The organism is Pantoea sp. Ap-870, assembly GCF_011752515.1.
GTDB lineage: Bacteria > Pseudomonadota > Gammaproteobacteria > Enterobacterales > Enterobacteriaceae > Pantoea > Pantoea dispersa.
Genome location: NZ_VWXG01000012.1, coordinates 56155 through 113825, shown reverse-complemented (window position 1 = coordinate 113825; position 57671 = coordinate 56155). Strand labels below are relative to the sequence as shown.

Annotated in this window: 49 protein-coding genes (2 of these 49 only partly in view); 26 read left to right on the top strand and 23 right to left on the bottom strand. The window is 58.5% G+C overall.

Translation table 11 applies throughout. The features are described from left to right. Positions 1 to 62 carry the beginning of a YijD family membrane protein gene (locus tag F3J41_RS22145; protein WP_021506823.1) on the bottom strand. The gene continues 295 nt to the left of window position 1, outside the view, so the window shows 62 of its 357 coding nt (coding positions 1–62); the start codon lies at positions 60 to 62; the stop codon falls past the left edge of the window. An 18-nt stretch (positions 63 to 80) separates the two neighbouring features. Continuing rightward, positions 81 to 725, bottom strand: coding sequence for an HTH-type transcriptional repressor FabR (gene fabR, locus F3J41_RS22140; protein WP_031279587.1), 645 nt, complete (start codon positions 723 to 725; stop codon positions 81 to 83). A 193-nt stretch (positions 726 to 918) separates the two neighbouring features. Between fabR and sthA the strand changes: the two genes are divergently transcribed. Beyond that, positions 919 to 2319: a Si-specific NAD(P)(+) transhydrogenase gene (gene sthA / locus F3J41_RS22135; protein WP_021506825.1), complete on the top strand. Its 1401-nt coding sequence runs from the start codon at positions 919 to 921 to the stop codon at positions 2317 to 2319. Here the strand turns inward: sthA and oxyR are convergent. The 6 genes from oxyR to argC form a co-directional block, all read right to left on the bottom strand. After that, complete coding sequence (gene oxyR / locus F3J41_RS22130; RefSeq protein WP_021506826.1) at positions 2302 to 3219, bottom strand: DNA-binding transcriptional regulator OxyR; 918 nt, start codon at positions 3217 to 3219, stop codon at positions 2302 to 2304. The two genes, sthA and oxyR, sit on opposite strands and share 18 nt — an antisense overlap. 294 nt (positions 3220 to 3513) lie before the next feature. Further along, a complete protein-coding gene (locus tag F3J41_RS22125) occupies positions 3514 to 4389 on the bottom strand; it encodes an Ig-like domain-containing protein (RefSeq protein WP_166712457.1) in 876 nt (291 codons plus the stop codon). A gap of 100 nt (positions 4390 to 4489) precedes the next feature. Next, the gene (gene argH / locus F3J41_RS22120) at positions 4490 to 5869 is read right to left on the bottom strand and encodes an argininosuccinate lyase (protein ID WP_058758137.1); all 1380 of its coding nucleotides are present in this window, start codon (positions 5867 to 5869) and stop codon (positions 4490 to 4492) included. A gap of 74 nt (positions 5870 to 5943) precedes the next feature. Further along, positions 5944 to 7161 (bottom strand): argininosuccinate synthase, encoded by a 1218-nt coding sequence (locus F3J41_RS22115; protein ID WP_021506829.1) that lies wholly within the window; start codon positions 7159 to 7161, stop codon positions 5944 to 5946. Positions 7162 to 7175: 14 nt separating this feature from the next. Further along, positions 7176 to 7952 carry an acetylglutamate kinase gene (gene argB, locus F3J41_RS22110; protein WP_058775576.1) on the bottom strand — a complete coding sequence of 259 codons (777 nt, stop codon included), beginning with the start codon at positions 7950 to 7952 and terminating at the stop codon, positions 7176 to 7178. An 18-nt stretch (positions 7953 to 7970) separates the two neighbouring features. After that, a complete protein-coding gene (gene argC / locus F3J41_RS22105) occupies positions 7971 to 8975 on the bottom strand; it encodes an N-acetyl-gamma-glutamyl-phosphate reductase (RefSeq protein ID WP_150361688.1) in 1005 nt (334 codons plus the stop codon). Positions 8976 to 9142: 167 nt separating this feature from the next. On the opposite strand from argC, the gene argE reads away from it, so the two are divergent. Together argE and ppc are read left to right on the top strand one after the other, a co-directional pair. Next, positions 9143 to 10291, top strand: coding sequence for an acetylornithine deacetylase (gene argE / locus F3J41_RS22100; protein WP_021506832.1), 1149 nt, complete (start codon positions 9143 to 9145; stop codon positions 10289 to 10291). A gap of 249 nt (positions 10292 to 10540) precedes the next feature. Continuing rightward, positions 10541 to 13192, top strand: a complete 2652-nt coding sequence (ppc, locus tag F3J41_RS22095; protein WP_031279588.1) for a phosphoenolpyruvate carboxylase — start codon at positions 10541 to 10543, stop codon at positions 13190 to 13192. Between the two features lie 69 nt (positions 13193 to 13261). Here the strand turns inward: ppc and metF are convergent, their stop codons facing one another. The 3 genes from metF to metB form a co-directional block, all read right to left on the bottom strand. After that, positions 13262 to 14158 carry a methylenetetrahydrofolate reductase gene (metF, locus tag F3J41_RS22090; protein ID WP_166712455.1) on the bottom strand — a complete coding sequence of 299 codons (897 nt, stop codon included), beginning with the start codon at positions 14156 to 14158 and terminating at the stop codon, positions 13262 to 13264. Positions 14159 to 14372: 214 nt separating this feature from the next. Then, a complete protein-coding gene (locus tag F3J41_RS22085; protein WP_021506835.1) occupies positions 14373 to 16805 on the bottom strand; it encodes a bifunctional aspartate kinase/homoserine dehydrogenase II in 2433 nt (810 codons plus the stop codon). A gap of 2 nt (positions 16806 to 16807) precedes the next feature. Further along, positions 16808 to 17968, bottom strand: a complete 1161-nt coding sequence (gene metB / locus F3J41_RS22080; protein WP_021506836.1) for a cystathionine gamma-synthase — start codon at positions 17966 to 17968, stop codon at positions 16808 to 16810. 279 nt (positions 17969 to 18247) lie between these two features. Between metB and metJ the strand changes: the two genes are divergently transcribed. Then, positions 18248 to 18565 carry a met regulon transcriptional regulator MetJ gene (metJ, locus tag F3J41_RS22075; protein ID WP_007885403.1) on the top strand — a complete coding sequence of 106 codons (318 nt, stop codon included), beginning with the start codon at positions 18248 to 18250 and terminating at the stop codon, positions 18563 to 18565. Positions 18566 to 18642: 77 nt separating this feature from the next. Here the strand turns inward: metJ and rpmE are convergent, their stop codons facing one another. Beyond that, on the bottom strand, positions 18643 to 18858 hold the full coding sequence (gene rpmE, locus F3J41_RS22070) for a 50S ribosomal protein L31 (RefSeq protein ID WP_021506837.1): 216 nt from the start codon (positions 18856 to 18858) through the stop codon (positions 18643 to 18645). A gap of 276 nt (positions 18859 to 19134) precedes the next feature. On the opposite strand from rpmE, the gene priA reads away from it, so the two are divergent. The 6 genes from priA (at position 19135) to F3J41_RS22040 (ending at position 26123) form a co-directional block, all read left to right on the top strand. Beyond that, positions 19135 to 21333: a primosomal protein N' gene (priA, locus tag F3J41_RS22065; RefSeq protein WP_166712453.1), complete on the top strand. Its 2199-nt coding sequence runs from the start codon at positions 19135 to 19137 to the stop codon at positions 21331 to 21333. A gap of 166 nt (positions 21334 to 21499) precedes the next feature. Further along, positions 21500 to 22537, top strand: coding sequence for a DNA-binding transcriptional regulator CytR (gene cytR / locus F3J41_RS22060; protein WP_021506839.1), 1038 nt, complete (start codon positions 21500 to 21502; stop codon positions 22535 to 22537). Between the two features lie 153 nt (positions 22538 to 22690). Continuing rightward, the gene (ftsN, locus tag F3J41_RS22055) at positions 22691 to 23593 is read left to right on the top strand and encodes a cell division protein FtsN (protein WP_072209006.1); all 903 of its coding nucleotides are present in this window, start codon (positions 22691 to 22693) and stop codon (positions 23591 to 23593) included. 142 nt (positions 23594 to 23735) lie between these two features. Further along, on the top strand, positions 23736 to 24266 hold the full coding sequence (gene hslV / locus F3J41_RS22050; protein ID WP_031279590.1) for an ATP-dependent protease subunit HslV: 531 nt from the start codon (positions 23736 to 23738) through the stop codon (positions 24264 to 24266). A gap of 11 nt (positions 24267 to 24277) precedes the next feature. Next, a complete protein-coding gene (gene hslU, locus F3J41_RS22045; RefSeq protein WP_021506842.1) occupies positions 24278 to 25612 on the top strand; it encodes an HslU--HslV peptidase ATPase subunit in 1335 nt (444 codons plus the stop codon). Positions 25613 to 25760: 148 nt separating this feature from the next. After that, complete coding sequence (locus F3J41_RS22040) at positions 25761 to 26123, top strand: YibL family ribosome-associated protein (protein WP_021506843.1); 363 nt, start codon at positions 25761 to 25763, stop codon at positions 26121 to 26123. 6 nt (positions 26124 to 26129) lie between these two features. On the opposite strand, the gene F3J41_RS22035 is transcribed toward F3J41_RS22040, so the two are convergent. From F3J41_RS22035 to F3J41_RS22025, 3 genes are all read right to left on the bottom strand, one after another. After that, positions 26130 to 27092 carry a VirK/YbjX family protein gene (locus tag F3J41_RS22035; RefSeq protein ID WP_058775583.1) on the bottom strand — a complete coding sequence of 321 codons (963 nt, stop codon included), beginning with the start codon at positions 27090 to 27092 and terminating at the stop codon, positions 26130 to 26132. Between the two features lie 177 nt (positions 27093 to 27269). Next, positions 27270 to 27887 (bottom strand): superoxide dismutase [Mn], encoded by a 618-nt coding sequence (gene sodA, locus F3J41_RS22030; protein WP_021506845.1) that lies wholly within the window; start codon positions 27885 to 27887, stop codon positions 27270 to 27272. A 158-nt stretch (positions 27888 to 28045) separates the two neighbouring features. Then, positions 28046 to 29071 carry a LacI family DNA-binding transcriptional regulator gene (locus tag F3J41_RS22025; protein ID WP_058770772.1) on the bottom strand — a complete coding sequence of 342 codons (1026 nt, stop codon included), beginning with the start codon at positions 29069 to 29071 and terminating at the stop codon, positions 28046 to 28048. 312 nt (positions 29072 to 29383) lie between these two features. Between F3J41_RS22025 and F3J41_RS22020 the strand changes: the two genes are divergently transcribed. From F3J41_RS22020 to alsE, 4 genes are read left to right on the top strand one after another with little or no spacing between them, the layout of a single operon-like run. Next, positions 29384 to 29824: a PTS sugar transporter subunit IIA gene (locus F3J41_RS22020; protein WP_021506847.1), complete on the top strand. Its 441-nt coding sequence runs from the start codon at positions 29384 to 29386 to the stop codon at positions 29822 to 29824. A 19-nt stretch (positions 29825 to 29843) separates the two neighbouring features. After that, on the top strand, positions 29844 to 30110 hold the full coding sequence (locus tag F3J41_RS22015; protein WP_021313417.1) for a PTS sugar transporter subunit IIB: 267 nt from the start codon (positions 29844 to 29846) through the stop codon (positions 30108 to 30110). Between the two features lie 35 nt (positions 30111 to 30145). Further along, positions 30146 to 31408, top strand: a complete 1263-nt coding sequence (locus F3J41_RS22010; RefSeq protein ID WP_058758148.1) for a PTS ascorbate transporter subunit IIC — start codon at positions 30146 to 30148, stop codon at positions 31406 to 31408. 49 nt (positions 31409 to 31457) lie between these two features. Beyond that, complete coding sequence (alsE, locus tag F3J41_RS22005; protein ID WP_166712451.1) at positions 31458 to 32138, top strand: D-allulose 6-phosphate 3-epimerase; 681 nt, start codon at positions 31458 to 31460, stop codon at positions 32136 to 32138. Positions 32139 to 32230: 92 nt separating this feature from the next. Here alsE and F3J41_RS22000 read toward each other — a convergent pair whose 3' ends face one another. Then, the gene (locus F3J41_RS22000; RefSeq protein ID WP_166712449.1) at positions 32231 to 33571 is read right to left on the bottom strand and encodes an aspartate aminotransferase family protein; all 1341 of its coding nucleotides are present in this window, start codon (positions 33569 to 33571) and stop codon (positions 32231 to 32233) included. A gap of 173 nt (positions 33572 to 33744) precedes the next feature. On the opposite strand from F3J41_RS22000, the gene F3J41_RS21995 reads away from it, so the two are divergent. Further along, positions 33745 to 34518 carry a DeoR/GlpR family DNA-binding transcription regulator gene (locus F3J41_RS21995; protein WP_021506851.1) on the top strand — a complete coding sequence of 258 codons (774 nt, stop codon included), beginning with the start codon at positions 33745 to 33747 and terminating at the stop codon, positions 34516 to 34518. Positions 34519 to 34557: 39 nt separating this feature from the next. Here F3J41_RS21995 and F3J41_RS21990 read toward each other — a convergent pair whose 3' ends face one another. Further along, entirely contained in the window at positions 34558 to 35673 is a 1116-nt protein-coding gene (locus tag F3J41_RS21990) for a glycosyltransferase family 9 protein (RefSeq protein WP_152390315.1), read from the bottom strand. A gap of 204 nt (positions 35674 to 35877) precedes the next feature. Continuing rightward, the gene (fdhD, locus tag F3J41_RS21985) at positions 35878 to 36708 is read right to left on the bottom strand and encodes a formate dehydrogenase accessory sulfurtransferase FdhD (protein ID WP_058770769.1); all 831 of its coding nucleotides are present in this window, start codon (positions 36706 to 36708) and stop codon (positions 35878 to 35880) included. A 143-nt stretch (positions 36709 to 36851) separates the two neighbouring features. Here fdhD and fdnG point away from each other — a divergent pair, with 143 nt between their 5' ends. From fdnG to selB, 7 genes are all read left to right on the top strand, one after another. Next, positions 36852 to 39899 (top strand): formate dehydrogenase-N subunit alpha, encoded by a 3048-nt coding sequence (gene fdnG, locus F3J41_RS21980; RefSeq protein ID WP_081049407.1) that lies wholly within the window; start codon positions 36852 to 36854, stop codon positions 39897 to 39899. Between the two features lie 12 nt (positions 39900 to 39911). After that, positions 39912 to 40811, top strand: coding sequence for a formate dehydrogenase subunit beta (fdxH, locus tag F3J41_RS21975; protein WP_166712447.1), 900 nt, complete (start codon positions 39912 to 39914; stop codon positions 40809 to 40811). After that, positions 40811 to 41452, top strand: a complete 642-nt coding sequence (gene fdoI / locus F3J41_RS21970; RefSeq protein WP_031279592.1) for a formate dehydrogenase cytochrome b556 subunit — start codon at positions 40811 to 40813, stop codon at positions 41450 to 41452. The genes fdxH and fdoI overlap by 1 nt, the downstream gene beginning before the upstream one ends. Continuing rightward, a complete protein-coding gene (gene fdhE, locus F3J41_RS21965; RefSeq protein WP_058770768.1) occupies positions 41452 to 42378 on the top strand; it encodes a formate dehydrogenase accessory protein FdhE in 927 nt (308 codons plus the stop codon). Before fdoI ends, fdhE begins: the two co-directional genes overlap by 1 nt. 131 nt (positions 42379 to 42509) lie before the next feature. After that, positions 42510 to 43121, top strand: coding sequence for a glutathione S-transferase (locus F3J41_RS21960; protein ID WP_021506859.1), 612 nt, complete (start codon positions 42510 to 42512; stop codon positions 43119 to 43121). 8 nt (positions 43122 to 43129) lie between these two features. Next, the gene (gene selA / locus F3J41_RS21955; protein ID WP_166712446.1) at positions 43130 to 44509 is read left to right on the top strand and encodes an L-seryl-tRNA(Sec) selenium transferase; all 1380 of its coding nucleotides are present in this window, start codon (positions 43130 to 43132) and stop codon (positions 44507 to 44509) included. Further along, positions 44506 to 46359 (top strand): selenocysteine-specific translation elongation factor, encoded by a 1854-nt coding sequence (gene selB / locus F3J41_RS21950; RefSeq protein WP_166712444.1) that lies wholly within the window; start codon positions 44506 to 44508, stop codon positions 46357 to 46359. The genes selA and selB overlap by 4 nt, the downstream gene beginning before the upstream one ends. Positions 46360 to 46410: 51 nt before the next feature. Here the strand turns inward: selB and glyS are convergent, their stop codons facing one another. Both glyS and glyQ read right to left on the bottom strand, forming a co-directional pair. Further along, entirely contained in the window at positions 46411 to 48480 is a 2070-nt protein-coding gene (gene glyS, locus F3J41_RS21945) for a glycine--tRNA ligase subunit beta (RefSeq protein WP_166712442.1), read from the bottom strand. Positions 48481 to 48489: 9 nt separating this feature from the next. Next, positions 48490 to 49401, bottom strand: coding sequence for a glycine--tRNA ligase subunit alpha (glyQ, locus tag F3J41_RS21940; RefSeq protein WP_021506863.1), 912 nt, complete (start codon positions 49399 to 49401; stop codon positions 48490 to 48492). A 204-nt stretch (positions 49402 to 49605) separates the two neighbouring features. On the opposite strand from glyQ, the gene F3J41_RS21935 reads away from it, so the two are divergent. After that, positions 49606 to 50601: an acyltransferase gene (locus F3J41_RS21935; protein WP_058775591.1), complete on the top strand. Its 996-nt coding sequence runs from the start codon at positions 49606 to 49608 to the stop codon at positions 50599 to 50601. Here the strand turns inward: F3J41_RS21935 and F3J41_RS21930 are convergent. The 3 genes from F3J41_RS21930 to xylA form a co-directional block, all read right to left on the bottom strand. Beyond that, positions 50586 to 51518 carry a GlxA family transcriptional regulator gene (locus tag F3J41_RS21930; RefSeq protein ID WP_141496809.1) on the bottom strand — a complete coding sequence of 311 codons (933 nt, stop codon included), beginning with the start codon at positions 51516 to 51518 and terminating at the stop codon, positions 50586 to 50588. The two genes, F3J41_RS21935 and F3J41_RS21930, sit on opposite strands and share 16 nt — an antisense overlap. 140 nt (positions 51519 to 51658) lie before the next feature. Then, a complete protein-coding gene (xylB, locus tag F3J41_RS21925) occupies positions 51659 to 53101 on the bottom strand; it encodes a xylulokinase (RefSeq protein ID WP_166712440.1) in 1443 nt (480 codons plus the stop codon). Positions 53102 to 53118: 17 nt separating this feature from the next. Beyond that, positions 53119 to 54441, bottom strand: a complete 1323-nt coding sequence (gene xylA / locus F3J41_RS21920; protein ID WP_166712438.1) for a xylose isomerase — start codon at positions 54439 to 54441, stop codon at positions 53119 to 53121. A gap of 358 nt (positions 54442 to 54799) precedes the next feature. Between xylA and xylF the strand changes: the two genes are divergently transcribed. The 3 genes in view from xylF to xylH are tightly spaced (at most 27 nt apart) and all read left to right on the top strand, a layout consistent with a single transcriptional unit that may run on beyond the window. Further along, complete coding sequence (xylF, locus tag F3J41_RS21915) at positions 54800 to 55792, top strand: D-xylose ABC transporter substrate-binding protein (RefSeq protein WP_058758164.1); 993 nt, start codon at positions 54800 to 54802, stop codon at positions 55790 to 55792. A 27-nt stretch (positions 55793 to 55819) separates the two neighbouring features. Beyond that, on the top strand, positions 55820 to 57340 hold the full coding sequence (locus F3J41_RS21910) for a xylose ABC transporter ATP-binding protein (RefSeq protein WP_058758165.1): 1521 nt from the start codon (positions 55820 to 55822) through the stop codon (positions 57338 to 57340). After that, on the top strand, positions 57333 to 57671 hold the beginning of the coding sequence (gene xylH / locus F3J41_RS21905) for a xylose ABC transporter permease XylH (RefSeq protein WP_058758166.1). It continues 843 nt past the right edge of the window; 339 of the gene's 1182 nt are visible here — the first part of the coding sequence; it begins with the start codon at positions 57333 to 57335; the stop codon falls past the right edge of the window. Before F3J41_RS21910 ends, xylH begins: the two co-directional genes overlap by 8 nt.

Sequence of the window (57671 nt, the reverse complement as noted above, 5' to 3'; positions counted from 1 at the left end):
GCTAAACCGGTGATAAAAGCCAGTAACAGCGTTCCTTTATCGCGAGGGTTTTGCTCAATCATTTCATTATCCTTATCACATTACTCTTCGGGGGTTTCCAGGGTAACCGCCAGGCGCTCTTGCTCCCGGCGATACCAGTAATACGCGCCTTTGGCGATCATTCGCAGCTGCAGCACCAGACGCTCTTCCAGTTTGCGCCGCTGTTCGATATCCACATCCAGCGCTTCCGCGCCGGCACTGAACACAATCGTCACCATCGCTTCCGCCTGCGCTTCGGTAAAGCTGCGCGGCATGCGGTTTTCCAGCTCAAGGTAGTCGGCCAGTTCAGCAATAAAGTGCTGAATCTCCCGCGCCACCGCCGCACGGAAGGCCGCTGACGTGCCGGAGCGCTCGCGTAGTAAGAGACGAAAAGCGTTGGGATTGTTCCCGATGAACTCCATAAACGTGGCGACCGAGGTTTTAATAATGCTGCCGCCTTTGGCAATGCGCTGGCGCGCCTGGCGCATCAGCTGGCGCAGCATCAGGCCACTTTCATCGACCATCGTCAGGCCGAGCTCATCCACATCGCGAAAGTGACGGTAAAACGAGGTCGGTGCAATGCCGGCTTCGCGTGCCACTTCGCGTAAACTCAGGCTGGCAAAACTCCTTTCTGCACTTAACTGACTGAATGCCGCTTCAATCAGTGAACGTCGTGTACGTTCTTTTTGTTGCGCTCGAACGCCCATTTTCCCGGCCTTGTGAGTAATCAGGCAGGCACTATAACAAACTTTTCAGCGTACAGCGGCGCAAAGTTTGTGACCGCCTGTTAACCTCACTGATTGTCAAACTTTGCCAATTTACGCTGTTAGAATTCAGATGTGCGCGGCGAGATGTTAGAATCTCGTTGTAAAAATGTATAGAAACATAGGACGTACTGGTATGCAAAAGTCTTACGATTACGATGCCATTGTGATTGGCTCCGGTCCGGGCGGCGAAGGTGCGGCGATGGGGCTGGTGAAGCAGGGAGCGCGCATTGCAGTGATCGAACGCTACCACAACATCGGCGGCGGTTGTACTCACTGGGGAACCATCCCTTCCAAAGCTCTGCGTCACGCTGTCAGCCGTATCATCGAGTTCAATCAAAACCCTCTTTATAGCGATCACACCCGACTCCTGCGCTCCTCGTTCGCCGACATTCTGAATCATACTGAGAACGTCATCAGCCAGCAGACTGCCATGCGTCAGGGCTTTTACGAGCGTAACCGCTGTGAGCTTTATCAGGGCGACGCCCATTTTGTTGATGCCAACACCATCGAAGTGGAACAGCCAGACGGCACGCGCGAGCGCTTAACCGCAGAGAAGTTTGTCATCGCCTGTGGTTCCCGCCCGTATCATCCGGCGGACGTCGATTTTACCCATCCGCGCATTTACGACTCCGACTCCATCCTCAACCTGCATCATGAACCCGGCCACGTCATCATTTATGGTGCGGGCGTGATTGGCTGTGAATATGCGTCGATTTTCCGCGGTCTTAACGTCAAGGTTGACCTGATCAACACCCGCGATCGCCTGCTGGCGTTCCTCGATCAGGAGATGTCTGATTCGCTCTCTTATCACTTCTGGAACAGCGGCGTGGTGATTCGTCACAACGAAGAGTTTGAGAAGATTGAAGGTGTCAGCGATGGCGTCATCATGCACCTCAAGTCCGGCAAAAAGGTCAAAGCCGATTGCCTGCTGTACGCTAACGGCCGTACCGGTAATACCGATTCACTGGCGCTGGAAAACGTCGGGCTGGAAGCCGATGGCCGTGGACTGCTGAAAGTGAACAGCATGTATCAGACCGCACAGCCGCATATCTATGCGGTGGGCGACGTGATTGGCTACCCGAGCCTGGCCTCTGCCGCTTACGATCAGGGCCGCATTGCCGCGCAGGCGATCATCAAAGGGGAAGCCACCGCACACCTGATTGAAGATATCCCGACCGGGATTTACACCATTCCGGAAATCAGCTCCGTCGGCAAAACCGAACAGCAGCTGACGGCGATGAAAGTGCCGTATGAAGTGGGCCGTGCACAGTTTAAGCATCTGGCGCGCGCGCAGATTGTCGGCATGCACGTCGGCAGCCTGAAGATCCTGTTCCACCGCGAAACCAAAGAGATTCTGGGTATTCACTGCTTTGGCGAGCGTGCGGCGGAGATCATTCACATCGGCCAGGCCATCATGGAGCAGAAGAACGGCGGTAACACGATTGAGTATTTCGTGAACACCACCTTCAACTACCCCACCATGGCCGAAGCCTACCGCGTGGCGGCGTTAAACGGCTTAAACCGCCTGTTTTAACGAACGGTCCAGGTAACCCTGCATGTGGGTTTTAATTGCTTCTGCCAGCTGCTCATAGCGGCTGCGCAGAGGCGATCCCGGACGATACACCAGCGCGATGGTGCGCTGCGGCACCGGTTTGTAACACGGCAGATAGCACACGCCATCACGTACGCGCTCATTCGGCACCGCTAGCGACGGCAGCAAAGTAATACCGCTGCCGGCTGCTACCATGTTGCGCAGCGTTTCCAGACTGGTCGCGCGGAAATGGGTATCTTCATCAGCGCCGGCTTCGAAGCAGAAGCCCATCGCCTGATCGCGCAGACAGTGACCATCTTCCAGCATCAGCAGTTTCTCACCGGCCAAATCCGACATCGGCACGCGATCGCGATCGTGCCACGGGTGATCCTGGTAGATCGCCAGCTTCATCGGCTCATCAAACAGCGGCACTTCAATAAAAGCTTCGCTCTCTTTTACCAGCGCCAGAATCGCGCAGTCGAGCTTACCGCTGTCGAGCTGCGCCAGCAGCTGCTGCGTTTGCGCCTCGTGCAGATACATCTCGAGTTTCGGGAAGGTCTGATGCAGCATCGGAATAATATGCGGCAGCAGATAGGGACCGGTGGTCGGAATCAGACCAATGTGCAGCGGCCCGGACATGGTTTCGCCCTGCTGGCTAGCCATCTCCTTCAGTACCTTCACTTCACGCAGCACGGTTCGCGCCTGATCCACCAGCAGCAGTCCAGCCTGAGTAAACAGCACCTTACGGCTGGTCCGTTCCAGCAGCATCACACCCAGTTCATCTTCCAGCTTGCGAATCTGCCCGCTCAGGGTCGGCTGGCTGACATGACAGGCATCAGCGGCACGACGAAAGTGGCGATGTTCCGCCAGCGAAACCAGATATTCCAGATCACGAATGTTCATTGATAGCCTCCAAACCACGATAGCCCGTGGCGATAGATAGAATAGCAATGAACGATTAGCCCTATCAAGCGGTGAACAGGAATAATACCGGCCATCTGATTAAGACCACAGATTGTTAAAGCGGCTAACGCACACACGCAACAACAACAATCTGGAGCAGCACCTGCAACCTGCTCACGAAATCACTGAGTTGGCCGGGAGTGCCAGCCCTTTGATGATGTGCCTATAACTATATGTAATTCCGAAGCTAGAGGTTGGCGGGCTACTTAAAGCCCGCTTTTTTTTGCTTCTGCATCACAGTGGCACATCACCCAGCAACTGCTGCAAATCCTGCTCCGTCAGCACCAGGGAGTGGCCGACGATACCGGACTGCGTCAGCTCCTGCTGCAGATCGTCATTATTCAGCACCAGCTCATACTGCTGCGTGTCCGGGTTAAGCTCCGCGTCCTGGAACAGGTTAACCGGCACGCTGGCCAGCAGGTCGTGCAGATGCAGGCCGCTGAGCGCCTCCGGCCGGGCCACGTCTTCCGTAACATCATCCGCGACGATCAGGCTGACCGGCGCACTGACATTCCCTGCGCCGCATGTCACCACGATCTGATGCTCGCCAGCGGCCAGCGCATGAGACGGCGTAAAGGTCCATTTGTGATCGCTATCGACCAGCGCACTGCCGAGCGGCTCATCGTTATCAAACAGCTCAACCCGGCTGCCGGGCTGGCCTTTACCGGAAAAAGTCGGCTGGGTTTGCGTAGTGCTCTCTTCCGGCCAGATAAACTGCGTGCCGCTGTGCATGGCGGTTAACGTGACCGGTACAAAACCAGCGTCTTCGACGATCAGCGTGAAGGGCGCGCTGGCGCTCTGCGGCATTGCCGCCACCTGTGCCACGAACTGATGACTCCCGCCCGCCAGCGCGGCAGGCAGCGTAAAACTGAAGTAGCCGGTCTGAGCATCGCTGAGCGTGCTGCCCACTAACTCGCCGTGATGGTAACACTCAAGCGTGACGCCACGGCCGGCATAGCCGTTCAGCGCAGGGCGCGTATCGCGGGTGATTTCGCCATCGACAATAAAACCGCCGTCATTCACCGAGGCGGAATCGAAGGTGACAGGAACCTGGTTTTCAACGGCCGGCTCCAGAGGAAAGAAAGGGTAGCCAAAGCGTGAAGTGCTCATTTATGTTCTCCAAATTAACTGCGAGCACACTTTAAGAACTCTTCACGCCAGGCCGATCAAGAATTGTCTCTTTTTTACGAAAGAAATTTCCTGGCGCGCATTACGCCAGGTTTAAGCGCTGCTTCGCTTCGCCGATCGCCAGCGCCACCTGCTGTGGTGCCACGCCGCCGCGCGCGTTACGCTTATCGAGACAAGACTGCAGCGACAGCACCGGATAAACATCTTCCCCGATCGCCGCGCTAAACTGCTTAAGCTGCGCCAGACTTAATGCTTCCAGCGCGACGCCTTGTTTGATCGCTTCCACCACGGTTTCGCCGACAATGTGGTGCGCTTCGCGGAACGGCACGCCTTTGGCTACCAGATAATCGGCCAGTTCGGTCGAGTTAGCGTAACCCTGCTCGGCGGCTTCCTGACAGCGCGGACGCTTCACCTGAATGCCGTCCAGCACCAGCGCTGACATATGCAGGCAGTCAAGCCAGGTATCGAGCGCATCGAACAGCCCTTCTTTGTCTTCCTGCATATCTTTGTTGTACGCCAGCGGCAGCCCTTTCAGCGTCATCATCATGCCGGTCAGTGCGCCCTGCACGCGACCGCACTTGCCGCGGATCAGCTCCAGCGCGTCCGGATTTTTCTTCTGCGGCATCAGCGATGAGCCCGACGTCACTTTATCGGACAGCTCAATAAAGCCGGCTTCACCGGTGTTGAAGAAGATCATGTCTTCAGCGAAGCGCGACAGGTGCACCATGCCAATCGAGGCATCAGACAGCAGCTCCAGCACGTGATCGCGGTCGGACACGGTATCCAGGCTGTTACGCGTGGCAGAGGCGAAGCCGAGCCAGCCGGCCAGCTGCTCACGGTCAATCTCATAAGCAGTACCGGCCAGCGCGCCGCAGCCCAGCGGGCTGACATCCAGCCGCTTCAGCGTATCCTGCAGACGGCTCTCGTCGCGCGCCAGCATCTCAACGTAGGCCAGACACCAGTGGGCAAACGTCACCGGCTGCGCCCGCTGCAGGTGGGTGTAGCCCGGCATCACGGCATCCTGATTGGCCTCAGCCGTGGCCACCAGCGCTGACTGCAGCTCGCGCGTGGCTTCCAGCAGCAGTGCCACCTGCGTTTTACACCACAGTTTGAGATCGGTCGCCACCTGGTCGTTACGGCTGCGCCCGGTGTGCAGCTTTTTGCCCAGCGCGCCGACTTTGTCGATCAGCTTGCCTTCCACCCAGCTGTGAATATCCTCGGCATCGCTCTGCAGAATCTGCTGCGGGTTGGCGCGAACCTCTTCCAGCAGCGCATTCAGCGCGGCTTCCAGCTGCTGCTGCTCTTCACTGCTCAGCACGTTTACCGTTACCAGCGCTTTTGACCAGGCCACCGAACCGATGATGTCCTGCTCCGCCAGGCGGTAGTCAAACCGCAGTGAGTCGTTGAACTGTTTAAACCGTTGATCTGCCGCCTGCGAAAAACGTCCGCCCCAAAGTGCCATCTGCTTGCTCCTGAATCTGTTAAACAAAGGGCGGCCCGAAGCCGCCCCTGCAAAATATGTCGCCTGCCGCGGTGTTACTTCTTCTGCTCGTTCAGCGCGCGAATGCGTGAAGAGAGCGAGAACAGACGGATAAAGCCGCCCGCGTGACGGTGATCGTACACTTCGTCTTCGCCGAAGGTGGCAAACTCTTCTGAGTACAGGCTGTTCGCCGATTTTTTCTGGATCGCCGTGGCCTGGCCTTTATACAGCTGCAGTACCACTTCACCGTTCACCAGCTCTGCCAGCGATGCGGCAGCGGCCTGGATTGACTGACGCAGCGGTGCGAACCAGCGGCCGTCATACACCACGTAAGACATCTCCTGACCCAGCTGTTCACGCCATTTGAAGCTGTCGCGATCCAGTACCAGCTGCTCAACCGCACGCAGCGCGTTGACCATGATGGTGCCGCCCGGGGTTTCGTAGCAGCCGCGTGATTTGATGCCCACCAGACGGTTTTCCACGATATCAATCCGGCCCACGCCGTGTTTCGCTCCCAGCGCATTGAGTTTTTCCAGACACTGGAACGGGCTCAGTTTCTCACCGTTCACCGCCACAACCTGGCCTTTTTCCACGCTGACGGTGACGTTTTCTGGCTGATCCGGCGCTTCCAGCGGATCGACGGTCCACACCCAGCAATCTTTGTTTGGCGCGTTCCACGGGCTCTCCAGCACGCCACCTTCGGTCGAGATGTGCCAGGCGTTCTCATCACGGCTGTAGATTTTTTCCAGCGACGCGGTGGTCGGGATATTGCGCTCTTTCAGGTAATCCAGCAGCGCTTCACGCGAACGCAGGTTCCACTCACGCCATGGCGCCACCACTTTAAGCTGCGGTGCCAGCGCGGTATAGGTGGTTTCGAAACGCACCTGATCGTTGCCTTTACCGGTTGCGCCGTGGCACAGCGCATCTGCGCCCACTTTCAGCGCCAGCTCAACCTGCGCTTTGGCGATGATAGGACGCGCCATTGAGGTGCCCAGCAGATAGGTGCCTTCGTACAGCGCACCGGTCTGCAGCACCGGGTAAACGTATTCGCTGATAAACTCTTCACGCAGATCGACCACGTGGCACTCAGACGCGCCCGACTGCAGCGCTTTCTTCTCTACACCTTCCAGATCGGCCGGATCCTGACCAATGTTGGCCACGAAAGCCACCACTTCACAACCACCGTAGTTCTCTTTCAGCCAGGGAATGATGGCCGAGGTATCCAGACCGCCCGAGTAAGCCAGAACGATTTTTTTGATGTTTTGCGTGCTCATGTCGTAATCCTTGATTATGCGAGAATCCGGGTGCCAATCGACACGCCGTTGAAAAGGGTTGGCAGCTGTTCAGCATGACGCCAGCTGGCGATATCCACCGGGCGGCCCAGCGTACGCGCCGCGTCGAGCGCCGCATGCACTTTCACAATCATGCCATCGGTAATAATGCCCTGGGCAATCAGCTGCTCGGCTTTGGCTGCAGTCATCTCGGCGATGCGCTGACCTTTGCCGTCGAGAATACCGCTGACGTCCGACAGCAGCACCAGATCGGCACCGATTGTCGCCGCCAGCGCGGTCGCGGCCTGGTCGGCGTTGACGTTCATCAGTTCGCCGCCGTCGGTAATGCCAATCGAGCTGATCACCGGCATATAGCCTGCATCCAGCAGCGTATTGATCAGCTGCGGATTACCCGGCGTGGCGTTGCCGACATGCCCCAGCTCCTCATCGAACTGTGCCACGTTCACCAGGCCGGCATCGCCGAGGCATAAACCCACTGCGCCAATGCCGTACTTCTTCGCCCATGCCAGCAGCGTTTTGTTGGCGGTGCCGGCCAGCGCACCGGTAATAATGTCGATCTGATCGGCTGGCGTCACGCGCAAACCGTTCTTCTTTTTCACCGGCAGCGCCAGTTTCTTCATCAGCTCGTCCACCAGGCAGCCACCGCCGTGGACGATGATCAGCGGACGCTGATACTGCGTGCGGTACGCCAGCAGGGCATCAAACAGACGCGCCAGTGCTTCTTCGCTATCCAGCAGTACGCCGCCCAGCTTAATGATCAGAGGATTGCTCATGGTCAGGTTATCCGTCCGTTAAATCAGAGACAGCGTTTCGGGGAAGCCGAAACGAATATTGAGACACTGCACCGCCTGTGAGGAGGCACCTTTCAGCAGGTTGTCTTCCGCTGCGACAACAATCAGGTGCTCGCCCTGCACGGCAAAGCCGATATCGCAGAACGGCAGGCCAACCACCCCTTTCAGCGCCGGTACGCCTTTGTCGTACAGCCGCACCAGCGGTTTGTCGTGGTAAGCGCTGTGGAACGCCGCCGCCACATCCTGCTGGCTCACGCCGGCGTTCAGACGACAGGTGATGGTTTCCAGAATGCCGCGCGGGAAATTACCGAGATGCGGCGTGAAGATCACCGGCGTGCCGAGATGGGCCACAATCTCCGGATGGTGACGGTGATTGAAAAGGCCGTACGGCTGCAGGCTGACTTCACAGAAGCTGGTGGTGACGCTGGCTTTACGCCCGGCACCGCTGACGCCACTGGTGGCATTGATGACCGGCCACTGAGCCGGATTAAGCAGGCCAGCCTTAATCAGCGGCTTAAGCGCCAGCTGCGCGGCGGTCGGATAGCAACCCGGCACCGCCACCAGCTGCGCGTCTTTAATCTGCGCGTGGTTCCATTCGGCCAGGCCGTAAACGGCTTTGTCGAGCCACGCCTGGTGCTGATGGCTGAAACCGTAATACTGTTGATAAAAGCCGTCGTCGTTAACGCGGAACGCACCTGAGAGGTCGAACACCACGCAGCCGGCTTTCAGGAATTCCGGGGCCAGATCGTGGCTGACTTCGTGTGCGGTGGCGAGGAACACCACATCGACCTTGCCGGCCCACTCTGCGGCATCACCCAGCGGCTGCAATGGCAAATCGACCCTGCCTTTCAGCTGCGGATGGAGATCGGAGAGTAACTTTCCGGCATCCGGGCTTTGCGCTGAAACCGCCAAAGCGGTTATGTTCATATGCGGGTGGCGATTCAGGTAGGTGGCAAGCTCTACGCCAGCATAACCACTGGCACCAACGATCAGCGTATTCAACATCAGGCTGTATACCTTATTACAGTCACACGTATCGGGTCGCGGCATTGCCCCGTTGCCCACGATGCCGTTTGCAGCTTTTTTCAGTTCACATGCAGACGACGTTAATGTATTTTTATTCACTATTAATGCATTAATATTGATACATCCTAACCCAGGGACCGTCAACAGTGAAGACAAAAATTCCACCTTTTATCGAACTCTACCGCCAGCTGATTGCAACACCGTCGATCAGCGCCACCGACAGCGCGCTGGATCAGAGCAATGAAACTTTAATCAATTTGCTGGCGGGCTGGTTCCGCGATCTCGGCTTCAGCGTGGAAGTCCAGCCGGTGCCGGGTACGCGCCATAAATTCAACCTGCTGGCGCGCAGCGGCAGCGGCGCAGGTGGCCTGCTGCTGGCGGGCCATACCGACACCGTGCCGTACGACGATGGCCGCTGGACGCGCGATCCCTTCACCCTGACCGAACACGACAACAAGCTGTACGGCTTAGGCACCGCCGACATGAAAGGCTTCTTTGCCTTTATTCTTGATGCGCTGCGTGACGTTGACGTGACGAAGCTCAGCAAACCGCTGTACATCCTCGCCACCGCCGATGAAGAGACCACGATGGCCGGCGCGAAATACTTTTCTGAATCGACCCAGCTGCGGCCGGACTGCGCCATCATCGGCGAACCGACGTCGCTGAAACCGGTGCGCGCCCACAAAGGCCACCTGTCGCACGCCATCCGCATTCAGGGTCAGTCCGGTCATTCCAGCGATCCGGCGCGCGGCGTGAACGCGATCGAGCTGATGCATGAATCCATTACTCAGCTGATGCAGCTGCGTAATACGCTGAAAGAGCGCTATCACCATGACGGCTTCGCCATTCCATATCCGACCATGAACTTTGGCCATATCCATGGCGGCGACGCGGCGAACCGCATCTGCGCCTGCTGTGAGCTGCATATGGATATTCGTCCGCTGCCGGGACTGACGCTGAGCGATCTCGACGGTTTACTCAATGAAGCGCTGGCACCGGTGAGCGCGCGCTGGCCAGGCCGTCTGACTGTGGGTGAGCTGCATCCGCCGATTCCCGGTTACGAATGCCCGGCCGATCATGAACTGGTCAAAGTGGTGGAGAAGCTGCTGGGGGTGCCGACAGAAGTGGTGAATTACTGCACCGAAGCGCCGTTTATTCAGCAGTTGTGCCCGACGCTGGTGTTAGGGCCTGGATCCATCAATCAGGCGCATCAGCCAGACGAGTTTATTGATACCGCATTTATTAAGCCGACTCATGCGCTTATCACTCAGGTTGTGCAGCATTTTTGCCATTGATGATTAAAAGATGGGGCATTTCACTGCGAAATCAGCAAATTGCCCCGTCATTATCCGGGATTTGATAATAAGAATAACTTATCCCACCTCCTGTCAATTAAATTCGATGAATTTCCGATAGTTAGCAGCACGATACCGGCAATTTAAGTCAATTGACGAACAGGAAGAACCGTGGCTAGATAAAAGACGATGTTATGCCCGTTGGGTATAGAGGTTTTATATTTAAGACGATAAGGGTGTCAGGGTCACATGAACGAACAATATTCCGCAATGCGAAGTAATGTCAGTATGCTCGGCAAACTGCTCGGGGATACGATAAAGGATGCACTGGGAGAGAACATCCTCGATCGGGTGGAGACCATCCGCAAGCTCTCTAAGTCATCCCGTGCAGGAAATGACACTCATCGTAAGGAACTGCTCTCCACGCTGCAAAACCTGTCTAACGACGAGCTGTTGCCGGTGGCACGCGCGTTCAGCCAGTTCCTTAACCTCACCAACGTGGCAGAGCAGTATCAAACCATTTCGCGCAGCGGCGACGGCGCTAACCATCCGGAGCTGCTGAAAAAGACCTTCGAGCGCCTGAAGCAGCAGAGCGATCTCAGCGAGCCGGCCATCCGCCAGGCGATTGAGGAGCTGTCGCTGGAGCTGGTGCTCACCGCTCACCCGACCGAAATTACCCGCCGCACGCTGATCCACAAGCTGGGCGAAGTGAACAGCTGTCTGCAGCAGCTCGACCACAGTGACATCACCGACTACGAACGCAACCAGGTTATGCGCCGTCTGCGTCAGCTGGTAGCGCAGGCGTGGCACACCGATGAGATCCGTAAATATCGCCCGACGCCGGTAGATGAAGCCAAATGGGGCTTCGCGGTGGTGGAGAACAGCCTGTGGGAAGGCGTGCCGGCGTTTCTGCGCGAGCTAAACCAGCAGGTGGAAGAGAGCTTCGGCATCCAGCTGCCGGTGGATTTTGTGCCAATCAAATTTACCTCGTGGATGGGCGGCGACCGTGACGGTAACCCGAACGTCACCGCACCGATTACCCGCCACGTGATGCAGCTAAGCCGCTGGAAAGCCGCCGACCTGTTCCTGCGCGACATCGGCGTGCTGGTGTCGGAGCTGTCAATGTCCGAGTGCAGCGACGAAGTGCGCGAACTGTGTGGCGATGCGGAGGCGCTGGAGCCGTATCGCGTGATTCTGAAGCGTATCCGCAGCCAGCTGATGAGCACCCAGAGCTATCTGGAGCGCCGCCTGAAGGGCGAGCGCCTGCCGCGTCCGGCCGATCTGCTGGTTTCAAACGATCAGCTGTGGCAACCGCTGTTTGCTATTTATCAGTCGCTGCAGCAGTGCGGCATGGGCATCATCGCCAACGGCCAGCTGCTGGATACGCTGCGCCGCGTGAAATGCTTCGGCGTGCCGCTGGTGCGTATCGATATCCGTCAGGAGAGCACCCGCCACACCGAAGCGATTGCCGAAGTGACGCGCTATCTCGGACTGGGCGACTACGAAAGCTGGTCAGAAGCCGACAAGCAGGCGTTCCTGATCCGTGAACTGAATTCCAAGCGGCCGCTGCTGCCGCGGCAGTGGGAGCCCAGCGACAACACGCGTGAAGTGCTGGATACCTGCAAAGTGGCGGCAGAAGCGCCGCAGGGCTCGATTGCCGCCTATGTGATTTCGATGGCCAAAACGCCGTCTGACGTGCTGGCGGTGCATCTGTTGCTGAAAGAGGCCGGTATCCCTTACGCAATGCCGGTGGCGCCGCTGTTTGAAACCCTCGACGACCTCAACAACGCCAATGACGTGATGAGCCAGCTGCTGAATATCGACTGGTATCGCGGCTTCATCAACGGCAAGCAGATGGTGATGATTGGCTATTCCGACTCGGCAAAAGATGCCGGTGTGATGGCAGCCAGCTGGGCGCAATATCAGGCCCAGGATGCGCTGATTAAAACCTGCGACAAAGCCGGCATTACCCTGACGCTGTTCCACGGACGCGGCGGTTCGATTGGCCGCGGTGGCGCACCGGCGCATGCAGCTCTGCTGTCACAGCCGCCGGGCAGCCTGAAAGGCGGCCTGCGCGTGACCGAACAGGGAGAAATGATTCGCTTCAAATATGGCCTGCCGGAAGTCACCATCGCCAGCCTGTCGCTTTACACCGGGGCGATTCTGGAAGCCAACCTGCTGCCACCGCCAGAGCCAAAACGCGAATGGCAGGAGATCATGAACGGCCTGTCAGCCTATTCGTGCGCCATGTACCGTGGCTATGTGCGTGAAAATCCGGACTTCGTACCCTACTTCCGCTCGGCGACGCCAGAGCAGGAGCTGGGTAAACTGCCGCTCGGATCGCGCCCGGCGAAACGGCGTCCGACCGGCGGCGTAGAGTCGCTGCGCGCCATTCCATGGATCTTCGCCTGGACGCAGAACCGCCTGATGCTGCCCGCGTGGCTGGGGGCCGGCGCGGCGCTGCAGAAAGCGATGGACGAAGGCCATCAGGATCAGCTGGAAACCATGTGCAGCGAATGGCCGTTCTTCGCCACGCGCCTCGGCATGCTGGAGATGGTGTTCTCGAAGGCTGACCTGTGGCTGGCGGAGTATTACGATCAGCGTCTGGTGGATAAATCGCTGTGGCCGCTCGGCAAACAGCTGCGCGATCAGCTCGATGCCGACATCAAAGCGGTGCTGACCATCGCGAACGATGCGCATCTGATGGCGGACCAGCCGTGGATCGCCGAATCCATCGCGCTGCGTAACGTCTATACCGATCCGCTCAACGTGCTGCAGGCGGAACTGCTGCAGCGTGCGCGTGCGCAGGAAGAGCGCGGCGATGAACCTGATGCGCGCGTAGAACAGGCGCTGATGGTCACTATCGCTGGCGTCGCGGCCGGCATGCGTAACACCGGCTAACGGCGCGTCACGTATCGCACAGCAAGAAGGGGGCCCTGAGGCCCCCTTCTCTTTTTTATCCTTTCACGCTTATGCCACCAGCGTCGGGCGAACACCCAGCGTATGGCAGATGGCGTAGCTCATCTCGGCGCGGTTCAGCGTGTAGAAATGAAAGTCCTTCACCCCTTCGCGCGACAGGATTTTCACCATGTCCATGGCGATGTTGGCACCGACCATTTTGCGCGTCTCCGCATCATCATCCAGCCCGTCAAACATGGCGTTCATCCAGCCCGGTACGCGCACGTTGGTCATGGTGGCGAAACGCTGCAGCTGTTTAAAGTTGGAGACCGGCAGAATGCCCGGCACGATCTCCACGTCGATACCGGTGGCCACGCAGCGATCGCGAAAGCGCAGATAGCTCTCCACATCGAAGAAAAACTGGGTGATCGCGCGACTGGCGCCGGCATCAATTTTTCGCTTCAGGTTGATCAGATCCGCCTGCGCACTCTTCGCTTCCGGATGCACTTCGGGATAGGCCGCTACCGAGATGTCGAAATCACCGACCTCTTTCAGCAGCGACACCAGATCGCTGCCGTACATGTCTGGTTTGCCGCCGCCCGGTGGTAAATCGCCGCGCAGCGCCACGATATGGCGAATGCCGTTATTCCAGTAGTCTCGCGCAATGGCGCGCAGTTCATCGCGCGTCGCATCAATACAGGTGAGATGCGGTGCCGCTTCCAGTCCGGTGCGCTCTTTAATGCCTTTGATGATGCTGTGAGTGCGGTCGCGCTCGCCGGAGTTGGCTCCGTAAGTTACCGAGACGAATTTGGGTTTCAGGCTGCTCAGGCGGTCGATGGAGTTCCACAGAGTTGCTTCCATTTCGCTGGTGCGGGGCGGGAAAAACTCAAAAGAGACATTAATTTGCCCGTTCAGCTCAGCCAGGCTCTGGTTCAGCGCTTCGCGCTGATTGGCATGAAAGAAACTCATCCTGTTACCTCATCATCACATATCGATTAATTTGCGAACCGCGAACATCCATACGTTTAGACGTCCAGATGCACAAAATGAACGATCTTCAGCTTAGCGTCAACATAAAATTGTTTGCCGGGCGTGACAAATATTCAACCAAAGTGAAAGGGATTCACCTGACGGGGAAGCAGAGGGAAAAACGCAGACAGCGGACGCCGTCTGCGCAGCAGGTTTACAGCAGTTGGGCGAGACGATTGATATCAGACTGTAGCGCACCGGCGGTGACATCCCGGCCGGCGCCCGGCCCGCGGATCACCAGCGGATTGTCGCGATACCAGCGGCTTTCAATAGCAAACACGTTATCACACGGCAGCAGCGCCGCCAGCGGATGCTCCGGACGCACCGCTTCCACGCCGACGCGCGCTTTACCGTTGGCATCGAAACGCGCTACGTAGCGCAGCACCAGACCCATCTCCTGTGCGGCTTCGAAGCGCTGCAGCATCTGCTCGTTCAGCTCGTCGGCGTTTTCAAAGAAGTGGTCAATGGATTCGCCTTCGCACTGTGACGGCACCAGCGATTCAACCCGCACCTGATCCGGTTCGATGTCGTAACCGGCTTCGCGCGCCAGAATCACCAGTTTGCGCATCACGTCCTGACCGGAGAGATCAACGCGCGGATCGGGCTCGGTTAAGCCCTGCTGCCACGCCTGATCGACCAGCTCGCTGAACGGCACCGTGCCGTCAAACTGCAGGAACAGCCACGACAGCGTGCCGGAGAAGATACCGCTGATCGCCAGAATGCTGTCGCCGCTTTCACGCAGGTCGCGCACCGTATGATTGACCGGCAGTCCGGCACCCACGGTCGCGTTATACAGCCAGTGGCGGCCGGTTTTGGCGAAGGCGTCGCGTACCTGACGCCAGCTCTGGCCGCTGGCAGCGCCGGCCACTTTGTTGGCGCTGATGACGTGGAAGCCGTGGCTGGCAAAATCGTGATACTGCTGCGCCAGCGAATCACTGGCGGTGACGTCGAGCACCACCAGATCGTCAAACGGGTGCGCGCGCATCCACAGGAACAGCGACTCTTCGTCGCGCGCTTCGGCTTCATCATCAAAGAAGGCCAGCGCCCGACTGGCGTCGAGACCGTCATAGCTCAGCAGGCTGCGGCTACTGTCCGCCACGCCCGCCAGCACAAACTCGAACCCGGTACGCGCCGACAGCGTCTCCTGCTCGCGCGCGAACAGCTCCAGCCAGCGTGAGCCGATATTGCCTTTGCCGAACAGAATCAGGCCGATGCGCTTCTCGGCGCGGAACAGCGACTGGTGCAGTCCCTGAATCAGGTGCTGGGTCGGTCCGACGCGCAGCACCGCCACCAGGCTGATGTGATCTTCTGACTGCCAGACGAATTCGACCGGCTGGTCTTTGATCTGCTGCCAGAAGCGATGGCTGTGCAGCGGATTACGCGTTACGCCAGCACCGACCAGCGCCACCAGCGCCAGACCGTCGCGCAGCTGCAGATGACCGGGCAGCGCCGCGTCCTGCAGCAGGTTAAAGGCGCTGTTGACCACTTCCGAGGTGTAACACAGCTGCAGCAGGCGACGATCCGGATGGATACCCATCGCCAGCGGACGCAGCTGCGCGCGCTTCAGCAGCAGATCGATCTCTTTCTGCTGGGTAGCAAAATCGTGGCTATCGGGAATCTGAATCTCAACCAGGCAGACATCGTCGTGGCTGGTGACAATGCGCGCGCCGGTGCCGGACGCCAGCACGCGCTCAATGCGCGTTGAGCCCTGCTCCGGCTGATAGCTGCAGCGCAGCTGTAAATCGATGTCGCTGTTGGAGACCGGCTGCAGCGTACGCGTGTGCAGCACCGGCGCCGCCAGTCGGGCCAGCTCGCTGGCCTCATCCAGCCGCAGCAGCGGCAGCAGGCAGGCATCGGAAACCTTGCGCGGGTCCGCGCTGTAAACGCCAGCCACGTCGCTCCAGATGGTGACGCGGTTCACGCCCGCCAGCGCGCCAATCTGCGTTGCCGAGTAGTCAGAGCCGTTACGGCCGAGCAGCACGGTTTCGCCCGCTTCGCTGCGGCTGATAAAACCCGTCACCACCAGACGCTTATGCGGATGCTGCGCCAGCAGCGCCTGCAGCAGCGGCCAGGATTTGCCTTCATCTACCTGCGGCTGCGCCGCACGTTCGGCACGCAGGAAGTCGCGCGCATCCAGCCACGCCGCTTCGATATCGCGCTGGCTGAGCACCGCCGCCATCAGGCGCGCCGACCAGATTTCGCCGTGGCCAACCACTTCGGCGTACACCGCATCGGTGATGGCGCCGTCGAGCAGCGCCGCCAGGCGTTCAAGATCGCGGATGAAGGCTGCGGTCAGGGTTTCTGCATATTCAGCAGGCAGCAGTGCAGCGATCAGTTCGCTGTGAAAACGGCGTAACGCCTGTTGCACCTGATGGGCCGATAAGCGATCGCTCTGGCTCAGCTTGAGCCAGCTGATCAGCTGGTTAGTGGTGCTGCCTGCGGCAGAGACCACCATTAAGTCGCCCGGCTGGCTGTAATCGGCCATGATACCGGCGACGCGCTGATAACAGCGCGCGTCGGCCAGGCTACTGCCACCAAATTTATGCAACTGCTTGATCGGCGTTCCCGCGCCTGCTGAAATCGTCATGGTTACCCCTCGGCTGCAATCCTGAATGCATTATCCAGGTCGGCGATTAAATCTTCGTGATCTTCAATTCCGACAGAAATACGCAGCAGCGAGTCGGAAATGCCCGCTGCGGCACGCGCGTCCGCCGACATGCCGGCGTGCGTCATGGTGGCGGTATGCGAAATCAGACTTTCCACGCCGCCCAGCGACTCCGCCAGCGTAAACAGCTGCAGCGCTTTCAGGAAGCGGCGCAGCCGCGCCTCATCGGCGTCGAGTTCAAAACTGAGCATGGCGCCAAAACCGCGCTGCTGACGCGCGGCAAACTGGTGTCCGGCGTTCTCTGGCAGAGACGGATGATACAGCTTTTTCACCAGCGGTTGTTGCTTCAGGTAATCAACAATCGCCAGTGCGTTACGCTGCGCCGCCGCCATGCGCGGTGCCAGGGTGCGCAGGCCGCGCAGCAGCAGATAGCTGTCAAACGCCGCGCCGGTGACGCCAATGTTATTCGCCCACCAGGCGAGTTCCGTGACCAGCGCCGGATCTTTAGCGATGACCGCACCGGCCACCACGTCCGAGTGACCATTGAGATATTTGGTGCAGGAGTGGATCACCAGATCGGCACCCAGCGCCAGCGGGTTCTGCAGCGCCGGGCTGAGGAAGGTGTTGTCCACTACGCTCACCGCACCGGCAGCACGCGCGGCGGCGCAGATGGCCGCAATGTCCACCACGCGCAGCAGCGGATTGCTCGGGCTTTCGACCAGCACCAGCTTTGGTTTTTCCGCCAGCGCCGCCGCCAGTGCCGCTTCATCGCCCTGATCGACAAACTTCACGCGGTAAGCGCCGCGCTTGCTCAGGCTGTCAAACAGACGATAGCTGCCGCCGTAGCAGTCGTGCGGCGCCACCAGCAGATCGCCTGGCTTCAGGAACACCGTCGTCACCAGATGAATCGCCGACATCCCGGTGTTGGTCAGCACCGCGCCCGCGCCGCCTTCCAGCTCAGCCAGCGCGCGCTGGACCACATCGCGCGTCGGGTTACCACGGCGTGAATAGTCATGCGCGCGCGGCTCGTTGAAATCGAGGAAGTTATAGGTGCTGGAGAGGTGAATCGGTGGGACAACGCAGCCATATTGCTCGTCATCATTCAAACCGCTGCGTACTGCGATGGTTGCCTGTTTACGCGTCATGGTGCTTACTGTTCCTGAAGTGTAATAAAAAAGTGGCAACAGAATAACATTCCGCAACTGGACGTCAATACATCTGGACATCTAAATGTCTTTGCGTATAGATTGAGCAAAGCCGCAATACCCGCTAAAATTACGCGTCATCGCCTGGTGTTCAGCGCGCTTTCCTGTGAAACGCGATGTGTAAGCATAAAACCGGCAGTTTAAGCGGTCAGGCATCGAAAAATCGGGCATAATCAACGGATTTCCCCATATTCAACTTTTTATTGATTAAGGTAACCCATGGCTGAATGGAACGGCGAATATATCAGCCCTTACGCTGAACACGGTAAGAAGAGCGAGCAGGTTAAGAAGATTACAGTTTCTATCCCGCTGAAAGTGCTGAAGATTTTAACGGATGAGCGTACCCGCCGTCAGGTGAACAATCTGCGTCACGCCACCAACAGCGAACTGCTGTGCGAAGCCTTTTTGCATGCCTTCACCGGGCAACCGCTGCCGAATGATGTTGATCTGCGTAAAGAGCGCAGCGACGAGATTCCGGAAGAAGCAAAACAGATTATGCGTGAGATGGGCATCGATCCCGACAGCTGGGAATACTGAGGCCAGAAATAAAAAAACCCAGCCGAGGCTGGGTTTTTTCTTGCAACCGAATAGTGAAGATTCGCCGGCAAATAATCTTATTTCTTGCTGCCTGGGATGCTGAAACGCTTGTTGAAGCGATCAACACGACCACCAGAGTCAACAACACGCTGCTTACCGGTGTAGAACGGGTGGCATTTGCCGCACACGTCCAGGTTCAGGGTACCAGTCATGGTTGAACGGGTGTTGATCACGTTGCCGCAAGAGCAGGTGATGGTCACAGCTTCGTATTTCGGGTGAATACCTTGTTTCATGGGAGAACCTCATAAAAGGCCGTGTCGCTCTCCGTGCCAGGCGAACCTGCACAGCACCACACGCGGTTAATAAATGGTGTATCTTTGACGAGTCATCTCATCAAAGGCGGCATAGTATACAGAAAATGAGCGCATTGATCAAATCCGCGCAATGCGCCGCGCTCAGCCACTCCGGATAAACGCCTGCAGCCAGCGCCGCCGCGCGCTGAAGTATGACGGGGGTGACGCCAGCGTGTACACTACTTCTCCTTTTTACAGAACCGGATAGAGATCGACATGCCCGTTGTTCAGGTTGCCCTGCCCGTTCCGCTGCCTCGCCTGTTTGACTACCTGCTGCCCGCCGATGCGCCGCAGCCGGTGGCCGGCGCGCGCGTCAGCGTACCGTTCGGCAACCGGAAAATGACGGGCATCGTGGTTAGCACGCGCGCCACCAGCGATCTCCCCCTTGCCCAGCTGAAGCAGATTGATGCGTTGCTCGACGACCGCTCGCTGTTCTCACCCGCGCTGTGGCGCATCCTCAACTGGGCCGCCGGCTACTATCACTCTCCGCTCGGCGAAGTGCTCAGCCATGCGCTGCCGGTGCTGCTGCGTCAGGGCAAGCCGGCCCAGGAAGCGCCGCTGTGGCAGTGGGTAGTGAACGAAGCCGGGCGCGAAGTGGCGCTGGAAAGCCTGAAGCGCGCGCCGAAACAGCAGCAGGCGCTGGCGGCGTTGCGTCAGCGGCCGCTGTATCGGCATCAGATCGGCGAGCAGGATTTTACCGATGCCGCGCTGCAGGCGCTGCGTGCCAAAGGCCTGTGCGACCTGCGCGAACATGCGCCACAGCAGCACGACTGGCGCACCAGTTTCGCGGTGAAAGGTGAACGGCTGCGGCTGAATACCGATCAGGCGATGGCGGTGGGCGCCATTCGCAGCGAGGATGAACATTACACCGCGTGGCTGCTGGCAGGCATTACCGGATCGGGTAAAACCGAGGTCTATCTCAGCGTGCTGGAGAATGTGCTGGCACGCGGCAAACAGGCGCTGGTGCTGGTGCCGGAAATTGGCCTGACGCCGCAAACTATCGCCCGTTTCCGTGAACGCTTCGATGCGCCAATTGATGTGCTGCACTCGGCGCTTAATGACAGCGAGCGTCTGGCGGTATGGCTGCGCGCGCGCAGCGGCGAGACCGCCATTGTTATCGGCACACGATCCGCGCTGTTCACACCGCTGGCGCGGCCGGGCGTGATCATCATCGATGAAGAACACGACAGCTCCTACAAACAGCAGGAGGGCTGGCGCTACCAGGCGCGCGATCTGGCGGTATTCCGCGCTCACGAAGAAGATGTGCCGATTGTGATGGGCTCGGCGACGCCAGCGCTGGAGACGCTGCACAACGTGCGTGTCGGTAAATATCGCCAGCTCAACCTGACCAAACGTGCCGGTAACGCCAAACCGGCGCTGCAGCAGCTAATCGATCTCAAGGGGCAGCAGCTGAAAGGCGGTCTCGCGCCAGCGCTGCTGGCCAGGATGCGCCAGCACCTGCAGGCGGATAATCAGGTTCTGCTGTTTCTCAATCGCCGCGGCTTTTCGCCGGCGCTGATGTGCCACGACTGCGGCTGGCTGGCGGAGTGTCAGCGCTGCGACAGTTATTACACGCTGCATCAGCAGCATCGTCAGCTGCGCTGTCACCACTGCGACAGCCAGCGTCCGCTGCCGCATCAGTGTCCGGGCTGCGGTTCCACCCATCTGCTGCCGGTCGGCGTGGGCACGGAACAGCTGGAGCAGCAGCTCAGCACGCTGTTTCCTGGCGTACCGGTGTCGCGCATCGATCGCGATACCACCAGCCGCAAAGGCGCGCTGGAACAGCATCTGGCCGATGTGCATCGCGGCGGGGCGCGCATTCTGGTCGGCACGCAGATGCTGGCCAAAGGCCATCACTTCCCGGACGTGACGCTGGTATCGCTGCTGGATGTCGATGGCGCGCTGTTTTCCGCCGATTTCCGTGCCGCCGAGCGCTTTGCCCAGCTTTATACGCAGGTTGCCGGCCGCGCCGGCCGCGCCGGTAAGCAGGGCGAAGTGCTACTACAGACGCACCATCCGGAACATCCACTGCTGCAAACGCTGCTGCATCGCGGCTATTTTGCGTTTGCCGATCAGACGCTGCTGGAGCGCCAGTCAGTGCAGCTACCGCCGTGGACCAGCCACGCACTGTTTCGCGCTGAAGATCTGGATAACGCGCAGGCGGCGGAGTTCCTTACTCAGCTGCGTAACCTGCTGGAAGCCAGCCCGCTTAAAGATGAAGCGATGTGGCTGATGGGGCCGGTGCCGGCGCTGGCACCGAAGCGCAGCGGACGCTGGCGCTGGCAACTGCTGCTACAGCATCCGTCGCGCAAGCGGCTGCAGCAGTTGCTGAGCAGTTCACTGCCGCTGGTTACCACCCTGCCCGCCGCGCGCAAAGTCAAATGGACGCTGGATATCGACCCCACCGAGAGTTAAGCCGCGCCACATCTGCGAGCCAGATCGAAAAAAGTCGCACAAGTCACAATTTTTATGCAAATTAAGTAACAACCTCACACGGCGTTGGGTTAACAATAGTGCCCGTCCCGGCACTGGGCCGGCTATGTGTGAATATCTATGCGCTGTACCGCGTCAGGAGTTAACGTTGGATCAGAAGCAACCCTCATCGGCAGCCACCATGAAAGATGTGGCCGAGCAGGCTGGCGTCTCCACCGCCACGGTTTCGCGCGCGCTGATGAATCCGGAAAAAGTCTCCGCCGCGACCCGGCAGAAAGTGGAACAGGCGGTGCAGGCCGTCGGCTATGCGCCGCACGGTCTGGCGCGCAACGCCAAACGCGGCGACACGCAAACCATTCTGGTGATTGTGCCGGACATCTGTGACCCTTTCTTCAGCGAGATTATCCGCGGCGTGGAAGTGACCGCCGCGCAGGAAGGCTATCTGGTGCTGATTGGTGACTGCGCGCATCAGGATCAGCAGGAGAAAACCTTCCTTAACCTGATGCTGACGCGCCAGATTGACGGCATGGTACTGCTGGGTTCGCAGCTGCCGTTTGACGCCGGCATTGAAGATCAGCGTAATCTGCCGCCCATGGTGATGGGCAACGAGTTCGCGCCGGAGATGGCGCTGCCCACGGTGCATATCGATAACCTGACCGCGGCCTTTGAAGCGGTGAATCATCTGTTACAGCTGGGCCATCGGCAGATCGCCTGCATCACCGGACCGGAACATATCCCGCTCAGCCAGTATCGGTTGCAGGGCTACATCCAGGCGCTGCGCCGCAGCAATATCGCCATCGATCCCACGCTGATTGTGCACGGCGACTTCACCTTTGAAGCCGGTGCCAGCGCGCTGAAGCAGCTGATGAGCCTGCCGCAGCCGCCGAAAGCCCTGTTCTGCCATAGCGATCTGATGGCGCTGGGCGCGATGAACCAGGCGCGTAAGCTGGGAATGCGTATTCCGCAGGATCTGTCGGTGGTCGGCTTCGATGATATCGAGCTGGCACAATACTACGATCCGCCCCTGACCACCGTGGCACAGCCGCGTTTTGCCATTGGCCGCGAAGCGATGCTGCTGCTGCTGGATGAGCTGCAGGGCAAACGGGTCAATAACGGTTCACGCCTGCTCGACGCCGAACTCCGCGTCCGCGGCAGTACTGCACCGGCAGCAAAACGCGAAAAATGAATGCGGGAACCCTGCATTTTCAGCAGATTCTGAAGGCAGACTGTGCTGGTCAAAGTTCCAGCCCTTGAGTAACATGACGCATTCCTTGCCGGGCAAAATTAACACCCCATTTACACGCCCAGTGGCATTTTTTTGAAGGGTATCAGAACGAAAGTGGCACAGAGAGATTACGTAGGCCGCGGGCGTTCAACAGGGACGCGTCGCAAAAAACCCGCAGGCCGCAGCAAGAAAAGCAAAGGCGGCTCCGGCACTTCAAAGCTGATGATAGTACTGGCCGTGGCAGTGCTGGTGACCTTTGCCGGTGGTTTATGGTTCATCTCGCATCACAAAAAAGAAGAAACACCGGTGATTCCGAATCATAAAGCCAACGGTAATGGCCTGCCGCCGAAGCCGGAAGAGCGCTGGAAGTACATCAAAGAGCTGGAAAATCGTCAGGTGACCGTGCCGTCGCCCACCGAGCCGTCTGCCGGTGGCGAAATCAAGTCGCAAACCCAGCTGACCGACGAACAGCGTCAGCTGCTGGAGCAGATGCAGGCCGATATGCGCCAGCAGCCAACCCAGCTGAATGAAGTGCCGTGGAACGAACAAACCCCGGCTCAGCGCCAGCAAACGCTGCAGCGTCAGCAGCAGGCACAACAGCAACAACAGCAGTTGCAGCGTCAGCAGCAGCAGTTACAGCAGCAGCAGCGTCAGCAACAGTTGCAGCAGCAACGCCAGCAGGAATTGCAGCAGCAGGCGGCACGCCAGCAGCAGCAACAGGCCGCGCCGATCACTCGCGAGCCGGCGAAGCCGCAGGAGAGCGCCAAAGCCAAAACGGAAGAGAAAGCGAGCACCCAGCGCTGGATGGTGCAGTGTGGCTCGTTTAAAGGCACCGATCAGGCGGAATCGGTACGCGCCGGTCTGGCGTTTGAAGGTTTCGAAAGCCGCATCACGACTGGCGGCGGCTGGAATCGCGTGGTGATTGGGCCGTTTAAAGACCGCAGCAGCGCAGACAGCACCGTGAAGCGCCTGCACAGCTCCGGCCACAGCAGCTGTATCCCGCTCGCCCTGCCTTAATCCTCCCTGCTCGCCCCCGGCAATTTGCAGCATCAGATATTGCCGGGGGTTGAAACCCCACAGGATTACCCCATATCTGGTTGCATGATACGCCGCGCCCGCTGCGCGGTGTCTTTTTTCCACTGCAACAAGGGGTCTGCCCGTGACAACAATAGTAAGTGTACGACGCAACGGCCGGGTCGTGATCGGCGGTGATGGCCAGGCGACGCTCGGCAATACCGTAATGAAAGGCAATGTTAAAAAGGTGCGTCGTCTTTACAACGACAAAGTGATCGCGGGCTTTGCTGGCGGCACCGCAGATGCCTTTACCCTGTTTGAACTGTTCGAACGCAAACTGGAGATGCATCAGGGCCATCTGGTGAAAGCCGCGGTCGAACTGGCGAAAGACTGGCGTACTGACCGGATGCTGCGCCGCCTTGAAGCGCTGCTGGCGGTTGCCGATGAGAACTCCTCGCTGATCATCAGCGGTAACGGTGACGTGATTCAGCCGGAAAATGACCTGATTGCCATCGGTTCCGGCGGGCCTTACGCCCAGGCAGCCGCCCGCGCGCTGCTGGAGAACACGGAGATGGGTGCGCACGATATCGTAGCCAAAGCGCTGAATATCGCCGGTGATATCTGCATCTACACCAACCACAACATTAACTACGAAGAATTACCGTCTAAGGCGTAAGGACCAAAACCATGTCTGAGATGACTCCACGCGAGATTGTCAGCGAGCTTAACCGCTTCATCATCGGCCAGGACGGCGCCAAAAAAGCGGTCGCCATTGCGCTGCGTAACCGCTGGCGCCGCATGCAGCTTGACGAAGAGCTGCGCCATGAAGTGACCCCAAAAAATATCCTGATGATCGGCCCGACCGGCGTCGGTAAAACCGAAATCGCCCGCCGTCTGGCGAAGCTGGCCAATGCGCCGTTCATCAAAGTTGAAGCCACCAAATTCACCGAAGTGGGCTATGTCGGGAAAGAAGTGGATTCGATTATTCGCGATCTGACGGACTCCGCCATCAAGATGGTGCGCAGCCAGGCGATCGAGAAAAACAAATATCGCGCCGAAGAGATGGCAGAAGATCGCATTCTGGATGTGCTGATCCCGCCAGCGAAAAACAACTGGGGCCAGCCGGAGCAGAGCGCTGAGCCGTCCGCTGCGCGCCAGTCGTTCCGCAAAAAACTGCGCGAAGGCCAGCTGGATGACAAAGAGATTGAGATCGATCTGGCTGCTGCGCCGATGGGCGTTGAAATCATGGCGCCTCCGGGCATGGAAGAGATGACCAGCCAGCTGCAGTCGATGTTCCAGAACCTCGGCGGCCAGAAGCAGAAACCGCGTAAGCTGAAAATCAAAGACGCGATGAAGCTGCTGATTGAAGAAGAAGCGGCCAAGCTGGTGAATCCGGAAGAGCTGAAACAGGACGCCATCGACGCGGTTGAACAGCACGGTATCGTGTTCATCGACGAAATCGACAAAATCTGTAAGCGCGGCGGCCAGTCGTCGGGCCCGGATGTGTCACGTGAAGGCGTACAGCGCGATCTGCTGCCGCTGGTGGAAGGCTGCACCGTGTCCACCAAACACGGCATGGTCAAAACTGACCATATCCTGTTTATCGCCTCCGGCGCGTTCCAGGTGGCCAGCCCGTCGGATCTGATTCCGGAGCTGCAGGGTCGTCTGCCGATTCGCGTTGAGCTGCAGGCGCTGACGGTCAATGATTTCGAACGCATCCTGACCGAGCCGAACGCGTCCGTGACAGTACAGTACAAAGCGCTGATGGGCACCGAAGGCGTTAACGTTGAATTCACCGAAGACGGCATCCGTCGCATCGCCGAAGCGGCGTGGCAGGTGAACGAAACCACCGAGAACATCGGTGCACGTCGTCTGCACACCGTGCTGGAGCGTCTGATGGAAGACATCTCCTACGACGCCAGCGATCGCCACGGCGAATCGATCACCATCGATGCCGAATACGTTGGTCAGCATCTGGATGAACTGGTGGCCGACGAAGATCTCAGCCGCTTCATTCTGTAATTCCAGTCAATACCCAGCCTTGCGCTGGGTATTTTTTTGCCCGCCCGCCCGCTGCACCCGATTATCCCGTTGCCTCTGTTGTCGCTGCGCTGCAAAAGCGGGCGGATTTGATGTATCCTTTGCCTGTTTTCCTTAATGAGTTTTCCCAATGAAAGAACAAGAAAAAGCCGAGATTAAACGTCTCAGCGACCAACTGGACGCGCTGAATCGCAAAGAACCGCAGCTGCTGGAAGCGGGCGATGCCGAAAAGCTTGGCGCGCTGCTGAAAGAGAAAGAGACGCTGGTGCAGGAAATTGAGCGTCTGCGCAACGTGCGCGAAGAGAAGCTGAGCAAAGAAGCCCAGCAGCTGAAAAAGCTGCCGTTCAGCCGTGAAATCACCAAAAAAGAGCAGGCGAACATGGGCGCGCTGAAGAAAAGCGTGCGCGGCCTGGTGGTGGTACACCCGATGACCGCGCTGGGACGCGAGATGGGGCTGAAGGTGATGACCGGCTACGCCAAGCAGCCGTTCTGATTGCCGTTACGCGGCGTGGGCCACGTCGCGTTCTGCCCCGGCAGCCTGCAGCACCTGCTGCGCCAGCGTATCCAGCAAGGCATAGCGGCGGCGATACTCCGCGCGCTTCTTGCTGGCAATCTCTTCCAGATCTTTACGTGCCATGCTCAGTGGCAGCGTAAACAACTCATCACCACGCATTTCCCCGCCCAGTGACAGCCAGAACTCGCTATAGCTGGCAAAGAATTTGTCACCTTTGCTGTGACGGTAGCGCAGACTGCGGAAAACATGGGTGGTATCGCCAACCGCGGTAATGGCCTGTACGCCGCACTGTGCCGCCAGAATAAATACCGCTTCCATCAGCAGACGCTTGGGAAATACGCCGTGCGCGGCTTTGGTGGCATCGCGAATAACGTCACTGGAAATATGTTTCCGCGGCCCCTGCAAGCCCCCAATTAATAGCGTGCACTGCTGCTGCTCCTGAATAATAGAGAATGACAGCGAGGCCAGCGTCATGTCCTGATAATTAAGCAGCAGCGTAATTTCCCCTTCCCGGTCGTAATGGCCGGAGCAGCAATAAAGCGCAAACTGCTCCTCGTTTTTGCCGGTGAAACGGGCAAGAAGATTACCGCTCGGGCTCAGCAGCAACTGGCGCAGCTGATTATTCGCCAGCTTATCCATCAATTGATAATGATCGAGAATCGCCTGCGCACGCTGCGCCACGCTGAAACCGGCGCGCAAATAGGGACGATGCGGCTTAGCCGGCAGTAAGCCCTGGCTGTTTAACAGCTGCGGCAGAAAAGAGAGTTTGGCCAGCTGATGGAGATAATTAAAAGTGGTCAGTGGAAATACCGCTGACCTTAAGGCAAATTTCAGTCGAAATTGCTGGCTATTCCACAGCTTATTTGGCCGCAGCTTTCCACTGACTAAAGGTATAAACAGCGCGGCCGACGAAACGGAGTCCGGCTCAGAATGTGTAATAATAGACATGATTATTTTTACGTCGCGAGATAACTGAAGGCTACTGTATGCCCCAAATTATCAACGGCGCGTTAATAACCACTTTAGCCTGGTCATGACGTGGAGTTTGTTGAGCTGCGGTTTAGGATGGCGATAAAAAAACCGGTGCACGCAGGCACCGGTTATTCACATAGCGTAAGCCAGAACTTATTTTGCCGAGGCGAAACGTGCCGCTGCTTCGTCCCAGTTCACCACGTTCCAGAACGCTTTGATGTAGTCAGGGCGCTTGTTCTGATACTTCAGATAGTAAGCGTGCTCCCACACATCCAGACCGATGATTGGGAAACCAGACACGCCGGCGATGGCTTCGCCCATCAGTGGGTTGTCCTGGTTAGCGGTTGAAACGACCGCCAGCTTGTCGCCTTTTTTCACCAGCCACGCCCAGCCAGAGCCAAAACGGGTCGCAGCCGCTTTCTCGAACTCTTCCTGGAATTTCTCAACGCTACCGAAATCTTTTTCGATTGCCGCTTTCAGGTCGCCCTGCAGCGTGGTGCCGGTTTTCAGGCCTTTCCAGAACAGGCTGTGGTTAGCGTGGCCGCCAGCGTTGTTACGCAGTGGGCCTTTTTTGTCTGCTGGCAGCTGATCCAGTTTGGTGATCAGTTCATCAACCGGCAGGTTTGCGAATTCGGTACCTTCCAGCGCCGCGTTGGCGTTGTTAACGTAGGTCTGGTGATGTTTAGTGTGATGGATTTCCATCGTCTGCTTGTCGAAGTGCGGTTCCAGTGCGTCGTAGGCGTACGGCAGGGATGGCAGTGAATAACTCATGTTCTTCCTCTCCATTTAGTGTTTGGCAGCACAACCTTGCTGGTGTGCCGCATAAGCAGTCGGATCATTATAGTTAAAATCATGATCCGGAAAAGGGTTATCAATGCCTTAGTAATGATAAGGATTTGATCAATCTGGCAAAAGGTGCGCACACACGGCTACACCTTGTGTGTACTGGCGCGCAGCTTAAGCTGCACCGGCAACTCATTGATGGCAGGCGGCTCGTCGCCGTTGAGCGCCGCCAGCAGGCGTTTACCGGCCATGCGCCCCATCTCCTCGTACGGCAGCACAATGCTGGTCAGCGGCGGCGAACATACCGCCGCCAGCGGGCCACCGCCGATGCTGGCAATCGCCAGCTGGCTGGGCACTGAGACGCCGGCCGCGTGACAGGCCATGATGGCGCCGCACGCCACTTCATCGCTGGTACAGATCAGGACGTCCAGTTCCGGCCAGGTGAGACGGATCTCTGCCAGCAGGCTGTGGCCGGCGGCAAAGGTGGGCATTTTTGGTGAGGTCACTACGCGGTGCGGTGCCAGATTCAGCGCCAGCATCCCGCTGTGCCAGCCGTTGAGCAGCTGACGGAAAATAGTGCTGTGCGTTTGTGTGCACAGCAGGCCGGGATGGCGATAGCCGCGCTCCACCAGGCTGTTTACCAGCTGGCGAATGGCTTTCGCATAGTCCACGCCGATGCTAATGCCGGCAGAATCCTGATGCACGCCGCCGATGTCCATCACCGGCAGGCCGGAATTGCTCAGCAGGCGCTGCGCTTCGGCGGCATTGTCGAAATTGAAGTGCACCATCGCGGCCGGGTTGTAAGAGAGCAGCATCTCGATCAGCTCGCTCTCCTCCGCCGCCGAATGATTGGCTTCGGCCAGCATCATGTTATAGCCCTGCGGCCGCAGCACCCCCTGCAGCGCCTCTGACACAATCGCGCTGCCCGGCGTAGCAAAAGAGGGTACCACCATGGTGATCAGCCGCGACGAGGCCGACGCCAGGTTACGCGCCTGCACGTTGGGCACATAGGCCAGTTCCGCGACGGCCGCGTCGATCCTTGCGCGAATTTCGGGCGACACTTTCTCCGGCATACGCAAAGCGCGCGACGCCGTCATGGCGCTGACACCGACCAAACGGGCAACATCGGCCAGCGTGCTTTTGCCGGTACTGCGCCGTCGTTTTTCTGTCATGCGTTCTCCTGTCTCTACCCTGCTGGTTCCGGGTAGCGCTCGATTTATCCGCACGCAGCTTAAAACCAAAAGCAAATTGGTGCCATGTTAAAAACCACAGAATCGGGCATGTCTCATTGGCTGCGTGATTTTCGCTGGCCTGAGCATGTCACCCCGGCCTCAGCGTGACAAACCGCGCGCGCAAAAATGTTATCGCTAACACACTTTTTAACATCACTCGTGTTAGCGCTAACTTTTGCGAGCAACATCACAGAACCCAGGCGATAAAATCACCTACAGTGCACCGCATCGACGAATAAACAGGAATTACTGATGCTCACTCAATGGCTGACACCGCAACATATCCGGGTAATAGACGACGTTAGCGACTGGCAGGAAGCGGTGCGTTTATCGGCCGAGCCGCTGCTGGCGGAGGGGGCAATTACCCCGGCTTATCTGGATGCGATCTTTACCTCGCACGCTGAGCTGGGGCCCTATTATGTGCTGGCGCCGGGTCTGGCGATGCCACATGCGCGTCCGGAACAGGGTGCGCGCAAAAACGGCCTGTCGCTGCTGCATGTAAAACAAGGCGTGAATTTTGCCGCCGATGAAAACGACCCGGTATTTGTCGTTATTATGCTGTGCGCCCTGTCTGGCGACGATCATATTCAGATGATCACCGCGCTGGCTGAGGTGTTCAGCGACGAATCCCGCCTGCAGCAGTTGCTGTCGGCATCGACCCTGCCAGCGATTGAAGCTGTCATTAAAGATTAATCACCAGAGAAACCTGAAAATGAAAAAAGTACTGATTGTGTGTGGAAACGGTTTAGGCAGCAGCTTCATTGTGGAAATGAACGTGAAGAAAATTATTAAGGAGCTGGGTAAAGAGGCTGAAGTGGGTCATACCGATTTAACCTCTGCCAAATCTGAGCAGGCCGATATTATCATCAGCGCTAAAGATATCGCTGACCAGCTGTCGAGCCACAGCGCACAGGTATTTGGCCTGAGCAATTTACTGGATAACGCCAGAATCAAAGAAATTCTCGCCGACAACCTGTAATTGACCCGACGAAATTTACTCACACGGAGTAATTTATGCTGCAGTTTATAATTAAGGATGTTCTTGGAACACCCGCTATACTTGTCGGCCTTTTTTCCCTGATTGGTTTATTACTGCAAAAGAAACCGGTATCCGATGTGATTTCCGGTACGCTAAAAACCATCATGGGTTTTGTTATTCTTATCGCCGGGGCCAACTTAATTGCGGCCACCCTGACCATCTTCAGCCAGCTATTCGAGCACTCGTTCAATATTCAGGGCGTAGTGCCGAATACTGATGCAATGGCCGCGCTGGCACAGAAAAACTACGGTACCGAAACCGCGATGATCATGGTGTTCGGTATGCTGGTGAATATTGTGCTGGCGCGCATCACGCCGCTGAAATACATCTTCCTGACCGGGCACCATACGCTGTATATGTCAGCCATGCTGGCGGTGATCCTGTCAGTGGGCGGCGTGCACGGCTTCTGGCTGGTGCTGATCGGTTCGCTGATTCTCGGCACCATGATGGTGGTATGTCCGGCGATTCTGCAGCCGTTCACCCGCAAAATTACCAATTCGGACGATCTGGCGCTGGGCCACTTTGGCTCCACCGGCTACCTGCTGTCGGCGCTGGTCGGCAAAGCGGTGGGCAAAGGCAGCCCGTCGATTGAAGAGCTGAAAGTACCGAAAACCCTCAACTTCCTGCGCGACTCGTCCGTGGCAATTTCGCTAACCATGATGATTCTGTTTGTCGCGCTGGTGCTGGTCGCCGGTAAAGAGTTTACCGAAAGCCAGGTGAGCGGCGGCCAGAACTTCATCGTCTTTGCCATTATCCAGTCGATCACCTTTGCTGCGGGCGTTTACATCATTCTTGCCGGTGTACGCATGGTGATTGCCGAGATCGTCCCGGCGTTCAAAGGCATCGCCGATAAACTGGTGCCAAACGCTAAACCGGCGCTGGATTGCCCGACGGTCTTCCCGTTCGCGCCGAACGCCGTGATCATCGGCTTCCTGTGCAGCTTCGCCGCCGGGCTGATCAGCATGTTCCTGTGCCCGCTGTTCGGTCTGAGCGTGATTGTGCCGGGCCTGGTGCCGCACTTCTTCTGCGGCGCGACCGCTGGCGTCTACGGCAACATCACCGGCGGACGGCGCGGTGCCATCATCGGTTCCTTTGTTCAGGGGCTGCTGATCTCCTTCCTGCCCGCCATTCTGCTGCCGCTGATGGGTGACCTTGGCTTCGCGTCCACCACCTTTGGTGATGCGGACTTCGGTATCGTCGGCATTGTGCTCGGCCATATTATTTCGTTCTTCCATTGATGTCACAGACAGCGCCTGCGGGCGCTGTTTGCGTAATGAGGAAATCAGCATGAACGCCCGCTTTTCACCGTCCCTGATGTGCATGGATTTGACCCGCTTCCGCGAGCAGATCGAAGCGATGAACGCCAGCGCCTCGTTCTATCATGTCGATATTATGGATGGCAGCTATGTTAAGAATATTACGCTGTCGCCGTTCTTTATTGAGAACCTGCGTAAAATTACCGATGTGCCGATTGATGTGCATTTAATGGTGAACCACCCGGAAGATATTATTCCGATGTGCATTGACGCCGGCGCGGATATTATCAGTTTCCATCCGGAGACGGCGAATAACAAAATTTTCCGTCTGCTGACGCAAATTAAAGAGGCCGGCCGTCGCTGCGGCGTGGTGCTGAATCCGGCTACGCCAGCCGACAGCATTCGTGAATATGCGCATCTGCTGGATAAAGTGACGGTGATGTCGGTCGATCCCGGCTTCGCCGGGCAGAAATTTATTCCGGAAACGCTGAACAAAATTCGCCAGCTGATCGCTATGCGGGAAACGCACGGTTATCACTATCTGACCGAAATCGATGGGTCGTGCAATGCGCGCACCTTTAAGCAGATTGCCGCCTCGGGCGTCGACGTGTTTATTGTCGGCACCTCCGGCCTGTTCAATCTCGACGATGATGTGGCGCAGGCGTGGCAGAAGATGGAGCAGATTTTTGCGCAGGAAACTGCCACAGCGTGATGTCCTTTCACGCCCTGCCAGATGCGCATCAACGCGCATCTGGCACATTATGCTGAAGGGTCGCCATTCATGGCGACCTGATATCTGAATAATTAACGCCCCAGCTCGGTCAGCGACTTATCCAGCGCTCCCACCAGCCAGTCGATATCACCGCTCTGGAACGCCAGCGGCGGACGCAGTTTCAGCACGTTGCCGTACGGCCCGGCCACCGACGTCAGCACATGGTGATCGCGCAGTTTCTCGATCAAATCCAGCGCCAGCGCTTTGTCCGGCATCTTACTGCTGCGATCCTGCACCAGCTCAAACCCGATAAACAGCCCGGCACCGCGCACATCACCAATGCAGTCATGGCGATCCATCAGCTTCTGCAGCTCCGCCAGCAACTGTGCGCCGACCACACGGCTGTGCTCCTGCAGCCCTTCTTCCTGAATCACCGTCAGCACCGCCTGCGCAGCCGCCATCGCCACCGGGTTACCGCCGAAGGTATTGAAGTAAGGGATCTCATCGCTGAACGCCGCCAGCACGTCGCTTTTCGCCAGCAGGCCGGAAACCGGAATGCCGTTGCCCATCGGCTTACCGGTGGTGACCACATCCGGCACCACGCCGTGACGGGCAAAGCCCCAGAAGGCATCGCCGGTGCGGGCAAAGCCGGGCTGCACTTCATCAGCGATAAAAATGCCGCCGTTAGCATGCACCACATCCACCGCTTGCTGCAGGAATCCGCGCGGATTAGGCAGCACGCCGTCGGAGGAGAAGATCGAGTCGGCGAGGAAACCGGCGAATTTAATGCCGTGCGCTTTCATGTCATCAATCTGCTGCTGTATCTGATCGGCGAACCATGCCCCGAGGTCGGGCGCATCGACACGATAAGCATCCGGCGGTGGCACCAGGCGGGTGGTCGGTGCCAGCGGCTGACCGCTACCCAGCGCCGGTGACGCGCCAGAGGTCAAATCACTGGTACCGTGGTACGCCTCCTGCGAGACAATAATGCCGGTGCCGCCGCTCCAGGCGCGCGCCACGCGAATCGCCAAATCGTTGGCTTCTGAGCCGGTACACATATACATGGCGCGGTCGATGGCTTCCGGCGTGGTCGCCAGCAACGCTTCGCTGTAGTCAAGAATGCGCTCGTGCAGATAACGCGTGTGCGTGTTCAGCATCTTCATCTGCTGATTCACCGCCTCAATGACCGCCGGATGGCAGTGGCCGATGCTCGCCACATTGTTATACACATCCAGATATTTGTTACCCGCCGCATCCCACAAATACTGCCCTTCGCCGCGCACCAGATGCACCGGCTTGCGATAAAACAGACGATACGATTCGCCCAGCACTTTGCTGCGCTTGTCCGTCAGAGTGCGGGTGGCCGGATCCAGCGCGTCGGCGTGTTCGGCGCGAAAACTGTTGGTATCCATGATGGTGGAACGTGTAACCATGGTAACTCCCGTTGCGAAGGTGAAAGGGGTGTTTGCAGCCTGATCTCTGCGAACATCATGCCTGCTTTAGTGAAAAATGCAACCAAATACACAAATACAACCAAATACACATGACGCCACGATGACACTCAGGTAAGCTTAGGCCCAGCTTCGCTCTGCCACAGGGAAACGTCATGCTGCAGGAAACCCGTTTACATCGCATCCGCGCGCTGCTGAGCACGCAACATCAGCTCAGCACTGAACGCATCATCAAAGAGCTGGGCATTTCACGGGAAACGGCACGGCGCGATATCATTTCGCTTGAGGCGCAGGGGCTGGCGCGCCGCGTACATGGCGGTCTGGTGGCGCTGGAGAGCCCGCCGGAGCCGCCGCTGCAGGTGCGCCGTAACGCACAGGCCAGAGAGAAACGCGCGATTGCCGCCGCGGCGGTACAACATCTGCAGCCCGGCCAGACGCTGTTCCTCGATGCCGGCACCACCACCACGCTGCTGGCTGAAGAGCTGCGCACCATGTCCGGCCTGACCATCATCACCAACAGTCTGCAGGCGGCACTGGCGCTCAGCGCGGCCGAAGAGCATGAAACCCTGAATAACCAGGTGCTGCTGCTGGGCGGCATGATGATGGCCGGCGCGCAGCAGACGCGGGGAGAAATGACGGTGGGGGAAATTTATCGATATCGCGCCGACGTGGCGCTGCTGTCACCGGTCGGCATCGATGCCCGAAACGGCGCCAGCAGCTTCCATCCGCATGAAGCCGCCATCGCGCACGCCATGGTACAGCAGGCCAGCCGCACCCTGCTGCTGGCGGATCACAGCAAACTCGGCGTGATCAGCCGTACCCAGTACGCCCCTGTCGGCGATATCGATCTGTTGATTTGCGACGGCGGCGCGGCAAAGCCCGGTGCGCTCAACGCTCTGCAGCAGGCGTTAGCGGTGCAGGTGGTGTAAGGCACGGTCACCGTACTGACGGCACGGTGACCTCATCGATTATGGCTGAACCAGCGTGTGGATTTTTTGGCTTATTTTCTCAACCAGCCGTCCGTCATTTTTAAAAACAAACTCATCGGAAAATATCTGATGGCCGTTACTGTAGCCAGGCGACCACAGCTGATTATTTTTCAGTGAGTCCTGATAGATGCCAACCAGTGCTTTGTTATAAGCCGCCGAGATATGCACCACGGCGGTATCGGGAGTAATCACGCAATCACTTTGCTTAACCGCAGCGAAAGCGTGATACAGCGAGGGAACGCGGTATAACTTCGCGGGGTGCAGCGACGCCTGTTCCAGCGCGCCTTTGTGATCGAGCACCACGATATTGGTGGCCGCATTGTGCCTGACAATCGCCCCGATTAGCTCATTCAGCTGCTGCTCAGAGAGGTCACGATCGGCATGACTGGCATAAATATTGATTAAAATATTGTGCTCATCAGCGGAAAACATGCCGGACTGGTGAATTTCGGCATCAATTCGCTCAGGGTAAAATATTTCATAATTCAGTCCATCAACCGTCTCAACCTGAAGATAGTCAAGAACCGCACGATAGATATTTTTAACGTGGTTATTAAGGTGATCGAACTGAATGTTGATATCGTAAGGTTTAAGCCAGCCAGGCTTGTTGAAACCCAGCGTCATTTTAGGATTGATATCGGCAATCATTTTGGGCATATACAGCGCGGTTTGCCAGATAGCCGTATCGATCAATAAATCGTAAGCATTGTCTCTCAGGAGGGTCACGACCTCACTCCCGATGGCGGTGTCATATTTATCGCGCTGATGACAATCGCTGAAACTGTCCGAGAGATAGATGTTGTGAATATACGGGTTATGCCGGAAAAGGCTCTCATTCTCCTTTACCGCCAGAATATCTACACGATACCCGGCTTCAAACAGCGCTCTGAGAAAACACGTAGAAACAATGGCATCGCCGATTTTACCTTCATTGCGAACCAGCAGAATGGATTTGATATCCTGTTTATTCTGTTTGTGGCATGAAGACTTTTTCCATTTCCTTGCTGCAAAATAAAGATCAAGAGAATATTTAATCTCTTTCTTTAAATAATTACGCCTGCGATTCAGCTGCCGCAGCTTTTTAATTAAAGCCATAATGGATATATTATTATTGATTGAGACGTTAATGATAGCGCATCAACTTCTTCATTCCTATCAAAAAGAATGTCACATTAAAAACTATTGCATGCATATTATTTAGCAGGCTAACCAGAAAAGCGCAGCGTAATAAAAGATTGCCTGACACATCCCGGTACGCCGCACGCCGCGAACGATGAAATCCCCGGCATGTACCGCACATCAACCGTTAATCAGACGCTGCGGATGGCTGTACACCGTGGCGCGTCCCGGTTTAGAAAAACCGACCAGCGTCAGGTTACAGCGCTCGGCCACTTCAACGGCCAGCTGGGTGGCGGCCGAGACGGCAAACAGAATCTCTACGCCGCACATGGCAGATTTTTGCACCATCTCATAGCTGGCGCGGCTGGAAACCAGCACCGCACCCTGCTGCCAGTGCTGCTGGCTGCGCTGACCCAGCAGCTTATCCAGCGCCACGTGGCGACCCACGTCTTCGCAGCCGCCCTGCAGTTCGCCCCGCGGCGACATCCACGCGGCGGCGTGCGTACAGCCGGTCAGATTGCCGATGGGCTGGAAATCGCGCAGCTGTGCCAGCCCGTTATCAAGGCAGGCCAGATCGAAGGTCTGCGTAAACGGCAGCGGCTGCACCGGCTTGCCGATTTGATCCAGCTGCTCCACCCCGCATACGCCGCAACCGGTGCGGCCCGCCATGGCGCGACGCTGCGCCTTCAGCGCCATAAAACGCCGGCTGGAGAGTTCGATCTGCACTTCGAACCCATTGCAGCCCGGCACCACATCCATGCCATAGATCTCGCCGGGTTGCTCAATAATGCCTTCGGAGAGCGAAAAACCGAGCGCAAAAGCCTGCAGATTATCCGGCGTCGCCATCATCACCACGTGTGAAATGCCGTTGTAGACCAGCGCCACCGGCACTTCCTGCGCCAGCCAGTCGCTTTCCGCTTCAGTAATCGCGTGGCGCTGCCATACGGTGGTCTGGCTCAGTCCTGCGATCTCATTCACATTCTGGTTACTTTTTTGCTGTTTCGCTTTCACTTCTCTCGTCTCGCATAACAACCACATTAAAGTAGTGGTAATATCAGGTCGCTTTTGACGCAATCCTGCGTGGAGCCATTCTGAACCCCGGCTCCATCCAGCGCAAAAAAATTATTACAGCAATGTCGACTCAAGGATTACCCATGAACGTCAGCCGAAGAAAATTCTTCAAGATCTGCGCTGGCGGTATGGCAGGAACCACGGCAGCACTGCTCGGCTTTACGCCGGAAGCCGCGCTGGCGGAAACACGGCAGTATAAGTTGCTGCGTGCCCGCGAAACCCGTAATACCTGCACTTACTGCTCAGTCGGCTGTGGCCTGTTAATGTACAGCCTCGGCGATGGCGCGAAAAACGCCAAAGAGACCATTTTCCACATCGAAGGGGATCCGGACCATCCGGTGAGCCGCGGCGCGCTCTGTCCGAAAGGCGCGGGCCTGCTTGATTTTGTACACAGCGACAGCCGTCTGAAATATCCGGAATACCGTGCGCCAGGCTCCGACAAATGGCAGCGCATCAGCTGGGATGACGCCTTTACGCGCATCGCGCAGCTGATGAAAGCCGATCGCGACGCCAACTTTATCGCGCAGAACGCCGCCGGCGTGACGGTAAACCGCTGGCTCTCCACCGGCATGCTGTGCGCTTCGGCCTCCAGCAACGAAACCGGCTACTTAACGCAAAAATTTACCCGATCGCTCGGTATGCTGGCGGTCGACAACCAGGCACGCGTCTGACACGGACCAACGGTAGCAAGTCTTGCTCCAACATTTGGTCGCGGTGCGATGACCAACCACTGGGTCGACATCCGTAATGCCAATCTGGTTGTGGTGATGGGCGGAAACGCTGCTGAGGCGCATCCGGTCGGTTTCCGCTGGGCGATGGAAGCCAAAATTCACAACAAAGCCAAACTGATTGTTATCGATCCGCGCTTCACGCGCACGGCATCGGTGGCAGACTTTTACACGCCTATCCGCCCCGGCACCGACATTGCCTTCCTGTCGGGAGTACTGCTGTGGCTGCTGCAGAATGACAAAATCCAGCATGAATATGTGCAGGCGTACACCAATGCCAGCCTGATCGTGCGGGAGGATTACCATTTCGACGACGGCCTGTTCAGCGGCTACGACGAAGCCAATCGCAAATATGACAAAACCAGCTGGAACTACGAGCTGGGCGACGACGGCTTTGCCAAACGCGATGACAGCCTGAGCCATCCGCGCTGCGTCTGGAATCTGCTGAAGCAGCACGTCAGCCGTTATACGCCGGAAATGGTCGAGCGCATCTGCGGCACGCCAAAGGCGGATTTCCTGCACGTCTGTGAGCTGATTGGCGAAACCAGCGCGCGCGACCGCACCACCTCGTTCCTGTATGCGCTGGGCTGGACACAGCACTCCGTCGGGGCGCAGAACATTCGCACCATGGCGATGATTCAGCTGCTGCTGGGCAATATGGGGATGGCCGGCGGCGGCGTCAATGCGCTGCGCGGACACTCCAATATTCAGGGTCTGACCGATCTCGGCCTGCTGTCGCAAAGCCTGCCGGGCTATATGACGCTGCCGTCGGAAAAACAGACCGATCTCACCAGCTATCTGGCGGCGAACACGCCGAAGCCGACGCTGCCGGGCCAGGTGAATTACTGGGGCAACTACCCGAAATTCTTCGTCAGCATGATGAAAGCCTTCTTTGGCGATAAAGCGCAGGCGGAGAACAGCTGGGGCTTTGACTGGCTGCCGAAGTGGGACAAAGGCTACGACGTGCTGCAGTACTTCGAGATGATGTCGCAGGGCAAGGTCAACGGCTATCTGTGCCAGGGCTTTAACCCGGTGGCGTCGTTCCCGAACAAGCGCAAAGTGATCGATTCGCTGTCGAAGCTGAAGTTCCTCGTCACCATCGACCCGCTCAACACCGAAACCTCGACCTTCTGGCAAAATCACGGCGAGTTTAACGATGTCGATCCGGCGCAGATTCAGACCGAAGTGTTCCGTCTGCCGTCAACCTGCTTTGCCGAGGAGAACGGCTCAATCGTCAACTCCGGCCGCTGGCTGCAGTGGCACTGGAAAGGTCAGGATGCGCCGGGCGAAGCGCTCAACGACGGTGAAATTCTCTCCGGTATCTATCTGCGCCTGCGTGAGATGTATGCGCGCGAAGGCGGTGCACAGCCAGAGCCGGTACTGAACATGACCTGGAACTACCTGACGCCCGACAATCCGGCCTCGGAAGAGGTGGCGATGGAGAGCAACGGCAAAGCGCTGGCGGACATCTACGATGACAAAGGCACGCTGCTGGTGAAAAAAGGCCAGCAGCTCAGCACTTTTGCTCATCTGAAAGATGACGGCAGCACCAGCAGCGGCTGCTGGATTTTCGCCGGTAGCTGGACACCGGACGGTAACCAGATGGCGCGCCGCGATAACACCGATCCGAGCGGGCTGGGTAATACGCTGAACTGGAGCTGGGCGTGGCCGCTGAACCGCCGCATCCTGTATAACCGCGCCTCCGCCGACCCGCAGGGCAACCCGTGGGATCCGAAACGCCAGATCCTCAAATGGGATGGCAGCAAGTGGGGCGGTATGGATATTCCGGACTACAGCACGGCCGCGCCGGGCAGTAACGTCGGGCCGTTTATCATGCAGCCGGAAGGCATGGGCCGCCTGTTCGCCATCGACAAAATGGCAGAAGGACCGTTCCCGGAGCACTACGAGCCGTTTGAAACGCCGCTCGGCACCAACCCGCTGCATCCTGACGTGGTCTCTAACCCGGCCGCGCGCGTGTTCAAAGACGATCTGGCGGCGATGGGCAAAGCGGAGCAGTTCCCGTATGTCGGCACCACGTATCGTCTGACCGAGCATTTCCACTACTGGACCAAACACGCGTTGCTCAACGCCATCGCGCAGCCGGAACAGTTTGTGGAGATTGGCGAGAAGCTGGCGAACAAGCTCGGCATCGCCCAGGGCGATACGGTGAAGGTGAGTTCCAACCGCGGCTATATCAAAGCCAAAGCGGTGGTCACCAAGCGCCTGCGTCCGCTCAACGTCGATGGCAAAACTGTCGATACCATTGGCATCCCGATTCACTGGGGCTATCAGGGCGTGGCGAAAAAAGGCTTTATCGCCAATACCCTGACGCCGTTTGTCGGTGACGCCAACACGCAAACGCCGGAGTTTAAGGCGTTCCTGGTTAACGTCGAGAAGGTGTAACGGAGAACGAAGATGGCTTATCAATCGCAAGACATTATCCGCCGCTCCGCCACCAATGGTTTCACGCCTGCCCCGCAGGCGCGTGACCATCAGCAGGAAGTGGCGAAACTGATCGACGTCACCACCTGCATCGGCTGTAAGGCGTGTCAGGTCGCGTGTTCAGAGTGGAACGACATCCGCGACGAGGTCGGTCATAACGTCGGGGTGTATGACAACCCGGCGGATTTGACCGCCAAATCCTGGACGGTGATGCGTTTCTCGGAGGTCGAGGAGAACGGCAAGCTGGAGTGGCTGATCCGCAAGGATGGCTGCATGCACTGTGCCGATCCCGGCTGTCTGAAAGCCTGTCCGTCGGAAGGCGCGATTATTCAGTACGCGAACGGGATCGTCGATTTTCAGTCGGAACAGTGCATTGGCTGCGGCTACTGCATCGCCGGCTGTCCGTTTGACGTGCCGCGGCTGAATAAAGACGACAACCGCGTGTATAAATGCACGCTGTGCGTCGATCGCGTCAACGTCGGTCAGGAACCGGCGTGCGTGAAAACCTGTCCGACCGGGGCGATTCACTTCGGCAGCAAAAGCGATATGCAGCAGCTGGCTGCCGATCGCGTCGCCGAGCTGAACACGCGCGGCTATGCCAACGCCGGGCTGTACGATCCGGCTGGCGTCGGCGGCACGCACGTCATGTACGTGCTGCACCACGCCGACAAACCGCAGCTGTATCACGGCCTGCCGGCCAACCCGAGCATCAGCCCGGCGGTCACCTTCTGGAAAGGCATCTGGAAACCGCTGGCTGCTATCGGCTTTGCCGCCACCTTCGCCGCCGCGGTGTTCCACTACGTTGGTGTCGGTCCGAACCGGGTGGAAGAGGACGACGACGAAAACCTGCATGAAAAAGAGGAGCGCGAATGATGAAAAAGCGCGATCGTCTGGTGCGCTACAGCGCGCCGGAACGCATCAATCACTGGATTGTCGCGTTCTGTTTTGTGTTTGCCGCGCTCAGCGGACTGGGTTTCTTTTTCCCGTCGTTTAACTGGCTGATGCATGTGCTCGGCACGCCACAGCTGGCGCGTATTCTGCACCCGTTCGTCGGCGTGGTGATGTTTGCAGCCTTTATTATCATGTTCTTACGCTACTGGAAGCACAATCTTATCCAGCGCGACGATCTGGTATGGGCGAAAAATATCCGCAAAATCGTGCGTAATGAAGAGGTGGGCGATACCGGGAAATACAACTTCGGGCAGAAGTGTGTGTTCTGGGCTGCTATCATCAGCTTAGTCTTGCTGCTGGCGAGCGGAATTGTCATCTGGCGCCCCTGGTTCGCCGGGTACTTCACCATTCCGCTGATTCGCGCCGCGCTGGTGGTGCATTCGGTCTCGGCTGTGGCACTGATCATGACGATTATGGTGCATATTTATGCCGCCCTGTGGGTGAAAGGCACCATTACCGCCATGGTTGAGGGCTGGGTACCGGCCGCGTGGGCGAAGAAACATCACCCACGCTGGTATCGCGAGCAGCGCCAACGCCAAACACAACAGGAAAAACGTCCCTGATGAGTATTCGCATCATCCCGCAGGAGCAGCTGGAGAAGAGCGAAAAGAACACGGCGGAGCAAGTTCCGCCGTTACTTTTCCCCCGGCTGAAAAATCTCTACAGCCGCCGTGCGGCGCGGTTGCGTGATCTGGCGGCGAAAAATCCGCTGGGCGACTACCTGCGTTTTGCCGCGGTGATCGCGCAGGCCCAGGAAATCGTGCTGTATGACCATCCGCTGCAGATCGATCTGCATCAGCGGCTGGCCGAGAGCGCGCAGCAGGGCAAACCGCCGCTGGATATCCACACTTATCCGCGCGATGTGCACTGGCAGCGGCTGCTGCATTCGCTGATCGCCGAGCTGAAGCCAGAGATGAGCGGCCAGGCGCTGGCGGTGCTGGAGAATCTGGAGAAGGCCTCGTCCACCGAGCTGGAAACCCTTGCCAGCGCGCTGCTGGAAGGCGAATTCGCCCAGGTCAGCAGTGATAAAGCCCCGTTCATCTGGGCGGCGCTGTCAATTTACTGGGCGCAGATGGCGGCGATGATCCCCGGCAAAGCGCGGGCCGAATATGGCGAGCATCGTCAGTTCTGCCCGGTGTGTGCCAGTGTGCCGGTCGCCAGCGTGGTGCACATGGACGTTGGCCAGCAGGGTCTGCGCTATCTGCACTGTAATCTGTGCGAAAGCGAGTGGTACGTGGTGCGCAGCAAGTGCTCGAACTGCGAGCAAACGCGCGATCTGCATTACTGGTCGCTGGACAGCGAGCAGGCTGCCGTGAAAGCCGAAAGCTGCGGCGACTGCGGTACCTATCTGAAGATGCTATACCAGGAGAAAGATCCGGCGCTGGAACCGGTGGCCGACGATCTCGCCTCGCTGGTGCTGGATGCCCGCATGGAGCAGGAAGGATTCGCGCGCAGCAGCCTGAATCCGTTTATGTTTCCCGGGGATTGATGCAGTAAATTTACTCATTCTGCGATTTGTAGCGGCGCGATTTATCGCGCGGTTTTGCACCATCAAACCCTGCGCGATAAATCGCGCCGCTACAATGTGGAGCCTGGCATTTATCGCAACGGAGACATCTGATGAAACTGATTGGCAGCTATACCAGCCCGTTTGTGCGCAAAATCTCAGTGATCCTGCTGGAAAAGGGCCTGGTGTTTGAATTCGTCAACCACTCTCCGTGGGAGCCTGACAGCCACGTCCCGCAGTACAATCCGCTGGGTAAAGTGCCGGCCTTCATAGATGACCAGCAGCTGACCTGGTTTGACTCCTCGATCATTGCTCAGGTGATTGAGCTGCGTGGCGATGCGCCTGCCCTGCTGCCCGACGACGCACTGCGCGCCCTGCAGATCCGCCAGCTGGAGAAGCTGGCCGACGGCATCAATGATGCGGCGGTGATGATCGTGCGCGAACAGATGCGTCCCGGCGATCGGCAATCGGAAGAGGTGCTGCTGCGTAATCGCGAGAAAATCGCGCGCGGCCTCGACGCGCTGGAAACCGCCGCCGCGCAGGGCGAGTTGCTCAACAGCGGCACGCTCAACCTCGCCGATATCGCCACCGGCTGCACCCTGGGCTATCTCAATTTTCGCCGCGTGCTGCCCAACTGGTGCGTCAATCGCCCGGCGCTGGTTAAACTGGCAGAAACGCTGTTCGAGCGGGAAAGCTTTGCCCGTACGGTTCCGCCCACCCACTAAGTGATGTGATGAAAGCCCTCTACAGTCAGCTCCCTGCCATCGACAGCCTGCTGCGCGATCCGGCGCTGCAGCCGCTGCTGGCACAAACCGGTACCGCCTTTATCACGCGTCAGCTGCGCGGCATGCAGCAGGAGGCGCGCGACCACATTCAGCAACATCAATCGTTACCACACTGGCACGCCAGCTGGCCGGATGAAGCGCTGCGCCGCGCGCAGCAGCAGCAGCAAAGCGCGCTGCGCCCGGTGTTTAACCTGACCGGCACCGTGCTGCACACCAATCTGGGGCGCGCGCAGCTCAGCGATCGCGCAATCGCGGCGGTCAGCGCCTGTTTGCGCCAGCCGGTAACGCTGGAGTATGCGCTGGACGACGCGGCGCGCGGCCATCGCGATCGCGCAGTCAGCGCACTGCTGTGCGAGCTAACCGGTGCCGAAGCTGCCTGTATCGTCAATAACAACGCCGCTGCGGTGCTGCTGATGCTGGCCAGCCTGGCAGCGGGCCGCGACGTGATTATGTCGCGCGGCGAACTGGTGGAGATCGGCGGCGCATTCCGTATCCCTGACGTGATGCGCCAGGCGGGCTGCCGATTGGTGGAGATCGGCACCACCAATCGCACCCATATTAAGGATTATCGCGGCGCCATCGGTGAGGATAGCGGCCTGCTGATGAAGGTACATACCAGTAATTACCAGATTCAGGGCTTTACCCATGCCGTGTCTGAAGCCGAGCTGGTGCAGTTAGGCGACGCGCACGGCCTGCCGGTGATCAGCGATCTCGGCAGCGGTTCGCTGGTAGATATGACGACGTACGGATTGCCGCCCGAACCGATGCCGCAGCAGCTGATTGCGGCCGGCGTCAGCCTGGTGAGTTTCTCCGGTGACAAACTGCTCGGTGGCCCGCAGGCCGGGATTATCGTCGGCAAAAAAGCGCTGATTGACCAGCTGCAACAGCATCCGCTGAAGCGCGCACTGCGCGTCGATAAAATGACGCTGGCGGCGCTGGAAGCGACGCTGCAGCTCTATCGTCAGCCGGAAACCCTGCATGAAGCGCTGCCAACACTGCGCCTGCTGACGCGCAGCGCGCACGATATTCTGCAACAGGCTGAACGTCTGATGCCGGCGCTGGAGCACGCCTTCAGCGCCGATTTTTCGCTGGCGATCGCCGCCTGTTCCTCGCAAATTGGCAGCGGTTCGCTGCCGGTCGAACGCCTGCCCAGCTTTGCTATCACCTTCACGCCACGCGACGGTCACGGCAGCCAGCTCAACGCCCTGGCGCAGCGCTGGCGCCAGCTGGCACGCCCGGTGATCGGCCGCCTGCAGGAGGGCAAACTGTGGCTGGATTTACGCTGCCTTGATGACGAAGCCGCCCTGATACGGACCTTAGTACCATGATTATTGCCACGGCCGGACATGTCGATCACGGTAAAACCGCACTGTTGCAGGCCCTGACCGGTGTTGATGCCGATCGCCTGCCGGAAGAGAAACGGCGCGGCATGACCATCGATCTCGGATATGCCTACTGGCCGCAGCCCGATGGCCGCACCCTGGGCTTCATTGATGTGCCTGGCCATGAAAAATTTCTCGCCAACATGCTGGCCGGCATCGGCGGCATCCATCATGCGCTGCTGGTGGTGGCCTGTGACGATGGCGTGATGCCGCAGACGCGTGAACATTTACAGCTGCTGAGCCTCGCCGGACAGCCGCCGCTGAGCGTGGCGCTGACCAAAGCCGACCGCGTTGACGCCGCACGCATCGCAGAGGTGCAGCAGCAGGTCGCGCAGCTCACGCAGCAGCTCGGCTGGCCAGCGGCAGCGCAGTTTGTTACCAGCAGCCATACGCTGCAGGGCATTGAAACGCTGCGCCAGCACCTCAGCAGCCTGAACGCACCGGCGTTTGAGCCTGGCCGCCGTTTCCGCCTCGCCATCGACCGCGCTTTCACGCTGAAAGGCACCGGGCTGGTGGTCACCGGCACCGCGCTGAGCGGTGAAGTCAGGGTGGGCGACACGCTGTGGCTCAGCAGCCTGAACCTGCCGCTGCGCGTGCGGGCGCTGCATGCGCAGAACCAGCCGGTGACGCGCGCGCAGGCGGGCGAGCGCATCGCGCTGAATATCGTCGGTGACGTGGAGAAGGCACAGATTACGCGCGGCGACTGGCTGCTGGCGCAGCCACGTCTCGCCGGCACGCAGCGGCTGATCGTTGCACTGCGCCTGCTGCAACCGCTGAAAACGGCCTCACAGCCGGTGCATCTGCATCACGCGGCCAGCCACGTCACCGGCCGCTTAACGCAGCTCACGGACGATGTGGCTGAACTGGTGCTCAGCCAGCCGCTGTGGCTGGCGGAAAACGATCGGATAATTATCCGCGACAGCAATGCGCAGCACACGCTGGGCGGCGGACGCGTACTGCTGTGCGACAGCAAAAAGCGCGGTAAACGCCAGCCGGACTATCTGCAGTGGCTACAGCAGCTGGCCGCGGCGCACGATGACAGCGCCAGCCTGCAGGCGCATCTGGCGTATCAACCGGCCGCGTATGACGAGCTCGGCTGGGCGCGCCAGCTCACTGCGCCAGCGCTGGACGCGCTGCTGCTGCCGCTGAATCCGGCGCGGCTGGGTGTCAGCCTGATGAGCGACACCATGGCCAGCGCCTGGCAGCAGCGTTTACGGGAAGCGCTGAGCGCCTTCCACCAGCAGCACCCGGAGCTGCCGGGCATCGGCCACGATCGCCTGCGCCGTGTGGCGCTGCCGCATGCGCCGGCACCGCTGGTGCCGGGATTAATCGATCAGATGCTGGCACATGGCGAGCTGCGGCAGAAACAGGGCTGGCTGCACCTGCCCGACTTCGCGCCGCGCTTTAATCCACAGGAAGCCACGCTGTGGCAGCAGGTCGAGCCGCTATTCAGCGACCAGCCACTGTGGGTGCGCGATATTGCCGATGCGCTGCAGCAGGATGAAGAGCAGATTCGCGGTTTATTACTCACCGCGGCGCGTCTCGGCCATATCACGGCGATCGTGCGCGATCGCTACTACCGCAGCGCGCAGATCCAGATCTTCGCCGATCTGATTCGTCAGCGTGCGGCCGCCGGAGGCAGCACCAGCGCCGCTGACTTCCGCAACCAGCTGGGTACCGGCCGCAAAGTCGCGGTGCAGATTCTGGAATTCTTTGACCGCAGCGGCTTTACCCGCCGTCGCGGTAACGATCACCTGCTTCGCGACGCGCGCCTGTTCACCCCTTCTGCCGCCTGAAACAAAAAAAGGGACGATTGCTCGTCCCTTCGGTTCACTTCTGCCCATCGCTTACTGCAGCAGCGAAATGTCCGCCACCTGCAGGAACAGTTCGCGCAGTTGCGCCAGCAGCGTCAGGCGATTGATACGCACCGCTTCGTCATCGGCATTCACCATGACGTTGTCGAAGAAGTTATCCACCGCTTCGCGCAGCTGCGCCAGCTCCACCAGGGCATCCTGATAGCGGCCTTCCGCAAAGTACGGCTGCAGCTTGTCGCCCAGCGCGGTGACAAAGGTCGCCAGCTGAATTTCAGCGTTCTCTTTCAGCAGGGATGCCTGCACGCTGTCGTTCAGGGTTTCGGTGGCTTTCGCCAGGATATTCGACACGCGCTTGTTAGCCGCCGCCAGCGCCGAAGCCGCTTCCAGCGTACGGAAGTGCGAAACCGCCTTCATACGTGCATCGAAATCGGCCGGACGGGTTGGACGACGCGCCAGCACCGCCTGAATGGTGTCAACGCTGTGGCCCTCTTCCTGATACCAGGCGCGGAAACGACCCAGCATGAAGTCGATGACATCATCAACCACATTGGCGTTGCTCAGCTTGCTGCCGTACAGGCGCACCGCTTCTTCCGTCAGGGTTTGCAGATCGAGCGGCAGGTTCTTCTCAACGATGATACGCAGCACGCCCAGCGCGGCACGACGCAGCGCAAACGGGTCTTTATCGCCTTTCGGATGCTGTCCGATGCCAAAGATACCGGCCAGGGTATCCATTTTATCGGCAATCGCCACGGCGCAGGCCACCGGGCTGGACGGCAGATCGTCACCGGCGAAACGCGGCTGGTACTGCTCGTTAAGTGCGACCGCCACATCTTCCGCTTCGCCATCGTGGCGCGCGTAGTGCATGCCCATCACACCCTGAGTGTCGGTGAACTCGAACACCATATTGGTCATCAGGTCGCACTTCGACAGCAGGCCAGCGCGCGTGGCGTGATTGACATCAGCGCCAATCTGCGCGGCAATCCAGCCGGCCAGCGCCTGAATACGGTCGGTTTTGTCACGCAGCGTACCCAGCTCTTTCTGGAACAGCACGGTTTCCAGACGCGGCAGGTTATCTTCCAGACGCTTTTTACGGTCGGTGTTGAAGAAGAACTCGGCATCGGCCAGACGCGGACGCACCACTTTTTCATTACCGGCAATGATCTGCTGCGGATCGCGCGATTCAATGTTGGTGACGAAGATGAAGTTGGGCAGCAGCTGGCCATCTTCCGCGTAAACCGGGAAGTACTTCTGATCCCCTTTCATGGTGTACACCAGCGCTTCAGCCGGTACCGCGAGGAACTTCTCTTCAAACTTCGCCGTCAGCACCACCGGCCACTCCACCAGCGAAGCCACCTCTTCCAGCAGGCTGTCGCTCAGGTCGGCTTTACCGCCCAGCTGCTGCGCGGCGGCTTCGGCATCGGCTTTGATTTTGGCTTTACGCGTGGCGTAATCGGCGATCACTTTACCGCGCTCCTGCAGCAGCTGCGGATATTGATCGGCATTGTCCAGCGTCAACTCCGGCTCGCCCATGAAGCGGTGGCCGCGAATAACGCGATCGGACGGAATACCGAGGATGGTGGCCGGAATCAGCTCATCACCCAGCAGCAGCGTCACGGTGTGCACCGGACGCACGAACTGCACGTCGCTGGCGCCCCAGCGCATCAGTTTTGGAATCGGCAGCTTGCTCAGCGCGGTCGCGACCATCGGCGGCAGCAGCGCCTGCGCGCTTTCGCCTTTTACCGCAGCACGATGCACCAGCCACTCGCCTTTGTCAGTGCTGAGACGCTCAGCCTGCTCTACGGTGATGCCGTTGCCACGTGCCCAGCCTTCTGCCGCTTTAGTCGGCTTGCCTTCGGCATCAAATGCCGCAGCGACGGCCGGGCCGCGCTTTTCTACTTCGCGATCGGGCTGCGCGGCCGCCAGCTGTGCCACCTTCAGCGCCAGACGACGCGGTGCCGCAAACCAGCTGACGTCGCCATGCGCCAGACCGGCGCTATCGAGCTCAGCGGTAAAGTGCGCAGCAAAGGCTTCTGCCAGGCTGCGCAGGGCTTTCGGAGGCAACTCTTCGGTGCCAATTTCCACCAGGAAAGTTTTATCGGTCATGGCTGCCTCTTACTTATTACGGTTGCACATAGGGAAGCCGAGTGCCTCGCGGGAGGCATAATAGGCTTCCGCCACGGCTTTCGTCAGGGTGCGGATACGCAGGATATAGCGCTGGCGCTCTGTTACCGAGATCGCCTTGCGCGCATCAAGCAGGTTGAAGCTGTGCGCGGCTTTGAGAATGCGCTCATAGGCTGGCAGCGGCAGCGGTTTTTCCAGCGCCAGCAGCTGCTGTGCCTCTTTTTCATACTGCTCGAAGCAGCTGAACAGGAAATCGACGTCGGCGTACTCAAAGTTGTAGGTCGACTGCTCCACCTCGTTCTGGTGGAACACGTCACCGTAGGTGGTTTTGCCGAACGCGCCGTCGCTCCAGGTGAGATCGTACACGCTGTCCACGCCCTGGATGTACATCGCCAGGCGCTCCAGACCGTAGGTGATCTCGCCGGTCACCGGCTTACACTCCAGGCCGCCGACCTGCTGGAAGTAGGTGAACTGCGTGACTTCCATGCCGTTCAGCCACACTTCCCAGCCGAGCCCCCAGGCGCCCAGCGTTGGGTTTTCCCAGTTATCTTCGACGAAGCGAATGTCATGCACGCCAGGGTCGATACCGAGCTCTTTCAGCGATCCGAGGTACAGCTCCTGAAGGTTGTCCGGGTTCGGCTTAATCACCACCTGGAACTGGTAGTAGTGCTGTAAACGGTTCGGGTTTTCACCGTAGCGGCCATCGGTGGGACGGCGCGATGGCTGCACGTAGGCGCTCGCCATTGGCTCTGGCCCGAGAGCACGCAGGCAAGTCATAGGGTGAGAAGTGCCAGCGCCCACTTCCATGTCCAGCGGCTGGACGATGGTGCAGCCCTGACGCGCCCAGTAATCCTGCAAGGTCAGGATCAGGCCCTGAAAGGTCTTGGTATCAAACTTTTGCATGTTGAATTCGCACGCGATACGGGTGGATTTAAAAAGAGTGCGACAGTATACCCTTTGACCGCGCATTGTGCAGCCGGAAATCCTGGCGCAGGCGGGTGCGGTTGTGCGGCGGTTAACAGAGAGCTCCGAAATCCAGGCTGCGGGGGTTGTTGGCCCGCTGTGCACTGGCTACCCTTCTTCGCACGGAGTACGCACGAGGAAGCCATGTCGCAAAAAATCTGCTGGATTGATAACTTACGCGCGGTCGCCTGTCTGATGGTGATCGTCATTCACACCACCACCTGGTACATCACCGGACCGATGGCAGTCACCGGCCCCAGCTGGGACGTCGCCAATCTGCTTAACTCGGCTTCGCGCGTCTGCGTGCCGCTGTTCTTCATGATTTCCGGTTATCTGTTCTTTGGCGAACGCAGCGCGCAGGGCCGTCATCTGCTGCGCATTGTGCTGTGCCTGCTGTTCTACAGTGCCGTCGCGCTGGCCTACATCACCTGGCTGACGCCGATCAGCGAAGGCCGATCGCTGCTGAAGCTATTGCAGAAGCCGGTGTTCTACCATCTGTGGTTCTTCTTCGCCATTATCGGCATCTACCTGCTGTCTCCGCTGATTCAGGTGAAAAACGTGCCGCCGCGCTATGTGGCGCTGCTGGTGCTGATCCTTGCGGTGATCGCCAATCCGAACACCGTCAGCCAGTCGCTGGGGCCGTTCCACTGGCTGCCGGTCAATCTGTATGTCAGCGGCGACTCGATTTACTACCTGCTGTACGCGCTGCTTGGACGGGCGATTGGCGTGATGGATACCGACAGGCGCGGCATCAGCTGGCTGGCCGGGCTGAGTTTTATCGCCTGCGTCATCGGTATCGCGCTTGGCACCAGACAGATGCTGAAGATTAACGGCGCGTTTAATGACACCTGGTATCTTTACTGTGGCCCACTGGTGTTTATCGCGGCGATAAGCCTGCTGGTGCTGTTTAAAAATGTGCTGAACCACCGGCCGCTGCCGCTGCTGGCAACCATTTCACGCTATTCGCTGCCGATTTATGGTTTCCATGCGCTGTTCATTCACTATCTGCGTACCCATCATTACGACGATATGTCACGGCCGTGGCTCGATCTGCCGTGGGTCTTTGGCGTAACCCTGCTGGGCAGTCTGCTGCTGGCGATGTTGCTAAAACGCGTGGACAAGCATCACCTGGTGAGCTGATCGTCCCAGCGCTGCCGGGCGCGGCGCAGCTGGCGTGCCGAGGAGAAGCCGGCGGCCAGCGCCGCTTTCTCCGCCGCCTCCCCTTGCTGCTGGCGCTGGCGCGCAATTACCAGCCGCAGCTGCTCGTGATATTCCCGCACGCTGATACCCAGATGCTGGCGAAACAGGCGCGTCAGATGGCGCTCGCTGACGTGGGCACGTTCGGCCAGCGCGCCCAGCGACCAGTCATGTTCCGGATGCGCAATCATCGCGTCCTGCGCGCGATGAATCGCCGGATGCAGATGATTACGATAACGCAGCCACGGCGACAGTTGCGGATCGTCACCCGAGCGGCGGAACCACACCACCATCTCCCGCGCCACCGTTAGCGCTTGCCGCGCGCCGCACAGACGGTTGATCAGGTGCAGCGCCAGATCGATACCCGCAGTAATCCCCGCGCTGGTCCAGATGCCGGCATCTTCCACAAACACACGGTTGTCTTTCACCAGCGCAGCCGGCGCGGCAGCTTTCAGGCGCGGCAACACATCATGGTGCGTGGTGCACTGTACGCCATCCAGCAGACCAGCCTGCGCGGAGAGCAGCGCGCCGGAGCAAATACACACAAGGGTAATGCGCCGCGTATGAATCGCGCTGCGTTGCTGGCGCAGCCAGTCGCGCGCCTGCCCGGCTGCCCCGGTATCGAACCAGATGCGGGAATCGAACACGCCGGGCACAATCAGCAGACTGTTATCAGGTAGCGTGGCGGGCAGCGGTGCAATATCAGCAATGGTCATGCCGGTCGAGCAGGTGACGCTCGCCTGCGGGCCAATGTAGTGCAGCGCAAAATGTCCGCCCGCCAGCTGCAGCGTCTCTGCCGGCCCGGTGAGGTCGAGCGCCATGACGCCCGGCAGGACAAGAAAATAGACGGGCTGCGGCATGGTGGGTTCCTCAGGCGATGAAGGGGTAACGATGGGCGAAGATGCGCAGCCAAATCCGGCCACGTATCTTCAGCGATTCTTCCCATCATACCCGACTCTGTTAACGCCTTGCGACCTCATCCGGCCATGCGTCAGCCAAATCAGGACATCAGTGGTAACAACTGCTGGTATAGCTGCGCAAAGCGCGCACGGCGCGGCTGATAAGCCTGATGCTGCGCGGCGTCCGGCTGATGGCGCTGCACTAACGCCGGTGCCGGCCATTCGCTGGCCGGGTCCACCGCCAGCTGCGCCAGGCGCGCGGCACCGAGTGCCGGCCCCACCTCGCCGCCGTGACAATAATCCAGCGTCAGTCCGCTGATGTCCGCCAGCATCTGCCGCCAGTACGCGCTGCGCGCACCGCCGCCAATCAGCATCACCGTGTTGGGCAGTACGCCACACTCATGCACCGCATCCATGCCTTCCGCCAGCGCAAAACCCACGCCTTCCAGCACCGCGCGCGCCAGTTCCGGCCGGCCGTGCTGGTGCGTCAGGCCAAAGAAAGCTCCCTGTGCCTGCGGATTATTGTGCGGCGTGCGCTCGCCGGAAAGATAAGGCAAAAACCATACCGGCGTGGCCTGCGCGCTGGCGCGTTCAGCTTCGGCCAGCAGGTGCGGCACGTCGTCGCAGCCGGTCAGCGCAGCGGCCCAGTCCAGACAGGCGGCGGCACTCAGCATCACCGACATCAGATGCCAGCGCTGCGGCAGCGCATGACAGAAACTGTGCACGGCGCGTTGCGGATTGCTGAGATAGCCTTCGCTCACCAGAAAATAGACGCCGGAGGTGCCGAGCGACAGCATGCCCTGCCCTCGCTCAACCATGCCAACGCCCACGGCGCCAGCCGCATTGTCGCCGCCGCCGGCCACCAGTGGCACCGGATCCATCCCCCAGCGCGCCGCAATTTCCGCCAGCAGCGTGCCGGTAATCTGGTTGCCTTCAAACAACTGCGGCATGTGGCTGCGGTTCAGCCCGCACGCCGCCAGCATTGCATCGCTCCAGTCGCGCTGTGCCACATCCAGCCACATCGTTCCGGCCGCATCTGACATATCGGTGGCGAAATCGCCGCTCATCCGCCAGCGCAGATAATCTTTCGGCAGCAGCACTTTTGCTACCTGCGCAAATATCGCCGGTTCATGCTGCTGCACCCACAACAATTTGGGCGCGGTAAAACCCGGCATCATCAGGTTGCCGGTAATCTGACGCGACGACGGCACGCGCTGCTCCAGCTCGTGACACTGCGCGCTACTGCGCCCGTCGTTCCACAATATCGCCGGACGCAGCACCTGATGCGCGGCGTCCAGCAGCGTCGCGCCGTGCATCTGGCCGCTAAAACCGATGGCGCTGACGTGGCGTAAATCGTGCTGCTGCGCCAGCGCCTGCATGGCACTATCGGTGGCCTGCCACCAGCTTTCGGGATCCTGTTCGCTCCATAGCGGCTGCGGACGCGTCACCTGCAGCGGCGCGCTGGCCGTTGCCTGAACCTGGCCGTGCGCATCCAGCAGCGCCACTTTGACGCCGGAGGTGCCTAAATCGATCCCGATAACCATGCTTCGCTCCCGATGGATTAGAAATTATACAGATAGTGATTCACCAGATTTTCCAGCTGCTCCTGGCGTCCGCTGCGATGCTGCGGATTGAGTTGCTGTTGCTGAGCTTGCGCCGCCAGCGAGGCAAGAGAAAACTCACCTTTCAGAATTTGCTGGCCGAACTCACCATTCCAGCCGCTATAGCGCTGCGCCACGCGCTTATCCAGCTCACCATCGCTCACCATACGTGCCGCCACTTTCAGCGCCAGCGCCATGGTATCCATCGCGCCGATGTGGCCATAAAACAGATCGTATTTGTCGGTGCTCTGGCGCCGTACTTTGGCATCAAAGTTTAAGCCGCCGGTGGTGAACCCGCCCGCTTTGAGGATCTCGTACATCACCAGCGCGTTTTCTTCGACGCTGTTCGGGAACTGGTCGGTATCCCAGCCGCACTGGCTGTCACCGCGGTTGGCATCGACCGAACCGAAGATGCCCAGCGCAATCGCCGTCGCAATTTCATGATGGAAAGAGTGACCCGCCAGCGTGGCATGGTTGGCTTCCACATTCACTTTGATCTCTTTTTCCAGGCCAAACTGCCGGAGGAAACCGTAGACCGTCGCGACATCAAAGTCGTACTGGTGTTTAGTCGGCTCCTGCGGCTTCGGCTCAATCAGCAGCATCCCCTGGAAACCGATTTTATGCTTGTGCTCCACCACCATCTGCATGAAGCGCCCGATCTGCTCGCGCTCCTGCCGCAAATCGGTATTCAGCAGCGTCTCGTATCCTTCGCGTCCGCCCCATAGCACATAGTTTTCACCGCCCAGCGTCTGCGTCGCCTGCATCGCGCTGCACACCTGGCTGGCTGCCCAGGCGAAAATTTCCGGATCCGGGCTGGTCGCCGCGCCGGCCGCATAGCGGGGATGCGTAAAGCAGTTCGCGGTGCCCCACAGCAATCTGACGCCGGTTTCCTGCTGTTTTTCCAGCAGCTTATCGGTCATTACCGCCAGGTTTTCCCGGTAGCTGCGCAGCGAATCACCTTCCGGTGACACATCGACATCATGGAAGCAGTAATAAGGCACGTTGAGTTTGTAAAAGAACTCGAACGCGACATCCGCTTTGAGCTTCGCCAGCTGCAGCGCATCGCCATTTTTCTGCCACGGGCGATCAAAGGCCCCCACGCCGAACATATCCGCCCCGTTCCAGCAGAACGTGTGCCAGTAACAGGCGGCAAAACGCAGGTGTTCCGCCATGGTTTTACCCAGAATCACTTCCTGCGGATTGTAATGACGAAACGCCAGTGCGTTAGGGGTATTGGCCCCTTCATAACCAACGCGCTCAAGCTGGTCGAAATAAGCGTGCATGTTGTGCTCCTTAGCATCAGACCCGAATGGTCAGCAGTGAAGCGTTATTTTGCGGAGGCGTAAGCGTTCAGCTCAATTACGATATTTCACACTGAACTTAAGATAATTATTATTTGTGCGGCAGCTCGCAAATCCATGTATTTAATTACATCGCGTACCGGCGCGCAGCGCCGCTGCAAGATTTAACAGATGGCCGCGTAAAATTTCGATCGCGCTCAAAGAATCACAAATAAACAAAAAAACGTAATAGCAGGATAAAAATCAGTAATTGATGTTGTTCACGTCGCGGGGCAACAATTCATCCGCCCTGGTTCATAGCCTTACAACGACAATAGCCTCAACCTACAGGATGACCATGATGAAAATGAGACACACGCTGTTAGCCCTCAGCGCTGCACTGGCCCTGTTCAGCCACGCCGGGCTGGCGAAAGAAGTGAAAATCGGTATGGCGATCGATGATTTACGTCTGGAACGCTGGCAGAAAGACCGGGACATTTTTGTCAGCCAGGCGGAAAAGTCTGGGGCCAAAGTATTTGTCCAGTCGGCCAACGGCAATGAAGAGACGCAAATCTCACAGATTGAAAATATGATCAACCGCGGTGTCGATGTGCTGGTCATCATTCCTTATAACGGTCAGGTATTGAGTAATGTGGTGGCCGAAGCGAAACGCGAAGGCATTAAAGTCCTCGCTTATGACCGCATGATTAATAATGCCGACATCGATTTTTATATCTCGTTTGATAATGAAAAAGTCGGCGAACTGCAGGCCGAAAGTCTGGTTAAACAGGTACCTAAAGGGAACTACTTTTTGATGGGCGGATCGCCGGTGGATAATAATGCACGTCTGTTCCGTGCCGGCCAGATGAAAGTGTTAAAACCTTACATCGATAACGGCAGCATCAAAGTGGTGGGCGATCAGTGGGTTGATGCCTGGCTGCCAGAGAATGCGCTGAAAATCATGGAAAACGCGCTGACCGCTAACAGCAACCACATTGATGCCGTCGTTGCCTCCAACGATGCCACCGCTGGTGGGGCCATTCAGGCGCTGAGCGCGCAGGGACTGGCGGGCAAAGTCGCCATTTCCGGTCAGGATGCCGATCTCGCCGCCATCAAACGCATCATGAACGGCACGCAAACCATGACGGTGTACAAACCCATCACCGAACTTGCCACCGAAGCGGCAAAAATTGCGGTGGAACTGGGCGATGGCAAAACCCCCGCCAGCAACAGCAAGCTGAATAATGGCCTGAAAGAGGTGCCGTCGCGCCTGCTGAAGCCGATTCCGGTCAACAAAGACAACATCGAAAGCACCGTAGTGAAAGACGGCTTCCATAAACAGAGCGAACTCTAAGCGCCTGAAACGCGAAGGAGCAGATCGATGCTGCTGGAAATGAACAACATCACCAAGCGTTTCGGCGCGGTAAAAGCGCTGGATGCCGTCAGCCTGCGGCTCGAAGCCGGTGAAGTCATGTCGCTGTGCGGTGAGAACGGCTCGGGCAAATCGACGCTGATGAAAGTGCTGTGCGGGCTTTACCCGCACGGCGAATTTGACGGCGAAATTCGCTTTGCCGGCGATCGCATCGAGGCGCAAACCATCCGCGACACCGAGCGTAAAGGCATTGTGATTATTCATCAGGAGCTGGCGCTGGTGCGGCAGCTTACGGTCATGGAGAACATTTTCCTCGGTGCCGAGCTCGGTCGCTTCGGTATGGTCGATGATGAAACCATGACGCTGCGCTGCCAGCAGCTGCTGGAGCGGGTCAAACTTAACGTTTCGCCTGCTACCAAAGTTGGCGAGCTCGGTCTCGGCCAGCAGCAGCTGGTAGAGATCGCGCGGGCGCTGAATAAGCAGGTGCGATTGCTAATCCTTGATGAGCCGACCTCGTCGCTCACCGAACAGGAAACCGAAGTGCTGCTTGGGATTATCACTAACCTGCGCGAGCACGGTATTGCCTGCATCTACATCTCCCACAAGCTTAATGAGGTCAAAGCGATTTCGGACACCATCTGTGTGATTCGCGATGGTCAGCACATCGCCACACGGCCAGCGGCCGGGCTGAGTGAAGATGACATCATCACGATGATGGTGGGTCGCGAGCTCACCGCACTCTATCCGCACCAGCCGCACGAGATCGGCGAAACGGTACTGAAAGTGGAAAACCTCACCGCCTGGCATCCGGTCAACCGCCATGTGCGCCGCGTTAATAATGTGTCGTTCAGCCTGAAGCGCGGCGAAATTCTCGGTATTGCCGGGCTGGTGGGCGCAGGACGCACCGAAACGGTCCAGTGCCTGTTTGGTGTCTGGCCCGGTCGCTGGCAGGGCGAAATCTGGATTGATGGCCAGCAGGTGAAGATCGACGATTGCCGGGCCGCGATTGCGCACGGCATCGCCATGGTGCCGGAGGACCGGAAAAAAGATGGCATCGTGCCACTGATGGGCGTGGGGAAAAACATCACGCTGGCCGCGCTGGATCAATACAGCCATCGCTTCTCCACGCTGGATGAAGCCCAGGAGCAGCAGGCGATCAACGATGCTATCCGCCGTCTGCGTGTCAAAACCTCCTCACCCGAGCTGGCGATTGGCCGCCTCAGCGGTGGTAATCAGCAAAAAGCGATCCTCGCCAAATGCCTGCTGCTCAATCCGCGCATTTTGATTCTGGACGAACCGACGCGCGGCATCGACGTCGGCGCTCGCCAGGAGATCTATCTGCTGATTAACGCGCTGGTGCAGCAGGGCATCGCGGTGATTGTTATCTCCTCCGAACTGCCTGAAGTGCTGGGTCTGAGTGACCGCGTATTGGTGATGCACGAAGGGCAAATCAAAGCCGATCTGATTAACGACAACCTGACTCAGGAGCAGGTCATGGAAGCTGCCCTGCGGAGCGAACATTATGCTTAAAACTGAAAGTAGCCAGAGCCTGTCCGGTACCCCGGGCAAGCCAGCGCCGGGCAAGTTTCCGCGCTTCAATCTGCAGGTGCTGGTGATGCTGGGAGCGATTGTGCTTATCGCTCTGTTCTTCACCTGGACCACCGACGGTGCCTGGCTTAGCCCACGCAACGTCTCTAACCTGCTGCGCCAGACCGCCATCACCGGCATCCTCGCGGTGGGCATGGTGTTTGTCATTATCTCGGCGGAGATCGACCTTTCCGTCGGTTCGATGATGGGCCTGCTGGGCGGTGCCGCGGCCATCTTTGACGTCTGGCTCGGCTGGCCGCTGCCGCTGACCATC

Coding starts and splice junctions, on each gene's coding strand:
- metJ (WP_007885403.1), top strand. CDS start 18,248: ATGGCTGAATGGAACGGCGAATATATCAGCCCTTACGCTGAACACGGT.
- F3J41_RS21990 (WP_152390315.1), bottom strand. CDS start 35,673: ATGGCTTTAATTAAAAAGCTGCGGCAGCTGAATCGCAGGCGTAATTAT.
- sthA (WP_021506825.1), top strand. CDS start 919: ATGCAAAAGTCTTACGATTACGATGCCATTGTGATTGGCTCCGGTCCG.
- F3J41_RS22035 (WP_058775583.1), bottom strand. CDS start 27,092: ATGTCTATTATTACACATTCTGAGCCGGACTCCGTTTCGTCGGCCGCG.
- xylF (WP_058758164.1), top strand. CDS start 54,800: ATGAAAATGAGACACACGCTGTTAGCCCTCAGCGCTGCACTGGCCCTG.
- sodA (WP_021506845.1), bottom strand. CDS start 27,887: ATGAGTTATTCACTGCCATCCCTGCCGTACGCCTACGACGCACTGGAA.
- priA (WP_166712453.1), top strand. CDS start 19,135: ATGCCCGTTGTTCAGGTTGCCCTGCCCGTTCCGCTGCCTCGCCTGTTT.
- F3J41_RS22125 (WP_166712457.1), bottom strand. CDS start 4,389: ATGAGCACTTCACGCTTTGGCTACCCTTTCTTTCCTCTGGAGCCGGCC.
- F3J41_RS22040 (WP_021506843.1), top strand. CDS start 25,761: ATGAAAGAACAAGAAAAAGCCGAGATTAAACGTCTCAGCGACCAACTG.
- argC (WP_150361688.1), bottom strand. CDS start 8,975: ATGTTGAATACGCTGATCGTTGGTGCCAGTGGTTATGCTGGCGTAGAG.
- selA (WP_166712446.1), top strand. CDS start 43,130: ATGAAAGCCCTCTACAGTCAGCTCCCTGCCATCGACAGCCTGCTGCGC.
- F3J41_RS22010 (WP_058758148.1), top strand. CDS start 30,146: ATGCTGCAGTTTATAATTAAGGATGTTCTTGGAACACCCGCTATACTT.
- F3J41_RS22015 (WP_021313417.1), top strand. CDS start 29,844: ATGAAAAAAGTACTGATTGTGTGTGGAAACGGTTTAGGCAGCAGCTTC.
- rpmE (WP_021506837.1), bottom strand. CDS start 18,858: ATGAAACAAGGTATTCACCCGAAATACGAAGCTGTGACCATCACCTGC.
- hslU (WP_021506842.1), top strand. CDS start 24,278: ATGTCTGAGATGACTCCACGCGAGATTGTCAGCGAGCTTAACCGCTTC.
- argB (WP_058775576.1), bottom strand. CDS start 7,952: ATGAGCAATCCTCTGATCATTAAGCTGGGCGGCGTACTGCTGGATAGC.
- F3J41_RS22115 (WP_021506829.1), bottom strand. CDS start 7,161: ATGAGCACGCAAAACATCAAAAAAATCGTTCTGGCTTACTCGGGCGGT.
- argH (WP_058758137.1), bottom strand. CDS start 5,869: ATGGCACTTTGGGGCGGACGTTTTTCGCAGGCGGCAGATCAACGGTTT.
- selB (WP_166712444.1), top strand. CDS start 44,506: ATGATTATTGCCACGGCCGGACATGTCGATCACGGTAAAACCGCACTG.
- F3J41_RS22020 (WP_021506847.1), top strand. CDS start 29,384: ATGCTCACTCAATGGCTGACACCGCAACATATCCGGGTAATAGACGAC.
- F3J41_RS22025 (WP_058770772.1), bottom strand. CDS start 29,071: ATGACAGAAAAACGACGGCGCAGTACCGGCAAAAGCACGCTGGCCGAT.
- metF (WP_166712455.1), bottom strand. CDS start 14,158: ATGAGTTTCTTTCATGCCAATCAGCGCGAAGCGCTGAACCAGAGCCTG.
- fdhE (WP_058770768.1), top strand. CDS start 41,452: ATGAGTATTCGCATCATCCCGCAGGAGCAGCTGGAGAAGAGCGAAAAG.
- F3J41_RS21960 (WP_021506859.1), top strand. CDS start 42,510: ATGAAACTGATTGGCAGCTATACCAGCCCGTTTGTGCGCAAAATCTCA.
- F3J41_RS21935 (WP_058775591.1), top strand. CDS start 49,606: ATGTCGCAAAAAATCTGCTGGATTGATAACTTACGCGCGGTCGCCTGT.
- F3J41_RS21930 (WP_141496809.1), bottom strand. CDS start 51,518: ATGCCGCAGCCCGTCTATTTTCTTGTCCTGCCGGGCGTCATGGCGCTC.
- F3J41_RS21910 (WP_058758165.1), top strand. CDS start 55,820: ATGCTGCTGGAAATGAACAACATCACCAAGCGTTTCGGCGCGGTAAAA.
- fdxH (WP_166712447.1), top strand. CDS start 39,912: ATGGCTTATCAATCGCAAGACATTATCCGCCGCTCCGCCACCAATGGT.
- metB (WP_021506836.1), bottom strand. CDS start 17,968: ATGACGCGTAAACAGGCAACCATCGCAGTACGCAGCGGTTTGAATGAT.
- fdoI (WP_031279592.1), top strand. CDS start 40,811: ATGAAAAAGCGCGATCGTCTGGTGCGCTACAGCGCGCCGGAACGCATC.
- F3J41_RS21995 (WP_021506851.1), top strand. CDS start 33,745: ATGCTGCAGGAAACCCGTTTACATCGCATCCGCGCGCTGCTGAGCACG.
- xylB (WP_166712440.1), bottom strand. CDS start 53,101: ATGGTTATCGGGATCGATTTAGGCACCTCCGGCGTCAAAGTGGCGCTG.
- alsE (WP_166712451.1), top strand. CDS start 31,458: ATGAACGCCCGCTTTTCACCGTCCCTGATGTGCATGGATTTGACCCGC.
- F3J41_RS22085 (WP_021506835.1), bottom strand. CDS start 16,805: ATGACGATTTCAGCAGGCGCGGGAACGCCGATCAAGCAGTTGCATAAA.
- ppc (WP_031279588.1), top strand. CDS start 10,541: ATGAACGAACAATATTCCGCAATGCGAAGTAATGTCAGTATGCTCGGC.
- oxyR (WP_021506826.1), bottom strand. CDS start 3,219: ATGAACATTCGTGATCTGGAATATCTGGTTTCGCTGGCGGAACATCGC.
- F3J41_RS22000 (WP_166712449.1), bottom strand. CDS start 33,571: ATGGTTACACGTTCCACCATCATGGATACCAACAGTTTTCGCGCCGAA.
- xylA (WP_166712438.1), bottom strand. CDS start 54,441: ATGCACGCTTATTTCGACCAGCTTGAGCGCGTTGGTTATGAAGGGGCC.
- fabR (WP_031279587.1), bottom strand. CDS start 725: ATGGGCGTTCGAGCGCAACAAAAAGAACGTACACGACGTTCACTGATT.
- glyQ (WP_021506863.1), bottom strand. CDS start 49,401: ATGCAAAAGTTTGATACCAAGACCTTTCAGGGCCTGATCCTGACCTTG.
- glyS (WP_166712442.1), bottom strand. CDS start 48,480: ATGACCGATAAAACTTTCCTGGTGGAAATTGGCACCGAAGAGTTGCCT.